General features: G+C 73.2%; 53 protein-coding genes, 1 pseudogene and 1 riboswitch (2 of these 55 cut by a window edge). Of the genes and pseudogenes, 32 read left to right on the top strand and 22 right to left on the bottom strand.

Translation table 11 applies throughout. The features are described from left to right. Both ACQEVZ_RS03605 and ACQEVZ_RS03600 read right to left on the bottom strand, forming a co-directional pair. Positions 1-353: the beginning of a peptide MFS transporter gene (locus tag ACQEVZ_RS03605; protein WP_433361241.1), read on the bottom strand. It extends 1099 nt beyond the left edge of the window; the window shows 353 of its 1452 coding nt (coding positions 1-353); it begins with the start codon at positions 351-353; its stop codon lies beyond the left edge, outside the window. A gap of 80 nt (positions 354-433) precedes the next feature. After that, complete coding sequence (locus ACQEVZ_RS03600; protein WP_433361238.1) at positions 434-940, bottom strand: GNAT family N-acetyltransferase; 507 nt, start codon at positions 938-940, stop codon at positions 434-436. A 103-nt stretch (positions 941-1043) separates the two neighbouring features. Here ACQEVZ_RS03600 and ACQEVZ_RS03595 point away from each other — a divergent pair, with 103 nt between their 5' ends. Continuing rightward, on the top strand, positions 1044-2354 hold the full coding sequence (locus ACQEVZ_RS03595) for a hypothetical protein (protein ID WP_433361235.1): 1311 nt from the start codon (positions 1044-1046) through the stop codon (positions 2352-2354). A 44-nt stretch (positions 2355-2398) separates the two neighbouring features. Here the strand turns inward: ACQEVZ_RS03595 and ACQEVZ_RS03590 are convergent, their stop codons facing one another. From ACQEVZ_RS03590 to ACQEVZ_RS03580, 3 genes are all read right to left on the bottom strand, one after another. Beyond that, entirely contained in the window at positions 2399-3112 is a 714-nt protein-coding gene (locus ACQEVZ_RS03590; protein ID WP_433361232.1) for an ABC transporter permease, read from the bottom strand. An 8-nt stretch (positions 3113-3120) separates the two neighbouring features. Next, entirely contained in the window at positions 3121-3705 is a 585-nt protein-coding gene (locus ACQEVZ_RS03585) for an ATP-binding cassette domain-containing protein (protein ID WP_354895938.1), read from the bottom strand. 80 nt (positions 3706-3785) lie between these two features. After that, positions 3786-6692, bottom strand: a complete 2907-nt coding sequence (locus tag ACQEVZ_RS03580) for an AfsR/SARP family transcriptional regulator (protein WP_433361228.1) — start codon at positions 6690-6692, stop codon at positions 3786-3788. A 191-nt stretch (positions 6693-6883) separates the two neighbouring features. On the opposite strand from ACQEVZ_RS03580, the gene ACQEVZ_RS03575 reads away from it, so the two are divergent. After that, positions 6884-7582, top strand: a complete 699-nt coding sequence (locus ACQEVZ_RS03575) for a DivIVA domain-containing protein (RefSeq protein WP_344505575.1) — start codon at positions 6884-6886, stop codon at positions 7580-7582. Between the two features lie 7 nt (positions 7583-7589). On the opposite strand, the gene ACQEVZ_RS03570 is transcribed toward ACQEVZ_RS03575, so the two are convergent. Beyond that, positions 7590-8048: a carboxymuconolactone decarboxylase family protein gene (locus ACQEVZ_RS03570; RefSeq protein WP_344505574.1), complete on the bottom strand. Its 459-nt coding sequence runs from the start codon at positions 8046-8048 to the stop codon at positions 7590-7592. A 94-nt stretch (positions 8049-8142) separates the two neighbouring features. Between ACQEVZ_RS03570 and ACQEVZ_RS03565 the strand changes: the two genes are divergently transcribed. Continuing rightward, positions 8143-8979, top strand: a complete 837-nt coding sequence (locus tag ACQEVZ_RS03565) for a sigma-70 family RNA polymerase sigma factor (RefSeq protein WP_344505572.1) — start codon at positions 8143-8145, stop codon at positions 8977-8979. A gap of 74 nt (positions 8980-9053) precedes the next feature. Here the strand turns inward: ACQEVZ_RS03565 and ACQEVZ_RS03560 are convergent, their stop codons facing one another. The 3 genes from ACQEVZ_RS03560 to ACQEVZ_RS03550 form a co-directional block, all read right to left on the bottom strand. Continuing rightward, on the bottom strand, positions 9054-10040 hold the full coding sequence (locus ACQEVZ_RS03560) for a hypothetical protein (protein WP_433361223.1): 987 nt from the start codon (positions 10038-10040) through the stop codon (positions 9054-9056). 144 nt (positions 10041-10184) lie between these two features. Continuing rightward, positions 10185-10754 (bottom strand): OsmC family protein, encoded by a 570-nt coding sequence (locus tag ACQEVZ_RS03555; RefSeq protein ID WP_344505570.1) that lies wholly within the window; start codon positions 10752-10754, stop codon positions 10185-10187. 11 nt (positions 10755-10765) lie between these two features. Continuing rightward, positions 10766-11356: a carboxymuconolactone decarboxylase family protein gene (locus ACQEVZ_RS03550; protein ID WP_433361220.1), complete on the bottom strand. Its 591-nt coding sequence runs from the start codon at positions 11354-11356 to the stop codon at positions 10766-10768. A 122-nt stretch (positions 11357-11478) separates the two neighbouring features. Between ACQEVZ_RS03550 and ACQEVZ_RS03545 the strand changes: the two genes are divergently transcribed. From ACQEVZ_RS03545 to ACQEVZ_RS03535, 3 genes and pseudogenes are all read left to right on the top strand, one after another. Then, the gene (locus ACQEVZ_RS03545) at positions 11479-14067 is read left to right on the top strand and encodes an ATP-binding protein (protein ID WP_433361217.1); all 2589 of its coding nucleotides are present in this window, start codon (positions 11479-11481) and stop codon (positions 14065-14067) included. Between the two features lie 1284 nt (positions 14068-15351). Next, a pseudogene (locus tag ACQEVZ_RS03540) lies at positions 15352-16081 on the top strand (serine/threonine-protein kinase); the annotation flags it as partial. A 170-nt stretch (positions 16082-16251) separates the two neighbouring features. Continuing rightward, on the top strand, positions 16252-17238 hold the full coding sequence (locus tag ACQEVZ_RS03535) for a caspase family protein (protein WP_433376605.1): 987 nt from the start codon (positions 16252-16254) through the stop codon (positions 17236-17238). Positions 17239-17314: 76 nt separating this feature from the next. Here ACQEVZ_RS03535 and ACQEVZ_RS03530 read toward each other — a convergent pair whose 3' ends face one another. The 4 genes from ACQEVZ_RS03530 to ACQEVZ_RS03515 all read right to left on the bottom strand — a co-directional run bounded on the left by ACQEVZ_RS03530 (position 17315) and on the right by ACQEVZ_RS03515 (position 22018). Further along, a complete protein-coding gene (locus ACQEVZ_RS03530) occupies positions 17315-18031 on the bottom strand; it encodes a Clp protease N-terminal domain-containing protein (RefSeq protein ID WP_433361214.1) in 717 nt (238 codons plus the stop codon). Positions 18032-18142: 111 nt separating this feature from the next. Next, a complete protein-coding gene (locus tag ACQEVZ_RS03525; protein WP_344505561.1) occupies positions 18143-18361 on the bottom strand; it encodes a helix-turn-helix domain-containing protein in 219 nt (72 codons plus the stop codon). 164 nt (positions 18362-18525) lie between these two features. Continuing rightward, a complete protein-coding gene (gene metE / locus ACQEVZ_RS03520) occupies positions 18526-20763 on the bottom strand; it encodes a 5-methyltetrahydropteroyltriglutamate--homocysteine S-methyltransferase (RefSeq protein ID WP_433361209.1) in 2238 nt (745 codons plus the stop codon). A gap of 131 nt (positions 20764-20894) precedes the next feature. Further along, a riboswitch (cobalamin riboswitch) is annotated at positions 20895-21117 on the bottom strand. A gap of 7 nt (positions 21118-21124) precedes the next feature. Further along, positions 21125-22018, bottom strand: a complete 894-nt coding sequence (locus tag ACQEVZ_RS03515) for a DUF4437 domain-containing protein (protein WP_433361206.1) — start codon at positions 22016-22018, stop codon at positions 21125-21127. Positions 22019-22101: 83 nt separating this feature from the next. Between ACQEVZ_RS03515 and ACQEVZ_RS03510 the strand changes: the two genes are divergently transcribed. The 3 genes from ACQEVZ_RS03510 to ACQEVZ_RS03500 all read left to right on the top strand — a co-directional run bounded on the left by ACQEVZ_RS03510 (position 22102) and on the right by ACQEVZ_RS03500 (position 24220). Next, the gene (locus tag ACQEVZ_RS03510) at positions 22102-22659 is read left to right on the top strand and encodes a TetR/AcrR family transcriptional regulator (protein WP_433361203.1); all 558 of its coding nucleotides are present in this window, start codon (positions 22102-22104) and stop codon (positions 22657-22659) included. Further along, positions 22656-23399 (top strand): maleate cis-trans isomerase family protein, encoded by a 744-nt coding sequence (locus tag ACQEVZ_RS03505; protein ID WP_433361200.1) that lies wholly within the window; start codon positions 22656-22658, stop codon positions 23397-23399. The genes ACQEVZ_RS03510 and ACQEVZ_RS03505 overlap by 4 nt, the downstream gene beginning before the upstream one ends. A gap of 440 nt (positions 23400-23839) precedes the next feature. Beyond that, positions 23840-24220, top strand: coding sequence for an RICIN domain-containing protein (locus ACQEVZ_RS03500; RefSeq protein ID WP_433361197.1), 381 nt, complete (start codon positions 23840-23842; stop codon positions 24218-24220). A gap of 33 nt (positions 24221-24253) precedes the next feature. Here the strand turns inward: ACQEVZ_RS03500 and ACQEVZ_RS03495 are convergent, their stop codons facing one another. Continuing rightward, entirely contained in the window at positions 24254-25051 is a 798-nt protein-coding gene (locus tag ACQEVZ_RS03495) for a methyltransferase domain-containing protein (protein WP_433361194.1), read from the bottom strand. A gap of 92 nt (positions 25052-25143) precedes the next feature. On the opposite strand from ACQEVZ_RS03495, the gene ACQEVZ_RS03490 reads away from it, so the two are divergent. Continuing rightward, positions 25144-25881 (top strand): ATP-binding protein, encoded by a 738-nt coding sequence (locus ACQEVZ_RS03490; protein ID WP_433361191.1) that lies wholly within the window; start codon positions 25144-25146, stop codon positions 25879-25881. 4 nt (positions 25882-25885) lie between these two features. Here ACQEVZ_RS03490 and ACQEVZ_RS03485 read toward each other — a convergent pair whose 3' ends face one another. Both ACQEVZ_RS03485 and ACQEVZ_RS03480 read right to left on the bottom strand, forming a co-directional pair. Continuing rightward, a complete protein-coding gene (locus ACQEVZ_RS03485) occupies positions 25886-26449 on the bottom strand; it encodes a sigma-70 family RNA polymerase sigma factor (RefSeq protein ID WP_433376602.1) in 564 nt (187 codons plus the stop codon). A gap of 402 nt (positions 26450-26851) precedes the next feature. Further along, complete coding sequence (locus ACQEVZ_RS03480; RefSeq protein WP_433361188.1) at positions 26852-27988, bottom strand: NAD(P)/FAD-dependent oxidoreductase; 1137 nt, start codon at positions 27986-27988, stop codon at positions 26852-26854. 47 nt (positions 27989-28035) lie between these two features. Here ACQEVZ_RS03480 and ACQEVZ_RS03475 point away from each other — a divergent pair, with 47 nt between their 5' ends. The 14 genes from ACQEVZ_RS03475 (at position 28036) to ACQEVZ_RS03410 (ending at position 41500) form a co-directional block, all read left to right on the top strand. After that, positions 28036-28248: a hypothetical protein gene (locus tag ACQEVZ_RS03475; protein ID WP_433361185.1), complete on the top strand. Its 213-nt coding sequence runs from the start codon at positions 28036-28038 to the stop codon at positions 28246-28248. Between the two features lie 2 nt (positions 28249-28250). After that, positions 28251-28781, top strand: a complete 531-nt coding sequence (locus tag ACQEVZ_RS03470) for a nitroreductase family protein (protein WP_433361182.1) — start codon at positions 28251-28253, stop codon at positions 28779-28781. A gap of 157 nt (positions 28782-28938) precedes the next feature. Continuing rightward, positions 28939-29493 carry a DUF488 domain-containing protein gene (locus ACQEVZ_RS03465; protein WP_433361179.1) on the top strand — a complete coding sequence of 185 codons (555 nt, stop codon included), beginning with the start codon at positions 28939-28941 and terminating at the stop codon, positions 29491-29493. A gap of 78 nt (positions 29494-29571) precedes the next feature. After that, positions 29572-30099, top strand: coding sequence for a SigE family RNA polymerase sigma factor (locus tag ACQEVZ_RS03460; RefSeq protein WP_433361176.1), 528 nt, complete (start codon positions 29572-29574; stop codon positions 30097-30099). After that, positions 30096-31259, top strand: a complete 1164-nt coding sequence (locus tag ACQEVZ_RS03455) for a hypothetical protein (RefSeq protein WP_433361173.1) — start codon at positions 30096-30098, stop codon at positions 31257-31259. The genes ACQEVZ_RS03460 and ACQEVZ_RS03455 overlap by 4 nt, the downstream gene beginning before the upstream one ends. Positions 31260-31285: 26 nt before the next feature. Continuing rightward, the gene (locus ACQEVZ_RS03450; protein WP_433361170.1) at positions 31286-32356 is read left to right on the top strand and encodes a hypothetical protein; all 1071 of its coding nucleotides are present in this window, start codon (positions 31286-31288) and stop codon (positions 32354-32356) included. Between the two features lie 109 nt (positions 32357-32465). Continuing rightward, positions 32466-33113: a hypothetical protein gene (locus ACQEVZ_RS03445; RefSeq protein ID WP_433361167.1), complete on the top strand. Its 648-nt coding sequence runs from the start codon at positions 32466-32468 to the stop codon at positions 33111-33113. Positions 33114-33279: 166 nt separating this feature from the next. Then, entirely contained in the window at positions 33280-34449 is a 1170-nt protein-coding gene (locus tag ACQEVZ_RS03440; RefSeq protein ID WP_433361164.1) for a hypothetical protein, read from the top strand. Positions 34450-34670: 221 nt separating this feature from the next. Next, positions 34671-36056: a glycoside hydrolase family 43 protein gene (locus tag ACQEVZ_RS03435; protein WP_433361161.1), complete on the top strand. Its 1386-nt coding sequence runs from the start codon at positions 34671-34673 to the stop codon at positions 36054-36056. Further along, positions 36053-37507, top strand: a complete 1455-nt coding sequence (locus ACQEVZ_RS03430; protein ID WP_433361158.1) for a family 43 glycosylhydrolase — start codon at positions 36053-36055, stop codon at positions 37505-37507. The genes ACQEVZ_RS03435 and ACQEVZ_RS03430 overlap by 4 nt, the downstream gene beginning before the upstream one ends. Then, the gene (locus ACQEVZ_RS03425) at positions 37504-38883 is read left to right on the top strand and encodes a family 43 glycosylhydrolase (RefSeq protein WP_433361155.1); all 1380 of its coding nucleotides are present in this window, start codon (positions 37504-37506) and stop codon (positions 38881-38883) included. The genes ACQEVZ_RS03430 and ACQEVZ_RS03425 overlap by 4 nt, the downstream gene beginning before the upstream one ends. 7 nt (positions 38884-38890) lie before the next feature. Then, positions 38891-40306 (top strand): glycoside hydrolase family 43 protein, encoded by a 1416-nt coding sequence (locus ACQEVZ_RS03420; RefSeq protein WP_433361152.1) that lies wholly within the window; start codon positions 38891-38893, stop codon positions 40304-40306. 59 nt (positions 40307-40365) lie between these two features. Continuing rightward, positions 40366-40812 (top strand): NUDIX domain-containing protein, encoded by a 447-nt coding sequence (locus ACQEVZ_RS03415; RefSeq protein ID WP_433361149.1) that lies wholly within the window; start codon positions 40366-40368, stop codon positions 40810-40812. 7 nt (positions 40813-40819) lie between these two features. After that, positions 40820-41500 carry a 2-phosphosulfolactate phosphatase gene (locus ACQEVZ_RS03410; RefSeq protein WP_433361146.1) on the top strand — a complete coding sequence of 227 codons (681 nt, stop codon included), beginning with the start codon at positions 40820-40822 and terminating at the stop codon, positions 41498-41500. A 25-nt stretch (positions 41501-41525) separates the two neighbouring features. Here the strand turns inward: ACQEVZ_RS03410 and ACQEVZ_RS03405 are convergent, their stop codons facing one another. Then, complete coding sequence (locus tag ACQEVZ_RS03405; protein ID WP_433361143.1) at positions 41526-42137, bottom strand: TetR/AcrR family transcriptional regulator; 612 nt, start codon at positions 42135-42137, stop codon at positions 41526-41528. A 23-nt stretch (positions 42138-42160) separates the two neighbouring features. Here ACQEVZ_RS03405 and ACQEVZ_RS03400 point away from each other — a divergent pair, with 23 nt between their 5' ends. After that, the gene (locus ACQEVZ_RS03400) at positions 42161-42511 is read left to right on the top strand and encodes a cytoplasmic protein (protein ID WP_433361140.1); all 351 of its coding nucleotides are present in this window, start codon (positions 42161-42163) and stop codon (positions 42509-42511) included. Between the two features lie 5 nt (positions 42512-42516). Here the strand turns inward: ACQEVZ_RS03400 and ACQEVZ_RS03395 are convergent, their stop codons facing one another. Continuing rightward, positions 42517-42867, bottom strand: coding sequence for a hypothetical protein (locus tag ACQEVZ_RS03395; RefSeq protein WP_433361137.1), 351 nt, complete (start codon positions 42865-42867; stop codon positions 42517-42519). A gap of 111 nt (positions 42868-42978) precedes the next feature. Between ACQEVZ_RS03395 and ACQEVZ_RS03390 the strand changes: the two genes are divergently transcribed. Both ACQEVZ_RS03390 and ACQEVZ_RS03385 read left to right on the top strand, forming a co-directional pair. Further along, positions 42979-43854: a peptidoglycan DD-metalloendopeptidase family protein gene (locus ACQEVZ_RS03390; protein ID WP_433361134.1), complete on the top strand. Its 876-nt coding sequence runs from the start codon at positions 42979-42981 to the stop codon at positions 43852-43854. A 39-nt stretch (positions 43855-43893) separates the two neighbouring features. Next, positions 43894-44835 (top strand): hypothetical protein, encoded by a 942-nt coding sequence (locus tag ACQEVZ_RS03385; protein ID WP_433361131.1) that lies wholly within the window; start codon positions 43894-43896, stop codon positions 44833-44835. A gap of 2 nt (positions 44836-44837) precedes the next feature. On the opposite strand, the gene ACQEVZ_RS03380 is transcribed toward ACQEVZ_RS03385, so the two are convergent. Continuing rightward, the gene (locus ACQEVZ_RS03380; RefSeq protein WP_344505520.1) at positions 44838-45416 is read right to left on the bottom strand and encodes a hypothetical protein; all 579 of its coding nucleotides are present in this window, start codon (positions 45414-45416) and stop codon (positions 44838-44840) included. 213 nt (positions 45417-45629) lie between these two features. On the opposite strand from ACQEVZ_RS03380, the gene ACQEVZ_RS03375 reads away from it, so the two are divergent. Beyond that, entirely contained in the window at positions 45630-47192 is a 1563-nt protein-coding gene (locus ACQEVZ_RS03375; protein ID WP_433361127.1) for a methyl-accepting chemotaxis protein, read from the top strand. Between the two features lie 18 nt (positions 47193-47210). After that, positions 47211-48500: an ABC transporter substrate-binding protein gene (locus tag ACQEVZ_RS03370; RefSeq protein WP_433361124.1), complete on the top strand. Its 1290-nt coding sequence runs from the start codon at positions 47211-47213 to the stop codon at positions 48498-48500. Between the two features lie 245 nt (positions 48501-48745). Here ACQEVZ_RS03370 and ACQEVZ_RS03365 read toward each other — a convergent pair whose 3' ends face one another. After that, positions 48746-49954, bottom strand: coding sequence for an alpha/beta hydrolase family protein (locus tag ACQEVZ_RS03365; protein ID WP_433361121.1), 1209 nt, complete (start codon positions 49952-49954; stop codon positions 48746-48748). Between the two features lie 101 nt (positions 49955-50055). Between ACQEVZ_RS03365 and ACQEVZ_RS03360 the strand changes: the two genes are divergently transcribed. Continuing rightward, positions 50056-52518, top strand: coding sequence for a hypothetical protein (locus ACQEVZ_RS03360; RefSeq protein ID WP_433361118.1), 2463 nt, complete (start codon positions 50056-50058; stop codon positions 52516-52518). A gap of 3 nt (positions 52519-52521) precedes the next feature. Next, positions 52522-53340 (top strand): hypothetical protein, encoded by an 819-nt coding sequence (locus ACQEVZ_RS03355; RefSeq protein WP_433361115.1) that lies wholly within the window; start codon positions 52522-52524, stop codon positions 53338-53340. A 60-nt stretch (positions 53341-53400) separates the two neighbouring features. Here the strand turns inward: ACQEVZ_RS03355 and ACQEVZ_RS03350 are convergent, their stop codons facing one another. Together ACQEVZ_RS03350 and ACQEVZ_RS03345 are read right to left on the bottom strand one after the other, a co-directional pair. After that, entirely contained in the window at positions 53401-54078 is a 678-nt protein-coding gene (locus ACQEVZ_RS03350; protein WP_344505513.1) for a Tat pathway signal sequence domain protein, read from the bottom strand. 34 nt (positions 54079-54112) lie between these two features. Beyond that, positions 54113-55033, bottom strand: a complete 921-nt coding sequence (locus tag ACQEVZ_RS03345) for a hypothetical protein (RefSeq protein WP_344505512.1) — start codon at positions 55031-55033, stop codon at positions 54113-54115. 294 nt (positions 55034-55327) lie between these two features. Between ACQEVZ_RS03345 and ACQEVZ_RS03340 the strand changes: the two genes are divergently transcribed. Then, positions 55328-56123, top strand: the 5' portion of a protein-coding gene (locus ACQEVZ_RS03340) for an IS4 family transposase (RefSeq protein WP_433376599.1). It continues 455 nt past the right edge of the window; 796 of the gene's 1251 nt are visible here — the first part of the coding sequence; it begins with the start codon at positions 55328-55330; its stop codon lies off the right edge, out of view.

Here is a 56123-nt window from a genome sequence, read left to right as displayed (position 1 = left end):
AGGCCCACGCTCACCCCGGCCAGTCCCGGGATCAGGGCGAGGGCGAGGTGCCCGGCCATGACGAGCACGGCGCTGCCGAACAGGACCCGTTCCGGCCCGAACAAGCGGTCCGACGCCCACCCGCCGAGGATGGTGGACAGGTAGACGGCGCCGCCGTACGCGCCGACGATGCTGGTGGCGGTCGCCCGGTCGATGCCGAGCCCGCCGTCGGCCGCCGAGTAGTACAGGTAGATGAGCAGGATGCCCTGCATGCCGTAGAACGAGAACCGCTCCCACAGCTCGACCCCGAACAGGTTCGCGAGCACCCGCGGCTGCCCGAAGAACGTGCGCTCCCTGGTCTCCACCACCGTCATACCGCGTACGCCTACCCGCGCCCACCCCGTCCAACCACCCCCGGCGGGTGAGTATCGACGGCCGTGAAAGCTACGCGGGTTCAGACCCCGAACGGCGGGGCGTAGGCGATCGTGCCGGAGGGGACCTCGACCCCGTCTCGCAGCGCCATCGCCATCAGCGCCTCGTCGGGCACGTCGAACGGGGCGCGGATGCCGAACTGCGAGGCCCGGCCGAACCCGAACCGCGGGTAGTACTCCGCGTGCCCCAGAACAACGACGGTGTGCTCGCCCATGGCGCGCGCCGCGTCGAGCGCCGCCCGGATCGCCGCCGAGCCCGCTCCCTGCCGCTGCACCCGAGGCAGGACCGAGCACGGCGCGAGGGCGAGCGCCGGCTCGCCGCCGATGTGGCACCGGGTCAGCAGCGCATACCCGACCGCTTCGCCGTCCTCGCCGGCCGCGACGACGGACAGGCCGTCGATCCAGGCCGGGTCCGCGCGCAGCGCGTCGACGAGGTCGGCCTCCTCCGCCGTCGGGAACGCGGCCAGGTTGACCGCCCGCACAGCCGGCTCGTCGGCCGCGGTCTCGACCCTGGTCACCCACCTCGTCACGCCCGCCATCCTATCGACGCCCGCCGTGCCGCGACCGGTACTCAGGCGCGGTTGAGTACCGCGACGGATGGCCTGTGCCGTTCGAGCCGCGAAGCTGGACGGCATGGGGAAGCGGCACGCGCTCGCGGTCGGGCAGCTCGCCGGGGTGTGGATGCTGGGCTCGGTCGGCCTGCCCGCCGCAGTCGGGGTCGTGGTCGCCGCCGCGTTCGCCCACAGCACGGCCGGCCTCGCCGGGGGCGGCATCGTGGTCGCCGGCGTCTTCCTGCTTGTGCTCTGGCTGATCGTGAGGGCGACCGCGGCGGCGTCGGTGCTCGGCGGGACGACCGGGCGGCAGGTGTGGTGGGTGCTGCTCGTGCTGGGGTTCGGTGTGGCGCTGTGGGGGTTCGGGTGGGCGCTGACCGACGAGGCCGGGCTCGGCGTGAGCCGCGACGGCACGCTCACCCTGCTGTGCAGCGGCATCCCGTTCGCCCTTGTCGCCGGTGTACTGCTGCGCGGCTGGCCGGCCCGGCTGACCGCGGCCGGGACCCTGGTGGCGCTCGTCGCGGCCGGACTCGTCGCCCTGGCCCGGTCCTCGCCGGCCCTTCCGCCGGCTGCTGAGCTGCCCCACGATCCGCCGTACGTCGTCAGCATCCCCGGCTACCGTCCCACCGACCCCTCGTTCGGCGGGGTTGTCGGCACCCGGACGTTCACGCCCACCGACCCCGCGGCGATCCCGCAGCCGCGCTGGATCACCGTCCTCGCGTACGCACGGCAGTACGCGGTGACCGATCCCAGCCCGTGCGGCGAGACCGCGTACGACTCGAGCCTCCGGATCGCCGAGTGCACCGCCGAGCCGGACGGCTGGGTCTACCGCCGTGGCGTCGCGGAGCACGGTTACCAGGTCACCTCCGGCCAGACGCTCGTCGTGGTGGCCGGCCCGCTCGTCGTGGACCGCCAGGTGCTGCGCGCCGCCGCCGCGACGGTCCACCCGGCGTCCGCGGCGGAGCTGACCGCGCTCAGCTCCGAGGGCGAGGAGGGCATCTTCAGCGCGTCGTCGCCCGGCTACATCCCACGCAAGCAGGGCATCCCGCCCGGCGTCCGGCTCGAACCCGCCGACCCCGCCGCCTCACCGCAGAGCGTCGTGATCGACGTCTTCGCCGACCTGTCGGAGAACACCTGCGGCGCGGCCACCTGCACCGCGGAGCCCGGCGGCCTGCTCTACCGCCGCACCGACGACACGCACGGCTACGTGATCGCGCGCGGCCACGTCTACGTGTACGCCATGGGCGGCCTCAGGGTCGACAAGGCCCTGCTGCGCCAGGCCGTCCTCGACGCCCGCCCCGCGACCGAGGAGGAGCTGCGCCGCTCCCTGCCCCCGCCACCCCCGCAACCCAGGAACGCCATGTCCCGCCTCCGCGACTGGCTCCGCGGCTGACCCCGTCACCGGGAAGCCGACCGCTGTCGTCACGCTGTCGCCGCTCACGGACGCCGGCGCCGGGTCCGCCACTGGTGCACGGCGAGGACCGCGGCGGCCTCGACGGTCCAGGCGGCGAGGACCATGGCGGCGTCGCGGGCGTCGGTGTGCTGATCGACGGTGCTCCGCGCGACCTCGCCGAGCCAGTACGTCGGCAGCGCCTTCGCCACGTCGACCAGCCAGCCCGGGAACAGCGCCAGGGGCACGAGCAGCCCGCCGAGCAGCGCGCCGACGGTGAGCGCCCCGCCGGCGACGACGGGCTGGTCGCGGGCCGCGACGAGCTGGCCGAGCACCAGCCCCAGCAGGGCGAACGGCAGCGTCGCCAGCCAGATCCCGGCGACGATCCGGGTCCACGCGCCCGCGGCCAGGTCGACCTGGTCGACGAACCGGGCGAGCAGGCACACCACCGCGATCGGCGTGGCCGACACCAGCATCGCGGTGAGCGCCTTCGCGGTCAGGTACGCGCCCGGGGTCAGCGGCGTGAGGCTGAGCTGCCGCTGCCAGCCGCCGGCGCGCTCCAGCGCGATCCGCGCGGTCGGCAAGGTCGCGGCGATGTACGCGCCGAGCGCGGCCAGGGTCGGCACCAGGTAGGCGTCGCCGTCGAACGGCACGACCAGCCGGTAGCCGAGGAACAGCAACGCCGGCAGCGCGACGGCCAGCAGCAGGTAGCGGCGGCAGCGCAGGGCCCGCCGGGTCTCCAGCGCGAGATATCCGAGCATGCGGTCCCCTACGCGATCGCGGCGGCCGGCAGCGCGACGACCCGGTCGAAGACGGCATCGGGCAGGGACCGGGCGGTGACCAGGACGGCCGTGCCGCGCCGGCCGAGGACGCGCAGCGACTCGTGGAAGCCCTCGAACGCGGGCGGCTCGTCGAGCACCACGACGTCCGGGCAGCCGGCGAGCGCCAGCGCGTACCGGACCTGCCGCCGCTCGCCGGGGGACAGCGTCCCGCAGCGGCGCCCGGCGAGGGCCCGCACGCCGGCAAGGTCCAGCGCCTCGGTGACAGGCCTGGAGGACCGGTGCAGCGCGGCGATCATCGCGACCGTCTCGTGCACGCCGCAGTCGTCGAGCAGGGTGCCGTGCTGCAGCATCGCGCCGACCCGCCCGGCGCGGACCGCGTCGCGCGGCGCCCGTCCGTGGATGCTCACCTCGCCGGCGTCCGGGCCGGTCAGGCCGAGGACGATCTCGACCAGTGCGGACTTGCCGGCGCCGGGCGGGCCGAGCACCGCGACCAGCGCGCCGGGTGGCACCGACAGGTCGAACCCCGCGACGACGTGCCGCTTGACGAGCCCGCTGATCCGGATGGCGTACACGGCGATCTCCCTCGAATCGAACCGTCCGACCTCGACGATCCGATGCTGCGGGCGCCGCTTATCGGGGCGGCATCGCGCGCTTATCCCGCGTCGAGCTCCGCCAGCCGGGACCGCACCTGCGCCTCCAGCCGGGGTGACCGGACGACCCGCAGCAGCTCCAGCGCCGCCCGCAGCTCGGCCGCGGCGAGCCCGGGGTCGCCGGCCGCCGTCGCCAGCTCGGCGCGCGCCACCAGCACCCGCGCCTCCACGATGCGGTCGCCGGCCTCACGCGCCAGCCGGAGCGCCTCCCGCAGCGCCGCACCGGCGCCGGCGAGGTCGCCCATCCGGACGGCCGCCTGGCCGGTGCCGTGCAGCGCGTACGCCTCGCCGACCCCGTCGCCGAGCGACCGCACGACGGTGAGGGTCTGCGCGAAGACGTACGCCGCGGCCTGCGGCTCCCCGGCCTGCAGGTGCAGCTGGCCGAGCCGGTACAGCACCTGCGCCTCGACCCGGCGGCTGCCGGCGCGGCGGGTGTCGTCGAGGGCCTCCGGCAGGATCGCGCGGGCCGCCTCGACGTCGCCGAGCTCGAGCTTGATGTGGGCGAGGCCGTGCAGCACGTATGCGGCGGCGGCCGGATCCCCGATCCGGCGGAACGTGTCGAGGGCCCGCGTGTAGCGGTCGGTGGCCTCGTCCTGCCGGCCGAAGACCCGGTCGATGAAGGCGACGTGGCCCTCGACCAGCGCCACCCCCTGGTCGTGGCCGACCTGGTCGAACAGCGCACAGGCCGTGTCGAAGGACTCCAGGGCGTCGTCGAAGCGCTGCTCGAACATGAGCAGCGAGCCGATCGAGTACCGCATCGCCGCCTGCCCCCGCACGTCGCCGGCCGCGGTGGCCGCCTCCAGGGCGACCCGGTGCGTCTCGCGCCAGTCGCCGAGGTAGTTGCGGGACTCGAACAGGGTGACCGCGGTCATCGCCAGCCCCCAGCCGTGCTCGACGAGACCGGCCCGGGCCGCGTGCCGGACCGCCGCGACGATGACCGGACGTTCGCGTTCGAACCATTCCAGCGGCGGGCCGGTCCGCACCGGCAGCGGGAACAGCGACGCGGGCGAGCGCACCCGTAGGAAGTCGCCGCCGTACATGGCGATGTGCGCCTCACCGGCGAGGAACAGCAGCGCACCCAGGTAGCGCTCCAGCGCCCCGGTCTCGCCGTCGTCCGGGGTGAGCCGCTCGCGGGCGAAGACCCGGATCAGGTCGTGCAGCCGGTACTGCGTGGCCTCCCCGCGGCTCGACCCGCCGGTCTCGACCAGCCGCGCGTCGGCGAGCTCGTCGAGGAGGTCCTGCGCGTCCGGCAGCGGCATGTCGAGCAGCGCCGCCGCGGTCCACCCGGAGAAGTGCGGGACGTCCGGGACCGTCAGCAGGCGCAGCAGCCGCTGGGCGTCGCGGCCGAGGTGGTCGTACGTGAGGGCGATGCTGGCCCGCACGCCCATCCCGCTGTGCGCGAGCTCGTCGAGGCGGCGGGTCTCGACCGCGAGCCTGCGCAGCAGCTGGTCCACGCTCCAATGTGGACGGGCGGCGAGCCGGGCGCCGGCGATCCGCAGCGCCAGCGGCAGGTGCCCGCACAGCTCGGCGAGCTCGGCCGTCGAGTCCGACTCGGCCTCGATCCGGTCGGCGCCGACGACCCGGGACAGCAGCTGCACCGAGTGGGCGGCGTCGAACACGTCGATGTCCACGTGCACCGCGCCCGGTAGCCCGGCGAGCCGCCCGCGGCTGGTGACCATCACCGCCGACCGCGACGAGCCCGGCACCAGCGGGCGGACCTGGCTTTCGCTGCTGGCGTTGTCGAGCACGACGAGCATCCGCCGGTTGGACAGCAGCGCGCGGTAGCGCTCCGCGCACTCGTCCAGCGTCGTCGGGATCTGCGTGCCGGGCACGCCCAGCGCCCGCAGGAACCGTTCGAGCACCTGCATCGCGCTGACCTGCTCGCTGTGCCGGCCGTGCAGGTCGGCGAAGAGCTGACCGTCGGGGTAGCGGGCGGCGAGCCGGTGCGCGGCGTGCACCGCGAGGGTGGTCTTGCCGACGCCGGGCTTGCCGGGCATCACCACGACCGGCACCGCGAAGCGGGACGCGTCCTGCGCGGCGAGGGTCAGCTGCCGCTCGATCGCGTCGAGCTGGGTGCTGCGGCCGGTGAAGTCGGCGATGTCCGTCGGCAGCAGGTGCGGCGCCGCCGGTGCCGGCGCGACCGCCGCCCGCTCCGGCAGGGCCAGCCGCGGGTCGTCGGTCAGGATCGCGTGCTCGAGCCGGCGCAGTTCCTCTCCGGGCTCCAGGCCCAGCTCGTCGGCGAAGTACCGCCGGGCCGCCCGATACGTCTCGAGGGCCTCTGGAGCGCGCCCTGACCGGTGCAGCGCCAGCATCAGCTGCCCGCGCAGCTTCGTGCGCAGCGGCTGCTCCGCGACCTGGCTCGCGAGCTCGTCGACCAGCTCCCGGTGCCGGCCGAGGCCGAGCTCCAGCTCCACGCACTCCTCGACCGCGGTGTATCTGCGGTCGGTGAGCCGCGCCGCGGCGGACTGGATGAGCCGGCTGTCGATGCCGTCGAACGCGGGGCCGCGCCACAGCGCCGCCGCCGCCCGGTAGCCCGCGACGGCCTCTGTGGCGCGGTTCACGGAGCGCGCCTGCCGCGCCTGGCGCAGCTCCTCCTCGAACCGCCACAGGTCCAGCTCGCCGTCGCCGATGCGCAGCCGGTACCCCTGTGCCTGCGTCACGATCGCGTCAGGGTCACCGTGCGTAGCGAACAGGCGCCGCAGCGCTGACACGCAGATCTGCACCTGCACCCGTGCCGTCGACGGCGGCTCCTCGCCGTAGAGCGCCTCGACGAGCCGCTCGAGCCGCACGGCCTTGTCGGCGTCCAGCAGCAACGCGGCCAGCACCGTGCGCTGCCGCTGGCTGCCGAGGTCGAGGCGCTCCCCGTCGGCAGCCAGGACCTCGAGCGCGCCGAGCGCGAGATACCGCATGCACACTCCCCGATGATCGGGTCAACGGTACCGGAGGGGGCGGCAACCGTCGGTAGCCGCGGGTGCTGACTTCCGGCGGCATCTCGGGTACTGTCCGCGTGGCATTCTGCACCCGCCCCCGCTCGCGGCCGGTTCGCGGCCGGAGTGCGGAATCGCCATCGAGGAGGGCAGGGACCATGACGCAGCACGGGATGCGACCGTTTGACGATCGGCTCGCGAACGGTCACGCGCAGCTGAACAACACCGCGGAGCAGCAGGCGCCCCGCCCCGACATGAACTCCATCAACGCCCAGCACCAGGCGTTGCAGGTGCTGACGATGGCGCAGCGCACCGCCGAGGAGCACCTCGACGGCGCGAAGCGCGAGGCGGAGCAGATCCGCGCCGGCGCCCACGCCGAGGCCGGGCAGATCGTGCAGAAGGCCCAGGCGCGCGCCGACGCGCTGCGCGCCGAGGCCGAGAAGATCATCGCCGACGCGCGGGCGCAGGCCGACAGCATCGCCCAGTCGGCGGAGCAGTTCGCCGCCGAGACGGAGCAGAACGCCTCCGACGTCCTGGCCGAGGCGCAGGACCGCTCGGACAAGATCATCCAGCAGGCCCGCGCCAGCGCCCACGAGATCAAGCAGCGCGCCGAGCAGATCTACGAGGACGTCGTCGGTGGCCTGACCGCCAAGCGGCAGGCCCTGCAGCAGCAGATCGAGGCCCTGGAGCGCTTCGACCACGAGTACCGGTCGCGCCTCACCTCGTTCATGCAGCAGCAGATGCGCGCCCTGTGGGTCAGCCAGCCGCAGGTCGAGGCCGACATCGAGGACGCCGAGGCGGTCGCCGGCGAGCTGGTCGCCGGGCCCCGGCACGAGCAGCAGCCCGAGCCGGAGCCGTCGCGCGACGTGTGACCCGCCGTCACTCCCAACGGGTGCCCGCGGGCACCCGAAGGGTGGTGTTGATGCGGTTGAAGAAGTTCGTGACCGCGACCATCAGCACGAGCGCGCCCAGCTGCCGCTCGTCGTAGTGCTTCGCGGCCTCGGCCCAGATCTCGTCGGTGACCGCGCCCGGCCGGTCGGCCAGCCGGGTCGCGGCCTCGGTGAGCGCGAGCGCGGCCCGTTCGGCGTCGTCGAACGCCGGGTGCTCGTACCAGGCGGCGACGGCGAGCAGCTTGTCGGTGCCGATGCCGGCCTTGGCGCCGCTCACGCCCCCGGCGTCCACGCAGGCGCTGCAGCCGTTGATCTGGCTCGCCCGCAGGTGCACCAGTTCGAGCGTCTGCCGCGGTACGCCTCCCGCGTACACCTGCTTGTACAGGTGCTGGATCGCGGCGGTGATGTCGGGCTGGGTCGCGGTGTTCTGGATTCGTGGTGTCGTCATGCCATTGCGACGTCCGCCGCGGCCGGAAGGTAACGCGTTACCTTTCCGGTCCCGTGGACGTCGTGATGGTGACACCGCATCAAGGGGGAACGCCGTGACCGACGAGTTCGATGCCCACCGTCCGTATCTGCACGCCGTCGCGTACCGCATCCTCGGCAGCCACGCCGACGCGGACGACGCCGTGCAGGAGGCGTGGTTGCGGCTGGCCCGGACCGGGTCCGAAGGCATCGACGACCTGCGCGGCTGGCTCACCACGGTCACCTCGCGGATCTGCCTGGACACGTTGCGGGTCCGTGGCAGGCGCGGCGAGGAGCCGCTGGAGCTACTCGTCGGCTCCCTCTCCGACGACGCGGACCCCTCGCGGGAAGTGCTGCTCGCCGAGTCGGTGGGTCTCGCGCTGTACGTCGTGATGGACGCGCTCACGCCGGCGGAGCGGGTGTCGTTCGTGCTGCACGACGTGTTCGACGTGCCGTTCGACGCGATCGCCGGCGTCCTCGGGCGCAGCACCGCCGCCACGAAGATGCTCGCCAGCCGCGCCCGGTCCCGCGTGCGCCTCGGCCGCCCCTCAGCCGGCGACCAGCCCGGCGACCAGGCCGCCGCGCGGCAGGTCATCGACGCGTTCCTCGCCGCCGCCGGCCGGGGCGACGTCGCCGCGCTCCTGACCGTCCTCGCCCCCGACATCGAGCTGCGCGCGGCCGGCACCCTCATCCGTGGCGCCACCGCCGTCGCCACCCAGGCCACGACGTTCGCCCGCCCCGACGCCGTGGTCCATCCCGCGCTCATCGACGGCGTCCCCGGCGTCCTCGTCACGGTCGGCGGCCGCCCGGTGACGGTCATGGCCTTCACCGTCACCGGCGGCGTCGTCACCAGGATCTCGACGCTGACCGACCCGGCCAGGCTCGCCCAGATCGTCCCCTCCTGGGTCGCCTGACCGCCCGCCGGGCCCGGGGTCCGCTGCTCGTCCGGTCGCTCGTCCGGTCGCTCGTCCGTCGCTTTGTTCGTCGCTTATTCGTCGAACGGGTCCCAGTGGGCGGCGTACCGCAGCAGCGAGCGGGCCAGGTCGGGGTGCGCCGCCGCCCAGCGGGTGTCGAAGACGAACCACTGGTCGAAGCCGAAGAAGCTGTCGATGTGCCGGGCGACCTGCGCGATGTGCGGCTCCAGGCTGACCCGCGTCCCGGCGAGCGGCTCGGCCGCCAGGTCCTTGACCACCCGCTGGTGGATCAGGTCATGCTCCGCCACGGTGTCGATCCCGGCCGGCTCGGGGTCGTAGCCGCCGAGCCGCGCGAACCGCTCCATCGCGGGCCCGATGTCGCCGTCCTGCGGCCCGACGAGGGCGCGCAGCAGCCGCGCGTCGTGCGGCCAGCCCAGCGCCTCCGGATCGGCGGCGTCGCGCAGGTGCCCGGCGAGCTCCGGCAGCGTCAGCCCGGGGAACGCCACCGCGCCCGCCAGGTCAAGGTTCGTCCCGGTGCCGGGGTGCTGCCAGCAGGTGCGGACCGAGTAGACGCAGTCCGGTCCGGCACCCGCGGGCCGCACGGTCTGCACCGGCACGTCGTGGTCGAAGGCCGCGTCCGACGCTCCCGCGGGCAGCGGCCACCCGTCCCACAGCAGGAACGCGACCCGGTCCGGCGCCGCGGCCACGTCCTCGATGAAGTAGTAGGCCAGGTCGACCTCGTCGTCGTCGGTGCGCACCCGCAACGTGTGCTCGTCGAGCCGGATGAAGGTGCCGTCGTCGTCGCCCTCGACCCAGAGGTGCTCGTCGAGCAGACCGCGGAGCTCGTCGATTGTGTCGGGGCGGGGCAGGTGCAGCTCCCGCGCCTCCGCGAAGATGGACTCGAGCCCGTAGACCCCGCCGTCGAGCTCGTCGCCGACCCAGCCGTCCGGGTCCTCCTGGTCCCAGCCGCGCCGGAACCACTCCAGCACCGTCGCGTCCGCGACCCTGATCACCTGCTTGCTGAGCGGCGACTCGTCCCGCCACCGGCGCACGAAGTACACGCCGCAGAGCTTATGTCCTTACCGGGCGTCAGGACGGGCCTGCCCAGTGGCGGGGCGTCGCGTCCGGGACCAACGGTGATGCGCACATGTGGGGGGTTCCTGTCGGTGTGGGGCCTCTGTGGCTGAGTGGACGCGTTGGCCGGTTCAAACGGTTGCGACCTCGATCGTGACGGGGACCACGTTGGTAAGGACGTCGAGGACGGCCGAGCGGGCCCGGGAGTGCTCGACCAGGTCGCGCAGCTGGTCGGCGGGGGCGTCGCCCGTGACGGTGAAGCGGACGGTGATCTGGCCGAAGCCGTTGCGGACGGCCGGGTCGAGGCCGAGGACGCCGTTGAGGTCGAGGTCGCCGGTGACGGTCGAGCGGACCTCGGTGAGGCGGATGCCGCGGGCCGCGGCGGCGGTCGCCAGGCCGGCGGTGAGGCAGGACGCGAGCGCGTGCAGGACGAGCTCCGGTCCGGTCGGGCCGTTGTCGCGGCCGGCGAGGACGGCCGGGTGGTCGGCGTCGAACTGGAACGTGCGCTCGTGCGTGCGCTCCTCGCCGCCGCCGGAGTAGTCGTGGATCGTGCCGCGGTTGTGGGTGCCGCTGATCCACTCGTTGTGGGCCCGGAACTGGAACGCGGCCGCGGCCGGGTTGCCCCGGACCGCGTCGGCGGTGGCGGAGAGGGCGGCGACGTCCACGCCGTTGCGGCTGGAGTCGTCGCGCGTCGAGGCCATGACTGCGCCCGTTACGAGGCGACGGGGCGGCCGAAGGTCACCGCGTCGCGCACGGCGGCCGGGGCCGAGGCGTGCAGCGCCTGGTCCGGGCGGGCGCCGAGCGCGTCGTTGACCGTCGAGAACGCCAGCCGCAGCGCCACGAACACCGTCATCGTGAAGATCTGCGGATCGCTGAAGCCGGCGTCGCGCAGCACCTGGACGTCCGCCTCGGTGGTGCCGTTCGGGTCGCGAGCGACCTTGCGGGCCCAGCCGGCCATCGCCCGCTCCTCGGAGCTCAGGCCGGCGTCGCTGCCGGTGAGCACCCCGGCGGCGGTCTCCGGTTCGCTGAGCCCGGCCAGCTTGCCGCCCCAGGCGAGCGCGCAGTACGAGTCGCCGAACGCCGACGCGCAGGCGGTGACGAGGATGCCGCGCTGCCGCAGGCTGAGCCGGTCGCCGGCGTTCGCGTTCCGGAGCAGCTCGAACAGCCCCGACAGCGTCTCCGGCTGGTACGCCCACAGGCGCGAGTTGTTCATCACGTACCCGAGCTCGGCGACGTCGTCGTCGAACAGGCGCTGCGCCTCGGCGGTCGGCTCGGGGGTCGCGAGAAAGCCTGCGGTGTCCATGCTGCTCCTGTCCGGTGGTGTACTGACCGCATCAGCTTCGCCGATGGGCCCCGCCGGGTCATCCGTACGTTGCACGGAACCTCCTACGGAGTTTTGTCAGACCTGCCAGGGAGAATGCGGGCATGAGCGTCGAGGGGCAGGGCCGGGCGGCCGGCGTCACCGATCGCGAGGCGGAGGTGCTGCGCGCGGTCGGGGAGCGGCTGCGCAACCGGGAGATCGCCGAGCGGCTGCACCTGTCGGTGCGGACCGTGGAGAGCCACGTCGCGGCGCTGCTGCGCAAGCTCGGCGTCGCCGACCGGGCGGCGCTGGTCGAGGCCGGTGCCGCGCTGCGCCGTCCGGCCCGCTCCACGCCGGCCCTGCCCACGCCGCTGACCAGCCTCGTCGGCCGGGACCGGGAGGCCGGCGAGGTCGGGGCGCTGCTGCGCGAGCACCGGCTCGTCACGCTGACCGGGCCGGGTGGGGTCGGCAAGACCCGGCTGGCGTTCCGGGTCGCCACGGGCGTCACGGCCGACGCGGGTGGCGTGGGCGGCGCGGCTGGCGTGGGCGGTGCGGGTGGCGTGGGCGGTGCGGGTGGCGCGGCTGGCGTGGGCGGTGCGGGTCGCGTGGGCGGTGCGGGTGGTGCGGGTGGTGCGGTGTGGCTCGCGGACCTGGCGCCGGTCACCCCGGATCTCGTCGGTGACGTCGTCGCGCGGGCGTTGGGTGTCGTGCCGGAGCCGGGCTGGTCCCTGACCGACATCCTCGGCGACGCCGCCGCCAGCCTGCCGGGTCTGCTGCTCGTCGACAACTGCGAGCACGTCGTGGCGGCCGCCGCCGACGTCGTCGCCACGCTGCTGCGCGCCGGCGGGCCGCTGCGGATCCTCGCCACCAGCCGCGAGCCCCTCGGCGTGCCCGGCGAGGTCACCTACCAGGTGGACCCCCTCGATGTGCCGGCCTCCCTGGACGCGGCGGACATCGCGGGCAGCGCGGCGGTGCGGCTGTTCGTGGACCGGGCCGCGACCGCCGCGCCGGGGTTCGCCCTGACCGACGGCGTCGCCCCCGCCGTCGCCGCCCTCTGCCGGCGGGTCGACGGCCTGCCGCTCGCGATCGAGCTGGCCGCGTCGCGGCTGCGCACGTTCGGGCCGGCCGAGCTCGTCGAGCACCTCGACCAGCGCTTCGACCTGCTCTCCGCGGGCTCCCGCACCGCCGGTCCGCGGCACCGGACCCTGCGCAGCGCCATCGACTGGAGCTATGAGCTGCTCGACGCCGACGAGCGCGCCCTGTTCGACCGGCTCGGCGTGTTCCCCGCCGACTTCGACTTCGATGCCGTGCAGGCGGTCCACGGCGACGCGCGGGCGGCGGTCAGAGTGCTGCCGGCGCTCGTCGACAAGTCGCTCGTGTCCACCGCCGGCGGGGAGCCGCGCCGGTATCGGCTGCTGGAGACGATCCGGTCCTATGCCGCGGAGCGCCTCTGCGCCGGCGACGCCGAACCCGGCGCGCGCCGCCGCCACGCCGCGCACTTCCTCGCCTTCGGCGAGCGCGCCGCCGAGGGGCTCAGGCACGCCGAGCAGCGGGCGTGGTTCCTGCGCGTCTCGACGGAGCAGCCGAATGTGCGCGCCGCGTTCTCGTACAGTGTGGACACCGGCGACACCGAGTCGGCGTGGCGCTGGATCGCGGTCCTGGAACGGTTCTGGGACCTGGCCGGGCAGCGGCGTGAGGCGCAGGAGTGGATCCAGCGGACCCTGGCCGCCGGCGAGCCGCCCGCGACACCGGCGGCGGTCGCCGGGCTCGCCGCGGCCAGCGCCGTGCTGCACCCCAGCGACGCCGGCACCGCCTTCGACCTCGCCGAGCGGGCGCGGCAGCTCGCCACCGGCCACGACCCGCTGACACGGGCGACCGCCGCCCGCGCGGTCGGCATGTGCTCGACCTGGATCCGGCCGGAGCTGAGCCACCCCGCGTTGCGCGAGGCCCTCGACGGTTTCCCCGAGGACCGGGGGTGGGACCGGGCGCTCACGATGCAAGGTCTCGTGCTGGCATCGCGGGCACTGAGCGAGGCCCTGCAGTGGGGCCGCGACAGCGTCACCCTGTTCCGCCACGCCGGCGACCACGTGTATGCGGCCAACACCCTGTTCATGATGGCGCAGCGGGCCATGGCGGCCGGCGTCGCCGACGACGACATCCACGCCTGGCTGACACAGAGCCGGGCGATGGCCGAGGCCGCCGGCAGCGAGGCCGACATCGTCCACGCCGACGTCGGTCTCGCCCAGTGGGCGTTCGTCCGCGGCTCCACCGCTCGCGCCGCCGACCTCATGCACGACGTGCTGCCGGCGCTGCGCAGGCTCGGCGACCGCCGCTGCGCGGGACGGGCGCTGTTCGTCCTCGGCGAGCAAGCCAGGCGCACCGGCGACCTGCCCCGCGCCGGCGAGCTGCTGCGCGGCTGCGCCGAGGCGGTCCTGGTCGCCGGCCAGTCGGTGGTGCTCGTGCAGTCCCTCGAGGCACTCGCCGCGCTCGCCGCCGCGCAGGACCAGCCCCGGCCCGCCGCCGTCCTGCTCGGCGCCGCGTATCGCCAGCGCGAGTCGTCCGGCCCCCACCTGCGCCCGTCGAAGCCGGCCGACGAGGACCTGCACCGCGACCTCGCGACCACGCTGGGACGCCCGGCCTTCGACGACGCCTACGCCGAAGGCCGCACCCTCACCCCGGCCGACGCCCTGCGGCAGGCCGTGCCCTTGTCCTGACGCCCACGGCAGGCCCCCTCGTTTCGATGCCCACGGCGGGCCCCCTCGTTCGACGCCCACGGCGGGTCCCCTCGTTCGACGCCGGCGGCAGGCATCCGTCGTCGCGCTGACGCCGGCGGCAGCCCGCGTCCTCGTCCTGACGACGGCGGCAGCCCGTGTCGAGGCGGAAGCGGTCGATGATGCCGGGAGCCAGGTGGGTAGCTCGACGCGCAGGCCAACGCTACCCGCGACCGCGCCGCCCTCCCCGCCGAGATCCGCGCCGCCGAGACCACGGCCGAGGCATACCGGCTGGACCTGCTGCTTCGCCCCTTCCACGCCCGCGGCGCCCGCCGCCGGCGGCTCCAGGCGACCATTGCCCATGCCACGGCGTTCCAGACCTGGCGCTCCCTGTGCCACGAACACACCCTCACCGACACAGAGGCCATCACCCTGCTCATTGCGATGTGCGTCCAGTCCGCCACGCCATGAGCACCGCCGCCGGTCGTATCCGTGACGGGTCGGTGATTCTGCGTGCACATCGACCCGTTCGGCCACTGGTGACGCCAGCCGGCACCTTGCCATCATGGGCCGGTGCCGGACGGTCGCGCGTTTCCCGACCTCGATCAGGACGCGCGCAAGGTCCTGAAGGCGGCCGAGTCGGCGGCCCGGCAGCTCGGCCGGAGCAGCATCGACTCGGACCTCATCCTGGTCGGATGCCTGCAGGTGTGTGCTCCGGCGGTGCAGGCCGCCGACGCCCTCGGCGTCTCCCTCGAGCAGGTGTGCGCGGAGGTCGAGCGCCTGCCCCACGGGCTGGTCGAGGACGGGCCCGCCACCCTGAAGTTGGGCGCCGACGCCAAGCCCATCCTCCGGCTGGCCGCCAAGGAGGCCCGCGCGGACTCCCGGCGCTCGGTGTCCGCCGCGGACATGTTCGTCGCCATCCTGCAGCACGGTCAGAGCGCCAAGGGGCAGGCGGCGAACTCGTCCCTGGTGCTGGCGCGGCTCGGGCTGCGCCTGCTGCCGCTGCGGCTGAAGCTGCTGCAGGTCGCGAAGGGCGACGCGCTCGTGCACTCCAGCTCGCTGCCGACGCTGCCCGAGATCGAGCGGCAGATGGCGGGCATCGCCGAGGACCGGACTCAGGCGATCTCGCGCGGCGACTCGCGTAAGGCCAGGCGCCTGGTCGAGCAGGAGGCCGTGCTCCGCGCGGTTCGCGATCTCGTCGCCGGCCGGTCTCAGACCGGCTCGAGCCGTGCGGGCAGCGTCCTCGGCCAGCGGTACCGGCTGGACGAACGGATCGCCGGCGGCGGCATGGGCGACGTCTGGAAGGGCACTGACGAGCTGCTCGGCCGGACCGTGGCCGTGAAGTTCGTGCTGCCGACCCTACTGAACGACTTCGTCTTCGCTGAACGGTTCCGGGGTGAAGCGCGGAGCATGGCGACGATCAACCATCCCGGGGTCGTCGACATCTACGACTACGGCCAGGAAGACGGGGTGGCGTTCATCGTCATGGAGTACGTCGACGGCCAGACGTTGTCCCATGCGCTCTCGCGGATCGGCCGGCTCACCCCCGCCCGGACCATGGCGCTCATCGCGCAGGCCGCCGACGCGCTGCACGCGGCGCACGAGAAGGGCATCGTCCACCGTGACGTCAAGCCCAGCAACCTGATGGTCCGGCCGAACGGCACGCTCGTGCTCACCGACTTCGGCATCTCCGGATCCACCGACACCAGCCGGCTCAGCAACGGCGGCGGCATGATGCTCGGCACCGCCCCGTACATCTCACCGGAGCAGGTGAACGGGGCCCGGCCGACCCCGCTGTCGGACGTGTACTCCCTCGGCGTCGTGGCATATCGGTGCCTGAGTGGTCAGCTCCCCTTCGAGGGCAGCAACCCTCTCGAGATCGCGATGCGGCACGTGCGCGACAGCCCACCGCCGCTGCCAGGGGACATTCCGCCGCCCGTACGCCAGGTCGTGGAGCGGGCGATGGCAAAGGAACCGAGCGCGCGGTGGCCGAGTGCGGCCGCATTGGGTCGGGCCGCCCGGCAGGTCGCCACCGGTGCATCCGAAGCCCTCGGCCCGACGGCAACGTCCCCGTTCGCTGCCGTCGACCGAAGTCCCGATGCGACCGTCTCCGCCGGGACGACCCCGCCACCGCCGGCCGCCGGACTGCGGCCGCCCGCCGTCGAGAACCCGCGGGCGGCGACCGGGATGTTCCGGCGCCTCCGCGAGCGGGCCGGCCAGTTGCTGACCGGCACCGACGGCAGGAGCGCGACGCGGCCGCCGGACCCGTCGCCGGAGTCGCTGCCGCCGACCGGCGTGCTGATCAAGGCGGTCGGCGCGAGCACCGTCGACGGCTCGTCGACGGTGCCTGAGCCACTGCTCGCGGAGACGGTGTCGCTGGAGTCGCGCGCCGGGACCGTCTACCGCTCCACCGGCACCTTCGGGCGGCGGGCGGCGCGCCTTCCGCAGATCCACGAGTCGACCGCGGTGCTCATCGGCGCGGCGCAGTACCTGGATCCCGACCTGCCCCCCATTCCCAGCGTCGTCAACAACATCGACGACCTGGCCGCCGTGCTCGGGGATCCACTGCGGGGCGGATTCGACCCGGCCCGCATCCATCGCATCCTTGACCCGGCCCTCGACGTGGCCGCGCAGGTGCACGAGCTGATCGAGCCGGTCCAGGACACGGTGCTGGTCTACTTCGCCGGGCACGGCCTGATCGGCTCCGATGCCCAGTTGTACCTCGGGTTGGCGGCGATCAGGAGCTCCCGCGTTCCGTACACCGCGCTGCAGTACGACAAGCTTCGCCAGGCGTTGCTCGACAGCAGCGCGGTCAACACCGTGCTGGTGCTCGACTGCTGCTTCTCCGGCATGGCGCTGCGGCACATGGGCGGCCGGCCCGGCGACGTCGCCGCAGGTTTGGTCGACATCGAGGGCACGTACATCCTGACCGCCACCTCGGCGACGCGGCTCGCGCACGCGCCCGAGGGCGAGCGGAACTCGGCCTTCACCGGTGAGCTGTTGAACATCCTGCGCGGTGGCCTGCCGGATGCGGGGGATCTGCTCGAGCTGGGCGACATCTACGACCCGCTGTGCGCGGCCATGCGGGCCCGGTCCCTGCCCAGCCCGCAGCAGCGCGGGTCGAACACCATCGGCTCGCTCGCTCTCGTGCGCAACCAGGCGGCGCTCGGCTGAACGCCGGCGGGCGGTCAGCTCTTGCCGCTGACCAGCCGCCGCCTCACCCTGTAAGCAGCGCTGACTGAATAGGTCGTTACATCGTTTGGCCGGCAATGACGGCGGGGAGGGCGCCGGGTGAGGTGGCCGTGCGGCCGGTGGTTCGCTGGTACCGGGCGACGAGGTCGTTGTGGCGCGAACGGTGCCACAGGCGGCGGTCCGCGCGGAGGATCAGGTTGCGCCGCGGCGGCGGGAAGGACCGGCCGAGGTCGGCGAGGAGGCGGGCGACGTCCACGCCGGCGGTGTCGAGCGTCCAGGCGGCGCCGGGGTCGAGCGCGGTGAGCGCAAGTGCGAGATGCTCCGTGCGGTGGTCCCGCTCGCGGCGGGCGAGGGCGAGCCGGAGCGACGCCTCGAAGGCCGCCTGCGCGTCGAGTCCCATCGGCGGCCGCTTCTGCGCGGACCACCGCCGCGCCTTCGCGGCGCCGAGCGGCAGCAGCGGCTCCCGCCAGGTGACCCGGTCGAGGGCCGCCGGGGTGACACCCTCGAGGAGCCGGTCGACGTCGAGCCCGAGCGACGCGAGGACCTGGCGGTCGTCGGCGACGCCGGCGCCCAGCGGCGCGGCCCGGCACACGGCGTCGAGGACCGCGGGCTCGGTCGCGCCGTGCCGGGCGAGCACGGCGGCGACCTCGTCGGTGCCGGTGGTGAGCGCGAGCAGCAGGTGCTCGCTGCCGGTGCGGGGGTGGCCGAGCTCGCGGGCCCGCAGCACGGCGCGGCCCATGGTCCGGCACAGGTCGGGATGGCTACCGCGGAACATCAGTCCTCCTCGCGACGACGATGCGATCGGTGATGGCGACCGGCGATGGCGATCGGTGGTGGCGATCAGTGATGGCGGCCGGCGTTCGCGGTCGACGGTGGCAGTGGCGCATCAGTCGTCGCCGGTGCCGCGGTGCTTGCGGTGCACGGTCTGCTTGGTGACGCCGAGCCGCAGCGCGATGTCCTGCCACGACCATCCGTCCCGGCGGGCGGCGGCGACCCGCTCGGCCTCCAGCTGCTCGGTCAGGCGGCGCAGGCGGGCGACGGCCCGCAGCGCGACGTCGTGGTCGCTGTCGTGCGCGGCGCGACCGAGCTCGTCGATCACGGTCATACCGTCAGCATAAGCTGACGACGCGGAAATCGTCAACATGTGCTGACGCCAACCGAGGACGACAGGCCTGCAGCGCGCCGGGCTTCGCTGTACACAGGCCGCAAACGCCAACGGCACGTGCCGACCCCGACGTGAGGCGCCGGCACGTGCCACGGCTCCAGAGATCAGCCGGCGCGGACCTCGGCGGCGGCCGCGACGAGATGCCGCAGGGACGCCTCGACCTCGGCGTAGCCGCGGGTCTTCAGGCCGCAGTCGGGGTTGACCCACAGCCGCCGGGCCGGGACGGCCGCGACCGCGTGGCGCAGCGCCTCGGCCATCTCCTCGCGCGACGGCACCCGCGGCGAGTGGATGTCCCACACGCCGGGTCCGACGCCACGCCGGTACCCGGCGGCGGCGAGGTCGTCGAGGACCTCCATCTTCGACCGGGACGCCTCGATGCTGGTGACGTCGGCGTCGAGGGCGTCGATCGCGGTGATGACGTCGCCGAACTCGGAGTAGCACAGGTGGGTGTGGATCTGCGTGTCGTCGGCGACGCCGCTGGTCGCGAGCCGGAACGCGTCGACCGCCCAGTCCAGGTAGGCCCCCTGCGCCGCCCGGCGTAGCGGCAGCGTCTCGCGCAGCGCCGGCTCGTCCACCTGGATCACCCGGATCCCGGCGGCCTCGAGGTCCCGGCACTCGTCGCGCAGCGCGAGCGCGACCTGGTCGGCGGTGCCGGCGAGCGGCTGGTCGGTGCGGACGAACGACCACGCGAGGATGGTGACCGGGCCGGTGAGCATCCCCTTGACGGGCCGGGTGGTCAGCGACTGGGCGAACGTGGCCCACCCGACCGTCATCGGCGCCCTGCGGGCCACGTCGCCGTGCAGGATCGGCGGGCGGACGCAGCGGGAGCCGTACGACTGCACCCAGCCGTGCTCGGTGGCGGCGAACCCGGACAGCTGCTCGGCGAAGTACTGCACCATGTCGTTGCGCTCCGGCTCGCCGTGCACGAGCACGTCCAGGCCGAGGTCCTCCTGCAGCCGGACGACCCGCCGGACCTCGGCCCGCATCAGCGCGGTGTAGCCCTCGTCGTCGAGGGTGCCGGCGGCCAGCGCGGCGCGGGCCCCGCGCAGCTCGGCGGTCTGCGGAAACGAGCCGATCGTGGTCGTCGGCAGGTCGGGCAGCCCGAGCAGTTCCTGCTGGCGGGCGGCGCGGGCGGTGGAGTCGCCGCGCCGCCGGTCCGCGGCGGTGAGGGCGGCGAGCCGGGCGCGCACCTCGTCGTGCCGCCACGCCGCCGGGGGCGGAGGCAGCGGCGCGGGCAGGTGGGCCGTGCCGTCGCGCAGCGCGCGGCCGAGGAGCACGACCTCGTCGACCTTCTGCCGCGCGAACGCGAGCCGCTCGTGCAGGCCCGGGTCGAGGCGGGTCTCGACGGACAGGTCCACCGGCACGTGCAGCAGCGAGCAGGACGTGGACACCGCCACGTGGTCGGCCAGGCCGGCGACGACCGCCCCGGCGGCGACCGCGGCGCGCAGGTCGGTGCGCCAGACGTTGTGGCCGTCGACGAGCCCCGCGACGATCGTCCTGCCGCCGAGGGGTCCGGCGGCCGCGAGCCGGTCGAGGTTGCCGGGGCCGGCGACCAGGTCGAGGCCGATCGCCTCGACCGGCGTGTCCAGCAGGGCCGGCAGGGCGTCGCCGATCTCGCCGAAGTACGTGGCGACGAAGAGCTTCGGCCGGGCCCTGAGCGCGCCGAGCCGGGAGTAGGCGCGGCGCAGCGCGTCGATCTCGTCCGGGCCGCGGTCCGTGGCGTAGGCCGGCTCGTCCAGCTGTACCCACGAGACACCCGCATCCGCGAGGGCGGCGAGGATCTCGGCGTAGACGCCGACCAGGTCGTCGAGCCGGGCGAACGGGTCGTCGCCCTTGGCCAGCAGCAGGAACGTGGCCGGTCCGACCAGCACCGGCCGGGTCTCGATGCCCAGGGCGCGGGCCTCGGCGTGCTCCCGCAGCGCCTTGGCCGGGTCGGCGGCGAAGACGGTGTCGGGTCCGATCTCGGGCACCAGGTAGTGGTAGTTGGTGCCGAACCACTTCGTCAGTTCGAGCGCCGGCTCGGCGTCCACGCCGCGGGCCATGGCGAAGTACGTGTCGAGCTTCGACAGCCCGAGCGCGGTGAACCGCGTGGGTGTCGCCCCGACCGCGACGGCGGTGTCGAGGACGTGGTCGTAGTAGGAGAACGTGTTCGACGGGATCGCCGCGAGGCGGGCGTTGCGCAGCGTCTGCCACACGTCGGCGCGCAGCGTCGCCGCCGTGCGCTCCAGGGTGTCCTCGTCGATGGTGCCGGCCCAGTAGGCCTCGACGGCCCGCTTCAGCTCGCGGTTCCCGCCGATGCGCGGGTAGCCGAGCACGGTGCTCAGCCCGAATGTGGTGCTCATGTGTCCCCTCGGTGCACAGTCACGACGGCCGGACTGGCACGGGGGGACGCCACCGGCCGCGCGGCGGCGCGCCGCGTGGGCCGTTCGATGGCGTCGGCCGTCCCGCGCGGCCTCCGACCACCGCACGCCGGGCGGCGCGCGGTGCGCTGGCAGGTCTTCGGACTCGCGGGCGTGACCCTGGATGTCGTCCAGGGTCGCCTACTGGCCGTCGCTTCCCAGGCCTCGCGGCCCAGTGCTCAATGACGGCGGTCGTTCCCACTCACCGCTGCGGGGCAGTCCCGGATTCGCACCGGATTCCCTGTTGCCACGGCCGGTCCTGGGGGACCGGCCGAACCAGCTGCACCGAACACCATACATGCCTTCACTGGTGCGTCGGGTCGCTCCAGCGGCCGATGCTGCGGGAGCGGACCGGCTCGATGAACCGCGGCGCGGCGCTGTGCGGGAAGCCCTCGCCCCAGTTGGTGGCGTCGCCGTGCATCTGGACGCGGGCGTTGTCGGTGTACCAGTCGACGAGGTCCGCGTCGGAGCGCACGATCCACGTGCAGCCGGCCTCGGCGTCGGCGGTGAAGTCGCCGTGGCGGATCAGCGGCGGGCGCCAGAAGTACGTGCCGGGCCACATCTTGCCGAAGTTGTAGTCGAAGCCGCCGTCGAGGCAGTACGCCTCCTCGGAGCACGGGTGGTGTGCGAGCGGCACCTCCCGCCAGCCGGGCTTGGCCTTGATGAGCCGGGTGTAGAAGCCGGTCTTCTCGTCGCGGTGCAGCAGCTTGATGAACAGGCCCGGCACCGGCGTGCCGCCGAGGTCGAAGCGCATCGGGGAGCCGTCCTTGACGTCGATCCACGGCATCCGGGCGCTGTCGAGCACGACGAGCTTCTGGTCGGGCCGCACGGTTTCGCGGTCCTTGGTTTCAGGGTGGAAGTGCCAGTCGCCGTACTCGCGGAACAGCAGGATCTCCGTGCCGGCCGTCGCCGTGACCGGCGGGGTCCACACGCCGGCGGGCGCGGTCCAGTAGCCCTCCGGCCCGAGGGCGGTGTCGCCGATGACGACCTCGCCGGACAGCACGAACCATTCGGTGTCCGCGTCGTGTACGCCGGCGGGCCGCGACCAGTCGCCGGTGAAGCGGACCTTCAGCGAGGCCGATCCGTCCTCCTCGTCGTAGCTGAGGTTGCGCTGCTCGGCGGTGCCGGTGGCGTGCTGGAACTCGGCGAGGTGCCAGATCAGGTCACGCTCGTCGACGATCTCCACGTGCGGGCGCATGGGTGCCTCCAGGCTCGGCAGCAGTTTCCGGTGCGGAATGTATCGCTTAATAGTTTCGCGTACAAGGTGTACCGTCAACGCTCGTGACCCGACCTGGCCGACCCGCCGGCCCCACCTCCGACACCGAGACCGTCGTGCTGACCGCGGCCCTGGAGCTGCTGCTGGCCGAGGGTGCGGCGGCGCTGACCGCGCAGCGGCTGCACCAGGTCACCGGCGTGTCCCGGTCGACCATCTACCGGCACTGGCCCACGCCCGGCGCGGTGCTCGCCGCGCTGATCGACGTCGCGCCGCTGCCGCCCGGCGCGCCGACCGGCGAGCCGGCGCAGGACCTGCACGCCGCCGTCGACCAGCTGTGCGACCGGCTCCGCGACCGGCCCGTCGGCGCGTTCCTGCAGGCCCTCGTCGTCGCCGCCGCCTCCGACCCGGCGGCGGTGCCGCTGCGCCAGCGGTACGTCACCGACCTCCTGGCGCCGTTCCACACCGTGCTGCGCGCCGCGGGCGCCCCGGCGAAGGACCGCGAGGACGCGGTCGCCGCGATCGTCTCGCCGCTCCTGCTCGACGCGCTGCTGCTGGACCGCCCCGCCGCCCGCGCGCGGGCACACCGCATGGTCTCCGCCGTCTGTCAGGAGTTGAGCGCATGACCAACGCCGTCGGGCCGCGCGCCGTCTTCGGCGTCATCGTCCCCAGCACCAACACCGTCGTCGAGCACGACTACTGGAGCGCCCGGGTGCCGGGGGTGGCGTTCCGCGCCGGCTCCATGCACATCCCGAACCCCGCGATGGGCGACGACGCCAGCTTCGAGGCGCTGCTGGTCCAGATCCGCGCCTCCATCGACACCGCCGTGCGCGACGTCCTCACCGCCGAGCCCGACCGCATGGTCATGGGTATGTCCGCCGAGACGTTCTGGGGTGGCGTGGAGGGCAACGCCGCGTTCGAGGACCGCCTGCGCGCCCGCACCGGCCTCCCGGTCACCACCGGCGCCAGTTCGTGCCGCGCCGCCCTGCGGGAGCTCGGCTGCCACCGGATCGCGGTGTTCTCGCCGTATCAGCCGATCGCCGACCGCGAAGTGGGCCGGTTCTTCACCGAGGCGGGGTTCGACGTCGCCGCCATCACGGGCCTGCGCTGCCCGACCGCGACGGACATCGCCCGCGTCCCCTCCGCACGCCTCCGCGCCGTCGTCGCCGACCTCGACGCCCCGGACGTCGACGCGATCGTGCAGGTCGGCACCAACCTGTCGTTCGTCGCCCTCGCCGACACCCTGGAGGAGGAGCTCGGCAAGCCGGTCATCGCCATCAACGCCGCCACCCTCTGGCACGCCCTGCGCTCCCACGGCCTCCCCGACCAGCTCCCCGGCGCGGGCCGCCTGCTCCGCTCCCACTGACCGGCAGGACTTCACGTCCACCGCCGCAGCGGGGCGCTGCCGACGGAATGCATGCGTCCTGCACTCGCACCTGGTCACCCTGGACGGCAGGATCCCGGCCGAACAATCAGGGAGCGGTCTACATCGACGCGACGCGGAAATTCATCATCGTCATGCTCTTCACCGCCTGACGAGCGACCGTCCACGTCCGTCGCTGACCTCCTCGGGCAACGTCGGACCGCCCTTTCGAAACCGGTCCCGCTCTCCCGAGGGTACTCATTACCTTGAATGCGACCTGACCCCGCCAGGAAGGGCGTGCTCGTGATGGGTTTGCGTAAACGGCTGCTGCTGCTCGGGGTGCTCGTGGCGGCGGCCGCCGTACCGCACTGTTCGCACTGCTCGACCGGGTCTACCGCGGCACCGTCCTGGAGCCGGCCGACCCGCCGCCGGGCACCGGCCAGATGATCGTCGGGGCGGGCTCGAACCGCTGCGTCGACGTCTCCGGCGGCCGCGACACCGACGGCACGAAGATCCAGCTGTGGGACTGCCACAGCGGACCGGAGGTCCGCTGGGCGTGGCGCGGGCAGCAGCTGGTCAACGCGGGCACCGGCAAGTGCCTGGACATCACCGGCAACGGCACGGCCGAGGGCACCAAGGTGCAGCTGTGGACCTGCAACACCGCCGGCGGCCAGTTGTGGCAGCTCGTGAACGGCAACCGGCGCAACCCGCAGTCGGGCAAGTGCCTGGACGCGGATGCCTGGGGGACCGCGAACGGCACGCAGCTGATCATCTGGTTCTGCGGCACCAGCCAGTCCAACCAGACCTGGCGGTTCCAGCCGTGACCGTGCCTGTCCTGTGCTTGTCTCGGGGCCGCGTCACGACGGGACGCGGCCCCAGGCGGAGATCATGGGGGAGGTGGCGAGGTCGAGGAGGCCGGCCTCGATGTTGGCGAGGTGCTGGTCGATCTCCGCGTCGGTGGCGAGGCCGGCCCTGGTCAGGGACGCGCGGATCTGGCGGGTGGTGGCGTGCTCCAGAGCGGCGCAGGCGGGCCCGGTGACGGGGAAGTACGCGTCGGCGGCGACGTCGACGAGGCCCGCCTCGCGCAGCAGGCGCGGCAGGGTGCGCCCGTAGGCGAGGTCGACGCCGCGGGCGGCCATGAGCGTGCGGAAGTCGTGCTTGAGCTTGTTCGCGAGGCGCTGCGGCGGGGCGTGCTCGTCGGGGCAGACGAGGGGCTGCAACGACGGGTCCGCCTCCTCGAGCAGGAGCCAGCCGCCGGGCCGTACCGACGCCATCATCGCGGCGAGAGCGCGGGCGCGCTGCGGGACGTGGACGAGGACCAGGCGGGCGTGCACGAGGTCGAAGCGGTCGTCCGGCGGCGGGTCGACGCCCACGTCGTGGCGGCGGACCTCGTAGCCGGCGCCACTGCCGGACCCGGTCCAGGAGGTGTCGATGTCGGTGGCGAGGACGTGCCCGGCCGGGCCCACGCGCGAGGCGAGCCAGGCCGGCACGCTCGTGCCGCCGGCGCCGACCTCCCAGCACCGCCAGCCGGCCCGGATGCCCAGGGCGTCGATGTGGCGGAACGTGGACGGGTCGAACAGCGCCTCCAGGGCGGTGAAGCGGGCGCCCGCCTCCGGCTGCTGGTTGTCGAGCAGGTACCCACCGCCGTCCGTCACGCCCGCATCATCGCACCATTCGCCGACGTTGATGGTGCCGCGGTTCGCCGCGTCCTTCGCCGCAGCCGCCCGTGCGGTCGTACAGTGGTTCGGTGCCGACCGCCGCTCCCGTCTGCCGGGTCGAGCTCTCGCCACCACTGGCATACGTGACGGTGAAGGGCCGCATCGACCCGCACACCACACCGGAGCTGCGGCGCAGCGTGCTGGGCTCGCTCGCCGCCGAGCCGGACGCCGTCCTCATCGACCTGGCCGGCGTCACCGGCACCGAGCCGATCGCGCTGACCGCGTTCGTGCCGCTCGACCGGGCGGCCGCCGCGTGGCCGGGCGCCGACCTCGTGCACCACTCCGCGTCGCCGGCGCTCGCCCGGGAGCTCGAGGACCTCGCGATCGGCCGGCACGTGCCGCTCGCCGCGGACCGGGCGGCCGCGGAGGCCCTCGCCGCGGGCCGGAGCCGGCCGGTGCAGGTGCGGTGGGAGATCCCCGAGGGGCCGGATGTCCTCTCCGGCGCCCGGGACGTGGTGCGGATGCTGTGCGCGCGGGAGGGGCTGAGCGTGCTGGCCGAGCATGCCGAGCTGGTCGTCATGGAGCTCGTCGTCAACGCGCTGGAGCACGGCGCGGGTCCGCGCACGGCACTGGCGTCGGTGCACCGGCGCCGGCTGCACCTGGCGGTGCGCGACCACTCCCCGGCGCTGCCCCGCCTCGGCGGCGCGGCCGGGACCGAGGCCGGTAGCGGCGGCCGCGGGCTGGTGATCGTCGAGGCGTTCACGACCGCGTGGGGCGCCACCCCGACCCCCGACGGCAAGATCGTGTGGTGCACGCTCGGCGGGTAGCGGACTATTCGGTCAGGCGGCGGTGCAGGGTCGACAGGGACTGGCGCAGCAGGCGCGACACGTGCATCTGCGACAGGCCGACCAGCCCGGCGATCTGCCCCTGCGGCAGGTTGCCGTAGAAGCGCAGGCTCAGGATCCGCTGCTCGCGCTCCGGCAGCTGCGCCACCAGCACCCGCAGCGACTCCCGGTGCTCGACCAGGTCATACGCCGGGTCCTCGGCGCCGACGATGTCCATCAGCGTCGTGTCGTCCTCGATGCCGGCGGAGGGCAGGTCCAGCGACAGCGGCTGGTGGCCGTTGCACGCGCCGATCATCTCGACGATCTCCTCCTCGCCGGCGCCGAGGTGCGCGGCGAGGTCGGCGACGGTCGGCCAGTGCCCGCACAACTGGGTCAGCTGGTCGCTGACCCTGTTGACCGACAGCCGCAGCTCCTGCAGCCGGCGGGGCATCCGGATGCCGTTCGAGCGGTCCCGGAAGTACCGCTTGATCTCGCCGAGGACCGTCGGCGTCGCGTACGCGCCGAACTCCACCCCGTGCGCGGGGTTGAAGCCGTCGACGGCCTTGACCAGGCCCAGCGCCGCGACCTGCGCCAGGTCGGCGCTCGCCGCTGTAGCGCCGCGCGAGACGGTGGGCGGCGGGCAGGCACAGCTCGATGACGTCGTCGCGTGCCCTGTGCCGGGCGGGGTCGGTGGGGTCCAGCTCGTGCAGCCGCATCAGCAGCTCGGTCGCGTTCGCCGGCCACCGACTGGGTCGCGACGTCCGGTAGGCTACGTCATGCGGGTCCGCCGCCGGGACACTGTCGGGGCCGACCCCGACGGACACGCCCCGTCTCCGACGGTAGCGGATCGCCGACCATCAGTTCAGCGAATGGCCGTGCCCGATCGCCATCGACGTCGGTCACGGCACCGGACAGGCCGGGACGCGCCGCAGGACGGCACGGCCCGGCGCCGCCGGCCGGCACCAGGGCGACCTCAGCCCAGGATGCGCGCGGCGCCGAAGCCGGCGGCGAGGGCCGACCCGGCGGCGAAGCGGTCGGGTGAGAACTGCTCGAGCCGCGGGTCGGCGTCGCCGGTGAGCAGCCTGGCCACGTGCTCGCCCCACACGGGTGCGAGCTTGAAGCCGTGCCCGCTGGTGCCGGCGTCGACGTGGACGCGATCGGTGACCCGGCCGGTGACCGGCTGCCAGTCGGGGCTGACGTCGTACAGGGACGCCCAGCTGCGGTCCGCCGCCGCCAGGGCCCGCACCGGCGCCCGCCGCGCCGCGCGGGCGGCGAGCCACGCGACCTCGGCGCCGGTCACGTCGGGGGAGTAGTCGTCGGGGTCGGTGGCTGCGGTCGGGGCGAGCGGGCCGAGCAGGAAGCGGTGCGCGCCGGCCGGCCGGGAGTAGTACCCGTGCTGGACGTCGATCAGCACGTACGGCACCGCGTGCGGGGCGGCCTCCGGCGGGTGCGCCAGCCCGGCGACGATGTGGCGCTCAGCGGTCAGCGGCAGCGTGACGCCGACCTGCGCCAGCAGCGGCCCGGTCCACGGACCGGCCGCGACGAGCAGCCGGCCGACCTCGTGCCGGCTCCGATCGGCGAGCACTACCCGGACGGACCGAGGGCCTTCGTCGACGACCCGCACGGCGGCGTGCTCCAGCAGCGTCGCGCCGTGTCGTACGGCCGCGGCGGCGTACCCGAGTGCGGTGCGGTACGGGTCGGCGTACCCCGCGCGCTCCTCCCACACGCCGATCGCGGTCCCGTCGAGGTTCAGGTAGCTGAAGCGCGCCGCGAGGTCGTCGGTCAGGATCTCGTGGTCGCCGCCGGTGCGGAGGACGTCCGCGAGGTCGTCGGGGCCGTGCAGGTACAGCCCGCCGGTGCGCACATAGCCGCTCTCGCCGCCGACCTGGTCGGCGAAGTCGGCGAGCACGGCCGTGCTGTCGCGGGCGACCTCGGCCAGGAACCGGTTGGTGTAGTAGGACCGCACCACCCCGCTGGCCCGGCCGGTCGGGCCGGCGGCCCGCGTGCCGCGCTCGAACACGACCGTCGACACGCCCCGCCGGGCCAGGTGATACGCGGCGCTGAGGCCGTGCACCCCCGCACCGACGATCCCCACCTCATGGAACGCCACGGAAGTAATCCTATCGTTTGAATAGGAGATTCGCTACGCTGACCCGTATGGCACTCGCAGGACAGCTCACGGGGCGCGCGGTAGTCACCCACTTCGCGAACCGGGTGATCCGGTTCGGCCACCGTCTGATCGGTTTCGGCGTGGCTTCAGCGGAAAGTCTCCCGGCGGAGCCCTGCCCGCCCGCCGTGCCTGACGCGGCGGTGTGGGCCGAGATGGCGTCGGAGCTGCGGCTGCGCGCCCTGACCAGCATGGAGCTGTGACGATGGAGACGTGGGATGCGGTGCGGTCGCGGCGCAACGTCCGCAAGTACAGGCCGGACCCGGTGCGGGCGGAAGACCTGCGGCGCATCGTCGAGGCGGGCTGGCGGGCGCCGTCCGCGTCCAACCGGCAGCACTGGGACTTCGTCGTCGTCACCGACCGCGAACAGCTGACCAGGCTCGCGACCGTCTGGCCCGGCGCGCAGCACGTCGCCGACGCGGCGGCCGCGATCGCCCTGGTGCTGCCGGAAGCCACGGACGAGCGGACCCGCCTCACCGACCGGTACGACCTCGGCCAGGCGACCTACGCCATCCTCGTCGCCGCCGCGGACCTGGGCATCGGCACCGGTCACGCGGGGGTCGGCGACCAGGAGAAGGCCCGCGAGATCCTCGGCGTGCCCGACACCCACACCGTCGCCTATCTGATCGGCGTCGGCTACCCCGCCGACCGGCCGCTCCAGCTGATCCGCAACCCCGCCCGCCGCCCGTTCGACGAGGTCGTCCACTACGGCACCTTCGCCGCCGCCTCCTCCTGAAGCCCGCTTGTCCTGAGGCCGCCCGTTCCGAGGCCGCCCGTTCCGAGGCCGCCCGTTCCGAGGTCGCCCGTTCCGAGGTCGCCCGTTCTGAGGTCGCCCGTTCTGAGGCCGTGCCTGCCGGAGCTGCGCTGTCCGGAGCCGGGGTAGCGTTCGTCCGGTGGACGGCGGGGGAGTACGGGTCTGGACGGTCGGGCACGGCGCGCGGCCGGTCGAGGCGCTGCTCGACATCCTCGTCGCGGCCGGCGTGCGCACGCTGGTCGACGTGCGCAGGTTCCCGGGGTCCCGGCGGCACCCGCAGTACGGGCGGGAGGCCCTCGCCGAGGCGGTGACCCGCGCCGGGCTGCGGTACACCTGGCAGGGCGAGACCCTCGGCGGGCGGCGGCGCTCCACCCCGGGCTCCCGGCACACCGCCCTGCGCGTCGCCGCGTTCGCCGCGTACGCCGACCACATGGACACGCCGGCGTTCCGCACCGCCGTCGACGATCTCGTCGCCCGGGCCGCGACCGAGCTGCCGGCCGTGCTGTGCGCCGAGACGCTGTGGTGGCACTGCCACCGCATGCTCGTCGCCGACGCGCTCGTCATGCGCGGCGCGGCGGTCGAGCACCTCGTCGACGCCGGCACCCGGCAGGCCCACCGTCTGACGGAAGGGGTCCGCCGGGACGCGGACGGCTGGCCCGTCTACGACGATCAGCAGACACTGCCCGGACTATGATCCCCGTCGGCTAAACCCCAGCCGTGCCCGCTTGCGTCTACCGGGGTGGAACAGCGGCCACCGGAGGGGACGACGCGGGTGCGGGTCGACGAGGAGCACGAGTACGTCGAGTACGTACGGGCGCAGTTGCCTCGCCTGCACCGGGTCGCGTGGCTGGTCCTGGGTGACCGGGACCGCGCCGAGGACGCGGTGCAGAACGCGCTGACGACGCTGTACCGGCGCTGGGCGCGGCGCGGCGAGGTGGACAACCTCGACGCGTACGTGCACTCGATGGTGGTCCGGGCGTGCCTGAGCGACCAGCGCCGGCCGTGGACGCGGGTGTTCCTGCGGGACACGCCGCCCGACCACGCCGTCGAGGCGGCGATCGGACAGGTCGACGAGCGGCTGCTGGTCCACGACGCGCTGCGCCGGCTGCCGGAGCGGCAACGGATCGTGGTGGTCCTGCGGTTCCTGTGCGACCTGCCCGTCGCCGACGTCGCCCGGGTGCTGGGCCGCTCGGAGGGCACGGTCAAGGCGCAGACGTCGACGGCGCTGCGGGCGCTGCGCGAGCTGTTCGCGGCGACGCCGGCGACCGGCGCCGACCTGTCGATGAGGAGGCCCGCGTGACCCCCGAAGAGGTGCTGCGGTCCCACGCGGAGCGGGAGGCCCCGCCGGTGCGCCTGCTCGCCGACGACGTGCTCGCGAGCGCCCGCCGGAGCGTGCGGCGCGGGCGGCTCAGGGCGGCGGCCGCGGCCGGGGCCGTCGCCGCCCTGGTGGTCGCCGGGGTGGTGTTCGGGTCGTCGCTGCGCCGCCCCGACGGCGGGCCGCCCGCGGTGACCCCGAGCCGGTCGGCGGTGCCGCTCACCTGCACGGCCACCTCGGTGCCGGTCCCGCCGGGTCTCGCCGCCGGGCAGTGGGCGGTGTACACGGTCGACCCGACCGGGCGGTACATGGTCGGCGGCTACGGGTCCGCGTCCTCGGTGACCGGCCTGCTCGTCTGGAAGGACGGCGTGCCGGACCGGCCGGCGGCGGCGACCGGGTTCGCGCCGAACGCGGTCAACCGCGACGGCACCGTCGCCGGTGCCACCCGCACTGCAGGCGGCGAACGCCGGGCGGCCCTGTTCCGCGACGGTGCGGTCGTGCAGCTGCCGTTGCCGCCGGGCGTGACCGGCAGCGAGGCGGTCGCCGTCAACGCCCGCGGCGACGCCGCCGGATACGCGGTGGTCGGCGGCGGCCAGGTCGGGCTGGTCTGGCCGGCCGGCGGCGGGTTCGCCGAGCCGCCCGCCGGTGCGGGCCGCAGGGCGCAGGTCGCAGGGATCACCGACGACGGCGTGGCGGCCGGCGCGACGGTCGCGGACGACGCGACGGTCGCCTACCGGTGGGGTGGGGACGGCACGCCGCTGCCGAAGGGCGCCGCCGGGGCCGTCACGGCGGTCGGCGGCGAGTGGGCCGTCGGGACGGCGCCGCTGACCCGCCCGCACGACCCGGACGAACTCGGCCCCTGGCACGCCCGGTGGAACCTGCGCACCGGCGCCGTCGAGCCGCTCGGGCTCTTCACCCCGCTCGCCGTGAGCGCCGCCGGGACCGTGCTCGGCGTACCCGCGGAGCGCGCGTCCGGCCTGGCCCTGTGGCGGGACGGCGCGGTCACGGTGCTGCCCCCGCTGGACCCGGCCCGTCCGTGGCGCTGGCGCGCCGGCATCACCGGCGACGGCACCACGGTCGTGGCCAGCATGGTCGAGGGCGATCGCCATGACCTGTACGACAACACCCGCTGGACCTGCCGATGACGACCCACCAGAAGGAGACGACGAGAATGCGATTCGCCGGTGCGGTGCTGGTGGTGGCGCTCGCCACCGTCTCGGGCTGCTCGACGTCGGCTGCCGCGCCGGCCGCGGCGCCTCCGAGCGCGAGCGCCTGCGCCTCGTCGCCGCTGCCTCTGCCGCCGGACGCCAACGGGCTCGACATCCGCGGCGTGGACCCGGCCGGCCGGCTCGTGGTGGCGGTCCCCAACCACAACGGGGCGGAGCTGGGGGCGATGCTGTGGACCGACGGCGGCTCGCCGCAGCCCCTGCCCGCCATCAAGGACATCTCGGTCGCGGGCGTCAACGCCTCCGGCGTGGTCGCCGGCACGCGTCACGTGCCGGGAGTCGCGGGGGAGCGGGCCGTCCTCATCCGGGACGGCAAGGTGGTCCCGTTGCCGGTGCCGGACGCCGCGACCTCCACGTCGGCGGTCGGCATCAACACCCGGGGTGATGTCGCCGGTACGGCGACGCTCAAGGCCGGCGGGGAGCGGGCGGTGCTGTGGCGGGCCGGGGCTGCGACCCCGCTCCTGCTGGCCGCCGGCACCGGTGACACCAGCGTCGCCGGCACCCGCGACACCAGCGCCGTCGGCATCAACGACGACGGCGTCGTGGTCGGCAACGCGGGCCAGAACCGGCACGGGTACCGCTGGACGCCGGACGGCACCGCGACGGCCCTCGCAGTGCCGGACGGCTACCTGCGGGTCGCCGCGGTCGCGGTGGGCGGTGACTGGGCGCTCGGAGTGTCCGCGGCCGAACCCGTCGAGCGGGACGGGAAGCTGGTCGACGACCCGGCCCACCCGAGCCGCGGCGTGCGGTGGAACCTCCGCTCCGGCGCCGCCGAGATCCTCGACAAGATGGTGGGTCCGATGGCGATCGGCGCGTCGGGCGTGGCCGCCGGCGCGATCGACGGCACCGGCCGCCCGGCCGTCTGGCACGACGGCGCCGCCCTCGTGCTGCCGATGCCGATGCCGGACCCCGCGCCGAGCGTGATCGACTGGGTCGGCCCGGACGGCCACACGATGATCGGCACCGTGCGTCACGACGACCTCGGCGCCCAGCTGGCCGTGTGGCGCGGCTGCTGAACGCCCCGATCGGCGGCGAAACAGCAGGTCGTTGCCAGGCTGTACACAGGAAGCCACCGCACGCTGAGTTCCAGTCGAACACCATGATCGAACTGGAAGGACACCTACCGTGCGTCGCACTGTGAAGATCAGCATCGCCGCCGCCAGCACCGCCGTCGCGGGCGCGCTCCTCTTCGGCATCCCCGCCGTCGCCGCCACCACGGCGCCGTCCCCGTCCGCCAGCAGCTCCGCCGCCGCCCCCGGCCACCAGCGCGGCGGCGGCGACCACACCGCCGTGACCGGTGACGAGCTGGCGAAGGTGACGGCGGCGATGAAGGCGAAGGACTCGTCGGTGACGGTGACGAGCGTGCGGAAGGACCCGGACGGCTCCTACGACGTGTTCGGCACGAAGGACGGCGCGAAGGTGATGTACGACGTGAGCGCCGACCTCAAGACCTTCACCGCCAAGACCGGCAAGGGCGGCGGTGACGGCAAGGGCGGCGGCCGCGGTGACGCGGACACGGCCGTGACCGGTGACGAGCTGGCGAAGGTGACGGCGGCGATGAAGGCGAAGGACTCGTCGGTGACGGTGACGAGCGTCCGCAAGGATCCGGACGGCTCCTACGACGTCTTCGGCACGAAGGACGGCGCCAGGGTGATGTACGACGTGAGCGCCGACCTCAAGACCTTCACCGCCCGGACGGGCAAGGGCGGTCAGGGTGGCGAGGGCGGTGGCAGGGGTCCGAAGCCCACCGCCACCGCCAGCCCCACGAGCTGAGCCACGCCGGGACGCCTTCCGGGACGGTCGTCTCGTCCGACCCGGAGGGCGTCCAGCGGCACCGGAACGAGCGGGTGCACGTCTGTACCATCGCACGCATGGAGCCAGACCCTCGACCGCTGCCGGTGTCGGACGTCGAAGCGCTGTCCGGCGTGCGGGTCCGGCCGTGACCCGGCGGCGGGAGACGTCGCCGCCCCGGCCGATCACGCCGGGCGACGTGGTCGCGGCCTACTCCGAGGAGTTGGGTGAGTGGACCGCGGCCCAGGTGACCGACCTTGACCCGGCGGGGCGAACGGCGGGAGTGCTCGAGCTGGACTGGTCCGGGCCCGAGCCGTCCTCGGTCGAGGAGCTGGGTGCGCTCGTCCCGCTCAGACTGCACCACCATGCCCACGACGGCGGGCTCTCGCACTGCAACTTCGCGTGGGTGCTCCCGCGCAGCTACAAGGTGCTGGGCAACGTGCCGCTCCTGCACGAGCGTAGGTCGAACAGCTATTCGTCGGGCTGGAACATCGGTGACCAACTGGCGCGGCAGCGCCAGTGGGAGCGCGGCGAACGAAGTCCACACCGCACCGGCGGCCGATCGTTGCTCGGCGCCGAGCTGGCCGACCTGGTCGCCCGGTCCGAGCCGTTCACCGAGGTGCGGAGCCTGACCATCACCGGGATCGCCGTTGTGGACGGTGACGACGTGGCCGCCCTCTTTCCGAATCTGACGCACCTGAAGTTGTCCGGAAACCTCGGTACCCTCAACGGCGCGGCCGGCCTGAATCGGCTGCGGAGCCTGAAGTGGCTGCACCTCATCGACCTGTTCGGCATGTCGGCGTCGGACTGTCTGTCGAGCACGGCGGTGCCGGACCTGGAGATGCTGTGGCTGCACAGCGTGCCCGCCGAGTACGCCACCGCGATGAGCGAGATGTGGGCGAGGGAAGCCGGCAACGGAACCCTCGTCGAGATCAGCAGCCCCCGAGATTCCGGCTGGGTCGCCGAGAACCGCGACAATCCACTGCGCGACTGGGACGGCCGCGAACACATCAGCGCGGCCCAGTACCGCAGGTCCGTACGCCAGTTCATGACGACCCGGCGAGCCGTCCTCGACGTGCTCGCCGCGCCCGGCGGCGACACGGACGAGGCACGCCTGACCGACCTCGGTTCGGAGTTCGGCGAGGCGTTCAACCAGTTCGACGGCACGGACGACCCGTTCATCGAGACCGTCGAACGGGAGGAGCTGTTCGACGCCCTCGACGCCATCGTCGACGAGGCCGAGGCGGCGCACGGCCGCACGTTCGCGACCGCCCGCGAGTTCCTCGTCGCCGGCGTCGAAGAGGTCCGGGACTGGTGACCAACCGGCGTTGATCCGGCCGGTGCGCTCTTGACACCAGAAGTGTTATCGCTAACATTCTCGGAAAGTCACGCATCGACGGGCGTCCGTCAACCGGCCGTCGATGGTCACCTTCCGTCGTCGTTTCGCAGTGATGGGTCGCCCGTGCCGCCAGTCGCGCGGCGATCCTCTGCGGCGCGCTATGTGAGCGCTAACAAACTTCTGCAGAGAGGTCTGCCATCGTGCACCTTCGTCGTCGTACCTTCGTCCAGCTCACCGGGTTGTCGGCCGCAGCCGCCGCGGTCGGGGTCGCCGCCACGCCCCGGGCGGCACTCGCGGCGAACAGCGCCTACGTGTTCGTGTACTTCACCGAGACGCCGAACCAGAGCGGCGCCAACTACGGGCTGCACGTCGCGGTGAGCGCCGACGGGCTCAACTGGGCGCCGCTGAACCAGAACAACCCGGTCGTCACCCCGACCGCCGGGACGCTCGGCCTGCGCGACCCGTTCATCCTGCGCAAGCAGGACGGCACGTTCGTCATCCTGGCCACCGACCTCAACGGCACCGACTTCGGTCAGAACAACCAGTACCTGCACGTGTGGGACTCGACGGACCTGACCAGCTTCACCGGCTACCGGCGGATCAAGATGCACAGCCTGGCGACCCACACGTGGGCGCCGACCGCCTTCTGGGACGCCTCGCGCGGCCAGTACGGCATCGTGTACTCCGCGAACAACGGCAGCGACGTGTTCATGGTCAACTACACGTCGGACTTCCGCACCGTCAGCGCCAACCAGGTGTACTTCAGCCCCGGCTTCTCGGTGCTCGACGGCGACATCGTCGTGGACGGCTCGACGTTCTACCTGTACTACAAGAACCTCGCCAACGGGCTCACCTACGGCGCCCGCTCGTCCACCGGCGCACCAGGCAGCTACACCACGTACACCGCCGGGCTGAAGCAGGGCAACGCGATGGAGGCGCCGATGCTGGTGAAGGCCAACAGCGGCTCCGGGTGGTGGCTGTGGGGCGACTCGTTCAGCCCCGTCAACAACGACTACTACGCCTGGTCGACCGGCAACGTCGGCGGCGGCGCGTGGACGGTGCTCAACCAGCGCGACTACACCCCGCCGCTCAACGCCAAGCACGGCTCGATCGCGGGCATCACCACCGCCGAGTACAACGCGGCCGTCACCCGCTGGGGGCTGCCGGGCTGGGTGCGGCTCAAGTCGTCGAACTTCCCCGACCGGTACGTGCGGCACGCCAACAACGTCGCCCGCATCGACCCGTACCCGTTCGACCCGTACCAGGACCAGCTGTGGAAGCTGGTGCCCGGGCTCGCCGACAGCGCGGGCGTGTCCTTCCAGTCGGTGAACTACCCGACCCGGTACCTGCGCCACTACAACTACGAGCTGCGCCTGGACGCCAACGACAACACCGCCGCGTTCCGCGCCGACGCCACCTTCTACCGCACCGCCGGCCTGGCCGACTCGACGTGGTCGTCGTTCCGCTCGTACAACTTCCCGGACCGCTACCTGCGGCACGCCAACTACGTGCTGCGCATCGACCCGCTGAGCGCGTCGTCGAGCGCCACCGACCGGCAGGACGCGACCTTCAAGGTCACCTCGTGAGACGCGTGCTGCTGCTGGTCGCGGCGGTCCTTCTCGCTGTGATCGCCGCTCCTGTACGGGCTGAGGCCGGCCCGGCGTTCACGAACCCGTTGAACAGCTCGGGTCCCGACCCGTACATGACCTGGTACAACGGCAACTACTACCTGATGACCACGCCGTGGAGCGGCCCGCTGACGATGCGGAAGGCGCCCACGATCGCCCAGCTGAAGACGACCACCCCGACGGCCGTGTTCAGCGCGCACGCTGCCGGCCGGGACCGCAACGTCTGGGCGCCGGAGTTCCACCTGCTCAACGGCCCCAACGGGCAGCGCTGGTACATCTACTACTCGGCCGGCAACGGCGACATCGAGGGCCAGCGGGTGCACGTCCTGGAGAGCGCCGGCCTCGACCCGATGGGCCCGTACACGTACAAGGGCATGGTCTTCGGATCGAACAACTGGTGGGGCATCGACGGCAGCGTCGTCACCATCAACAACCAGCTCTACTTCATGTGGTCCGGGGTGCCGACCGTGCTGTGGCGCGACAGCGACCCGCACATCTACCTCGTCGCGATGAGCAACCCGTGGACGGTCACCGGCGCCCGTACCGCCATCTCCGAGCCGATCCTGGACTGGGAGCGGCAGGGCACCCCGATGAACGAGGGTCCGGTCGCGATCCAGCACAACGGCCGCACGTTCATCACGTACTCCGCGAGCGCCTGCCAGGGGCCGGACTACAAGATCGGGCAGCTGACGTACACCGGCGGCGCGGTGCTGTCGGCGTCGTCGTGGGTGAAGAAGTCCACGCCGATCTTCCAGCGCAACGACGCCGCCGGCGTCTACGGCCCGGCGCACCACGGGTTCTTCAAGTCCCCGGACGGCACCGAGGACTGGATCGTCTACCACGCCAACGCCTCCGCCTCCGACGGCTGCGGGTCCACCCGTACCACCCGGATCCAGCGCATCAGCTGGAACGTCGACGGCACCCCGAACCTCGGCGTCCCGGTCGCCACGGGGACCGTGCTCGCGCCGCCGTCCGGTGAGCCCGCCGGGCCCGCCGTGACGACGTGGCGGCTGCAGTCGTACAACTTCCCGGACCGCTACGTGCGGCACGCCGACTACGACGTCCGCATCGACCCCAACGTGAGCCCAGCCGCGGACTCACAGTGGCGGATCGTGCCGGGCCTGGCTTCCGCGAGCGGGTACGTCTCGCTGGAGTCGACGAACTTCCCCGGCTACTTCCTGCGCCACTCGAACTACGACTTCTCGCTCGTCCGCAACGACGGCAGCGCCGCGTTCGCCGCCGACGCGACCTTCCGGCAGGTGGCCGGCCTCGCCGACGCCGCCGGGGTGTCGTTCCAGTCCTACAGCCACCCCGACCGGTACATCCGCCACTACAACTACCTGCTGCGCCTCGACCCGATCAGTACGGCGACCGCCCGCGCCGACGCGACGTTCCGGCTCGTCGCGTGAGGCGCGCCGTCCTCCCGGTGCTTCCGGTGCTCGCGGTCCTGGCCGCGGTACTGCCGGGCACGCCCGCTCTCGCCGCGCCGACCGTACCTACGGGCGCGCGCTCACTGGAATCTGTCAACTACCCCGGCCGGTACATGCGACAAGGCCAACTCGATCCGGTGTCCGCGTCCAGTGACGCCCAGACGAAGGCCGACGCGACGTTCACCGTCGTCAACGGGCTCGCCTCCCCGGCGTGCTACTCGCTGCAGACGAAGAGCGGGCTGTTCCTGCGGCACCGCGACTTCCGGCTGCGGGTCGACGCGAACACCGGCGATCCCACGTTCCGCGCCGACGCGACCTTCTGCCCCGTCGACGGCTCCGTGGCCGGGTCGGTCGCGTTCGCCTCCTACAACTATCCGTCCCGCCGCATCCGGCACCGGGACTTCGCGCTGTGGCTCGACCCGTTCCAGGACACCGCCGCGTTCAAGGCCGACAGCTCGTTCCGCGTCACGGCACCGTGGACCCCCAAGACGAACAAGGGCCCGGTGATTCCCGGCCTGTTCGCCGACCCGCACCTCACCGTCTTCAACGGCCGCTACTACCTGTACCCGACCACCGACGGGTACGCCGGCTGGAGCAGCCCCTACTACAAGGCGTTCTCCTCCACCGACCTGGTGAACTGGACCGACCACGGCGTGATTCTCGACCTCGGCCCCGACGTGGCGTGGGCCGACAACTCGGCGTGGGCGCCCGCGGTCGCCACCCGCAACGGCCGCTACTACCTGTACTTCAGCGGCGGCGCGGCCACCGGGGCGAAGCAGCTCGGCGTCGCGGTCGCCGACACCCCGACCGGCCCGTTCCGCGACGCCCTCGGCCGGCCTCTGGTCCGCGGCGACCAGTTCAGCGGCGGGCAGGCGATCGACCCGATGGTGTTCACCGACACCGACGGCCAGTCGTACCTGTACTGGGGGCAGGGCGTCGCCCGCGCCGTGCGGCTCGACGCCGACATGACGTCGTTCGACCCCGCACAGGTACGGGTCGTCACCCCGGCCGGCTACAACGAGGGGTCGTTCGTGTTCAAACGCAACGGCACGTACTACTTCATGTGGTCGGAGAACGACACCCGCAGCGAGGACTACCGGGTGGCGTACGCGACCGGGCCGTCACCGCTCGGCCCGTGGACGAACCGCGGCGTGGTACTGCAGAAGCGCCTCGACGCCGGCATCAAGGGCACCGGCCACCACTCCGTCGTGCAGGCGCCCGGCACCGACACCTGGTACATCGCCTACCACCGCTTCGCCGTGCCCGCCGGCAACGGCACCAACCGCGAGACCACCATCGACCCGCTGGCGTTCAACGCCGACGGGACCATCCGCCCCGTCGTCGTCTCCTTGTAGGAGCATCATGCGCAAACTCCTCGTCGCGATCCTGCTCGCCGCCCTTACGGTCGCGTTGCCGAAACCCGCCGCCGCCGCGGACCCCTTCACGGGCTACCTGATGGCCCACTTCACCGGCGAGTCGTCGACCGCCCAGCAGATCTACCTCGCCCACAGCAAGGACGGCCTGCGCTGGACCGACCTCAACAACGGCGGTCTCGTGCTCAGCTCCAACGTCGGCACCCGCGGGGTGCGCGACCCCGCACTGGTCAGGTCGCCGGCGGGGGACCGGTACTGGATCATCGCCACCGACCTGTGCATCGGCTGCGGCCAGGACTGGCCGACGTCCATCAACAACGGCAGCCGCAACCTCGTCGTCTGGGAGTCCACCGACCTGGTCAACTGGTCCGCGCCGTGGCTGCTCAACGTCGCCGGCGCCATCCCCGACGGCCGCAACGCCTGGGCGCCCGAGGCGATCTGGAACCCGGCCACCAACGACTACGTCCTCTACTGGGCCACGAACGTGCCCCTGAACGGCGCGACCAAGCACCGCATCTACTACGCCCGCACCTCGAACTTCCGCACGATCACCACGCCGCAGCCGTACATCACCCGCCCCGGCGCACAGGAGATCATCGACACCCAGATCGTCGAGGTCCCCGCCGGCGTCGGCAGCTACCGCTACGTCCGCACGTCCGGCGACGGCCAGATCACCATCGAGGGCAGCAACTCGATCCTCGGCACGTGGACCACGCTGGGCAACCTGTCCGGCATCGGCCTCACCGGCTCCCAGGTCGAGGGCCCCATGTGGGTCAAGTTCAACACCGGCAACTCCTGGGCGCTCTACCTCGACCAGTACGCCTCGGGCCGCGGCTACATGCCGGTGCTGACGGGTAACCCGTCCAGCCCCGCCGCCTACCAGCTGCCCGCGTCCGGCTCCTACAACATGGGCGGCACCAAGAAGCGCCACGGTGCCATCCTCAACCTCACCGCCGCCGAGGAGAGCCGCGTGCTGTCCCGCTGGCCCAGCACCACGACGATCAACCGGCTCCAGTCGTACAACTTCCAGGACCGCTTCGTGCGGCACGCCAACTTCGACGTCCGTATCGACGCCTCGGTCTCGCCGGCCCAGGACGCCCAGTTCCGCCTCGTCCCCGGCCTGGCCGGCACCGGCACCGTCTCCATCCAGTCCGTCAACTTCCCCGGCTACTACCTGCGCCACTCGAACTACGACTTCGTCCTCGCCGCCAACGACGGCACCACCACCTTCGCCGCCGACGCCACCTTCCGCCAGGTCGCCGGCCTCGCCGACGCGTCGTGGACGTCGTTCCAGTCGTACAACTTCCCCGACCGGTACATCCGCCACAGCAACTACCTGCTGCGGATCGACCCCATCACCACCGCCACCGCCCGCGCCGACGCCACCTTCCGCATCACCACCTGAGACCGGCGGCCGGCGCCCCACCGCCAACGGGCGCCGGCCACCGCCAGTAGGGTTGCCCGGTGCCTGGTGAACGCTTCCGCATCGCCGCCGCCGTGTACGGGATCCTGCGCGCCGACGGTCGGCTGCTGCTCCTGCGGCGGGCGGGGACGACCTTCCGGCACGGGCAGCTGAGCCTACCGGCGGGCCACCTCGACGGCGGCGAGGACGCCCTCACCGGGCTCGTGCGGGAGCTGCGGGAGGAGCTCGGCATCGAGGCCGACCCCGGCGGCTGCCGCCTGGCGCTGCTCCTGCACACCGCCCCCGAGGACGCCGACGACCAGGAGTACTTCCACCTGTTCTTCACCGTCGACCGGTGGACCGGCGACCCCGTCATCAACGAGCCCGGCAAGTGCAGCGAGCTGCGCTGGGCCGACCCCACCGACCTCCCGCCCGACGTCGTCGACTACGTCGCCGAGGCCCTGTCCGCCATCACCCGCGGCGAGACGCTCGCCCTGCGCGGCTGGTGACAGGCCCATGACGGTGGTGGGCATCGACGCCGACGTTCCCGCCGGCCGGGTGGTGGTCGTGATCGACGTGATCCGGGCGTTCACGACGGCGGCGGTGGCGTTCGGGCGCGGAGCGGCGGAGATCGTGTGCGTGGGGTCGGCCGCGGAGGGCAGGGCGCTGCGCGACCGGCACCCCGACCGGCTGCTCATCGGTGAGGTCGGCGGGCTCAAGCCGGACGACTTCGACCTCGGCAACTCACCGCTCGACATGGCCGCCGCGGACGTCAGCGGCCGCAGCCTGATCCAGGCGACCTCCAACGGCACCCGCGGCCTCGTCCGCCACCCGGATGCCGCGGCGCTGCTCGCGGCCTCCGCCGTGAACGCCGCCGCCACCGTGCGCTGGATCACCGAGCACCACGCGGGCGTGCCGTGGACGATCGTGTGCACGGGGCGGAGCGCCGAGGACTGGGCCTGCGGACGGCACTTGGATCGTTTGTTGGGCGGGTCCGCAGCCGACAGCGCCGAACTGGTCGCCGGCATCAGGGAGGGCGCCGCCCAGCAGGCGCTCCGGTCGGCGGGCCGCCCCGCGGACGAACGCGTCGACCTGACCCGCGACCTGCCGCTGTGCTGTGACGTCGACCGATTCGAGTTCGCCATGGTCGGCGAGCTCCGCGACAACCGCGTCACCCTCGCCGCCGTGCCCTGCTGAGGTTGCGTCCGCGAGAGGCGCGGGCTCAGGTGGTGAGGGCGGCGGCGAGGAGGGCCTGGGCGGTCCGGCGTACGGTCTCGGCGGCCTCGGCGCGGGTCTGGCCGGCGATGTCGAGCAGCCAGATGAGGGTTTCGATGCCGGTCGCGGACCTGATGGCGACGGCGAGCGCGTGGAGGTCGACGTCGGGGTGCGTGTCGCGCAGCGGGGCGAGGGCGTCCTCGATCCAGCCGATCGCCCGGCCCTGCCGCAGCGCCGGCCGGCCGCCGCTGCCCCCGCTGCCGCCGGCGCCTGTCTCGTCGAGTGAGAGTCGTAGCGAGGTGCGCAGCTGTGGCTCCCAGTCCATGTTGTACCGGCTGAACGCGGCCATGAACGCGTCGAGTCGTGCCCGGGGTTCCTGCGGTGCGTCGGGGCCGAGCAGCGTGTCCGGCGAGATCTGCGGGTGGGCCGCCATGAGCAGCGAGCGCTGGTTGGGGAAGTAGCGGTACGCGGTCGTGCGGGACACCCCGGCCCGCTCGGCGGCGTCCTCGACCTGCGGGGTCAAGCCGTCCGCGAGCAGCTCGCGGGTCGCGTCGACGAGGGCCTGCCGGGTCCGGGACTTCTGCTGCGTTCTGCCCGTCGTCTCATATGGTACCGCCATACTCATCATGGTACCGTAGTCCCATGAACGGTCAGGACCCGGTCGTCACCGACCCGAATCTGTACAGCGTCCTGTTCGAGAACGAGCGGGTGCGGGTGCTCCAGTACCGCGACCGCCCGGGCGACCGGACCCACCCGCACAGCCACCCGGACAGCGTGATGGTCACGCTCAGCTCCTTCCGGCGTCGCGTCTCCAGCGGCGACCGCCACGCCGACATCGAGCTGAGCGCCGCCCAGGCCCGCTGGGTCGGCGCCCAGGAGCACACCGGCGAGAACATCGGCACCACCGACAGCCACGCCGTCTTCATCGAGCTGAAGGAGCCGGCCCCCAACCCGTCCGCCGGCGCGGCCCCGCTCGGCCCGTCCAACCACTGACCGCGTCACTCGCGGAGGCCGACGCAGTCGTGGTCCCAGAAGGTGGATGAGTTGACGAAGGTGCCGGTCATCCAGGGTTCGTGGGCGGACAGGCGGATGACCTGAAAGCCCTGCTCGGGGATGCGCAGGGACGGTTTGCGGAAGCCGTGGTCGCCCGCGGGGGTGAAGTCGGCGCGAGCGTAGTAGCCCGGGCGGCCCGCACCCAGAGGTAGCGGTCGCTGCGCTCCAGTCCGGCCCACTGGTTGGGCGCGGTCGGACCGCCGGCGCGCCACGTGTCGTAGAGCGGCCGCTCGTTGGCCGCCAGGGGTGCGCCGATCCGCGCGGTCGAGCAGGCGCCAGCGCGACGGGATCGGCACGGCCTCACCTTATCCGGTGGCCCGCAGATGAAATCTCCGTGCATCCATTGATATCAGTGGATCGGGTGGATAGCCTCGACGGGCTCACATCGACGGGGGAAGGTGGATCGGATGATGCGGCCCAGGGTGCCACCCTGCTGCGGCGCGGACGAGCAGCCGGCCGGCGGGCTCAGCCGCCGTGGCGTGCTGCGCGGTGCGGCGCTCGCGGCGGGCGGCGGCGTGGTCCTCGGCCTGCCCGGCACCGCGTACGCGGCACCGGTGATCGACAACCCGTTCGCCGGGTACACCATCACGCAGACCTGGGCGCAGCACCGGGCGAACGGCTCGCTCGGCGGGATCGACTTCGCCATGGCGGTCGGCACCGGGCTGCCCGCCTGCGGCGCCGGCACCGTCACCAACATCCCGAACAACGGCACCGGCGGGCACACCGTGACGATCGCCCACGCCGACGGGTACAAGAGCCAGTATCTGCACCTGTCGGCGTTCGTGCTCGCGAACGGCACGCCGGTGGCCCGCGGCGCGATCGTCGGCCGGTCCGGCGGCGCGGTCGGCGCACCCGGGTCCGGCTCCTCGACCGGCCCGCACCTGCACTGGCACATGATCGACCCGGGCGGCACCCGGATCAACCCGCTCGAATACGTCGCGCAGCACCCACCGGCGGGCGCGCTGCCGAAGACCGCCACCGAGACGACCGGCACGCCGGACACGGTGTGCTACAAGCGGATGCAGAACTGGCTGCGCCTCACGAACGGCTACACCGGCCCGATCGACGGCGTCCCCGGCACCGCCACGTACTCCGCCCTGCAGCGGGCGATGCGCGGCTACGGGTACACGGGACCCATCGACGGCGTCATGGGCCCCAACTCATGGCGCGCCGTGCAGAACCTCGCGTCCGGTTACGGGTACACCGGCCCGCTCGACGGCGTGATGGGCCCCAACTCGTGGCGCGGCTTCGCCCGTTTCCTCAACCAGAACGCCTGGGACTGAAACCGCAGCTCGATCTGACCGCCCGGTAGCATGCGTCGCGTGATCGAGGAGCTGATCAGAAAGACCGCCGACGATGACGAGGATGCGGCCGAGGAGCTGACGGCGATCGCGGCCGCCGACCCGCAACGCCTGGTGCCGCACCACCACCTGATGCTCGACCTCGACGTGTTGTGGCCGGCCACGCTGTACCGGGGAGCCGGCGCCGACGTCGTGAGCCGCGTCGTCGAGCGGGTCGACGGCGGGCAGATACCCGTCCAGCTCAACAACCTGCTGCTCGTCCTCGCGCACACCGGCCATCCGCTCGCGGAGCAGGCGATGCGCCGCTGGGAGATTGCCCCACCGGCCGGGTCGGACGCACTGCACCTCGGTCCGCTGCGGTACGCGGAGCAGGCCGGCTGGACCGTCGGCCCGGACGGCAGCCGGCGCTCGCTGTGCGGCGACGTCGCCTACGAGTGGCACCTGCGCCCGTCCACGCCCGCGGCCGACGGTGGCACCTGCCCGTGGTGCACGTCGCCGCTGTGGACGGCCGCAGACCTCCCCGATGCGGGTGACGCCCTGGCGCACACCGGCTGGCCCGGCCGGCTCGTCGTCCGGACCTGCCACTTCTGCGCCTGCTACACGACGCTGTACAGCGCCGTCGCCCCCGACGGCGGCAGCACGTGGTGGACGGGCAACACCCGCCCCGACTACATCGGCCGCGACGCCGGCCCGGAGGACCCGCCGGCGCTGCTGCCGGTCATGGGCCCGCAGCGGCAGAGCCCGTTCCAGGCGAGCGCGTGGAACGACGGCGGCTCGACGCTCGGCGGCCACCCCGAGTGGATCCAGGACGCCGACCACCCGGCCTGCCCCAGCTGCGGCGAGCCGATGGACTACATCGGCATGCTGTACGGCGGGGACTTCGACGAATTTGGCGAAGGCGCCTACTACCTGCACCTGCACGCCCCGTGCGGGTTCGCCGCGGTCAACTACCAGCAAAGCTGACGTCAAATCGGCTGCTCCCACGGCACCAGCTGGTGGAAGGCGCGGCCGAGGAGGCGCCGCAGGCCGGCGGCCTGCGCCGTCAGGTGCGGCAGCAGCGGGGTTGCGGGGTCGCGGGGAGCGGGCAGGTCCGCCGGGTCGAGCCCGCACAGATCCAGCAGCGGCCCGGGCCCGGCGGCCGGATCGTCGAACGCGCCGAGCGCCGACCTCAATGCCGCAGGGTCCGGCGGGCACGGCCGGTCGCCGCACCACCACTCGATCGTCAGCCAGCCGCCGGGAGACCACTGCAGCGCCTGGCGGAGCAGGTCGGCGTGGGTCGTCACGGGCGGCCCGAACATCCGGTCGAGCGTAGGGACCGCCGCCGCCAGATTGGTCGTCCCGCGCTCGCGCCCCACCAGCGGCGCGGTGGCCGGCCCCCACGGCGTGTCGCCGGCGCTGACGTCGTCCGCGCGGAACAGGGTGAGCCACAGCAGCGGCACCTCGCCGTCGGCGACGGCCACCACCTGCTCCGCCTCGTACTCCGCGTCCTGCTCCATCGGGTAGATCCCGGGGCGGCCGCCCGCGCACAGGTACACAGCGCTCACCGCCGCAGCGTACCGACCCGCGCGGCCGCCACCGGGCGACCGCTCGTACCGGAGCGGCCACAGCGGGGTGTGACGAAGTGCTCAGATCGCGGCGTGGTGCTCCGATGGGGGGTGCGGCAGTTCCCGATCGGCGGGCGGTCTGGTGTAGGCGGGTTACAGATGACAGGTGCGGTTGAGGACGTACGTCCGCGCGGTGCCGGGCCCGGCCGAGGCTTGTCCATCCTGGGACGGATCCTGGCCGCCCTGTTCGTCGTCGCGTTGGCGGCGGCCGGGGTCGGGCTGCTGTCCGTGCAGCAGATGGGGAAGCTCAGTGACGACCTGGACGTACTGCGGGTGCGGCAGGGCGTGAGCGACGCGGCGCTGCAGCGGGTCCGGGCGGCGCAGGCGCTGATGTTCCAGAACCTGTGGTCGTACGCGGCGCAGGGCGAGGGGGCCGCGAAGCGGACGCAGGCGGCGGTCACCGCGTCGGACGAGGTGATGGATCAGGCGCTCACGGACTTCACGTCCAGTGCGTCCAGCGCGGCGACGAAGGCGGCGGCAAGCGAGTTCGGCACACAGTGGGGCCAGTTCCGGCAGATCCGCGACGCGTTCGTGTTCGGCGCGCCCGCCCCGGCGGGTGCTGTCGTCCCGGGCGACGCGGAGGCGTTCGAGGCGCTCGCGATCAGGCTCGGCGCGGGGCTGGAGAAGGTCGTCCGGGCGCAGCAGGACGATGCCCGCGCCGCGCAGGCCGTCTCGGAGCGTTCCTACGGCCGGGCCCGGAACATCGCGATCGCCGGCATCGCGGTCGGGGTGGTGGCGGCGCTGGCGATCGGCCTGTTCATCTCCCGCATGATCGCCCGGTCGCTGGCGAGGGTGTCCGAGGTACTGAGGGCCGTCGCGAGCGGCGACCTGACCCAGCGCGTGCCGGACCAGTCCGCGCGGGAGCTGCAGGCCATGGCCGAGTCGGTGAACACCGCGACGGGCAGCCTGCGCGAGACGGTGACGGCGCTGGCGAAGAGCTCGGAGGTGCTCGGCGGCACCTCCGGCCGGCTCAGCACCAGCAGCGATGAGCTCAACGTGGGCGCCGAGCACGTCAGTGCCCAGGCCGAGCGGGCCACCTCCACCGCCTCGTCGGTGTCGGAGAACATCGGTACCATCGCCGCCGCCGCCGAGGAGATGAGCATCTCCATCCGGGAGATCGCCTCGACCAGCCTCGAAGGCACGCGGATGGCGGGGCGGGCGGCCGACGTCGCCGAGTCCACCAGCCAGACGATGGACCGCCTCGGCGAGACCAGCCAGCAGATCACCCAGATCGTGCAGATCATCACCTCGATCGCCAAGCAGACCAACCTGCTGGCGCTCAACGCCACCATCGAGGCGTCCCGGGCCGGCGAGGCGGGGCTCGGCTTCGCCGTCGTGGCCGGTGAGGTCAAGGACCTCGCGCAGGAGACCGCGCAGGCGACCGAGCAGATCTCCAAGCAGGTCACGTCGATCCGCACCGAGTGCGAGGCCGCGGTCTCCGCGATCGCCGACATCACGTCGATCATCGGGCAGGTCAACGACTTCCAGGCGACGATCTCCGCGGCGGTGGAGGAACAGTCGGCGACCAGCCTGGAGATGAGCCGGAACATCTCCGAGGCGGCGACCGGCAGCACGGAGATCGCCGTCGACATCGAGGCGATGACCGTCGCGGCCCGCCGTTCGGCGGAGTCGTCCTCGCACAACCGGCACTCCGCGGCCGAGCTCGCCTCCCTGGCGGGCGATCTGCAGCAGATGGTTTCGCGATTCCGGATCTGACCTGGGGGGAACGTCCACATGCGACACTCACGACTGCGCGCGCTGGGGCTGCTGATGGCCGTGTTCGGCGTGGTGGCCTCCGCGGGCTGCACCGAGGCCATCTCCGCGGCGGACCGGAAGATCACGCTGACGGTCGACACGTTCGGCAAGTTCGGCTACGACGAGTTGTTCAAGCAGTACGAGAAAGACCACCCGAACATCACCATCAAGAGCCGGGTGGTGGAGAACCTCGACGTCTACTGGCCGAAACTCAACGTGTACCTCGCGGCGGGCAGCGGCGCCGGTGACGTCGTCGCGATGGAGGAGGGCGTCACGCCCTTCTACAAAGGACAGTCGGACAGCTTCGTGGACCTCGCCAGGTACGGCGCGAACGCCATGAAGGCCGACTTCCTGCCGTGGAAATGGGCGCAGGGCACCGTCGACAACGGCAAGGTCGTCGCGCTCGGCACGGACATCGGCGGCCTGGCGATGTGCTACCGCAAGGACCTGTTCGCCAAGGCGGGCCTGCCGACGGACCGCGACGCGGTGTCGAAGCTCTGGCCGACCTGGGAGGCGTTCCGTCAGACCGGCGTGCGGTTCAAGACGGCCAACACCGGCGCGGCGTTCGTCGACTCGCCCGACCAGATCCTCGCCGCCGCGTTGTCCCAGGCTGCCGCGGCGAACGACAACGTCACGTACTTCGACCACGACGACAAGCTCATCATCGAGACCAGCCCGGCGGTGAAGACCGCCTGGGCGGAGGCGACGGGCATGGTCGCGTCCGGGCTCAGCTCGAAGATCGAGACGTGGACGGACGCCTGGCACGCCGGTTTCCGCGACGGTACCTTCGCCACGACCGCCTGCCCCAGCTGGATGCTCGGCATCATCCAGGACGGCGGCGGCCCGCAGACCAAGGACAAGTGGGACGTGGCCGCGATCCCCGGCGGCGGCGGCAACTGGGGCGGCTCGTTCCTCTCGGTGCCCGTGCAGAGCAAGCACCCGCGGGAGGCCGCCGAGCTGGCGATGTTCCTCACCTCGCCGGCCAGCCACGTGGCCGCCTTCAAGGCGGTCGGCGCTCTGCCCTCGGACGTGAAGTCGCTGCAGGACCCGAACTTCCTGGCGATCACCAATCCGTACTTCGGCAACGCCCCGGTCGGCAAGATCTTCGGCGAGGGCGCCATGAAGATCCAGCCGATGTACGTGGCGGTGCGGCACCGGCCGGTCGCGGAGACCACGCAGGCGGCCCTCGACGCGTACGTCGCCGGGAAGATCACTGCCGACGCCGCCTGGCAGCAGGCCGTCGCCGCGGCAAAACGGAAGGCCATCTGAGCCGGCGCCGCAGCGTCACGGGTCACCTCCTGTGGACTCCGCGGCGCTGTGGGATTCTGGCTCGACACCGCCCGCTTCGCGTCCGCGTGGAGCGAGCCGTCCCGCCGCCGTACGAGTAGGCCCGCCCGAGGCCTCGGCGCGGCTACCGGTGTGCAGGCACACGGTCGTCGCGCTCACCAGGTCCAGACGACCGACCGGTGCAGCCGCCCTGGGGTCGCGCCCCGGGCGGCTGCGATCGATCGATGTCAGCCGAGCTGCCGGAACCAGGCGAGGGCCGCGGCCGTGCCGGCGATGTTCGCGCCGAGGTGCGCCGAGCCGTTGTACGGGTGCGTGCCGACGTCCACGACCGTGCCGGCGCGCAGGCGGGTGGCGCAGTAGGTGCTGTTGGCGACCGGCACCTGTTCGTCGGCGCGGTCCACGAGCAGCCGGGCGGGCGCGCGGATGCCGTCGCAGGACGCGTCGTGCACGGCCAGGGCGTCCGCGAACGGCCCCGACGGTGCCCGCAGCACCGCCAGACCCCGCGGGGTGAACAGTTCCTCGGGCGTGCCGGGCAGCGTCGCCGCCAGGTCCTCGCCGGTGTGCACGCCGTCGAACAGGGCCTCGACCTTCCCGGCGTACGGTGCGGCGAAGAACTCCTCGGGTCGCTGGTACAGGCCGTGCAGCCGGTTCCACGCCACGACCAGGTAGGCGGTGTAGCCGACGTTGTACGGCGGCGCCACCGTCCCGCCGATGAGGGCCGGCAGTTCCACCCGGCGGGCGTCGTACGCGCCGGCGATCGGCGCCAACGCCCCGAGGCGGAACCAGCCGTCGCCGCCGCGCTCCAGCGCCTGGCCGAGCGCGGTCGCGGCGCTGCCACCCTGCGAAAAGCCGGTCGCGTACACCTCGCGGCGCAGTGTGCGCCCCTGACCGGCGGCGACGGTCCGGGCGGCCCGCAGCAGGTCCAGCGACGCCGACGCCTCGGTCGTGACGTCGAGGAACGGGTGCGGCCCCGGCCCGAGCCCCATCCCGAGGTAGTCGGGCGCGACGGCGGCGAACCCGGCCGACGCGTACGTCAACGCCGGCGCCACCGCCCAGCCGTCCCGCCACATCGACGGCGCGTCGGTCCGGTTGAGCTCCGTGCCGTGCGCGTACGACACCACCCGCAGCTGCCGCTCACCGTTGCGCGGCAAGGCGAGCAGCCCGCTGGCCACCGTCGCCCGTTGTTGCGCGTCGACGGTGCGGTACAGCACCTGGTACACCTCGACGCCGTGCCGCACGCCGCCCGCGTCGAACTGCGCCGCGCCGAGCACGTCCCGCACCCCACCGGCGTTGAGCTCCCGCAGCGGCTGCACCGCCACGACCTCCCCACGCCGTCCGTCCCCGCCCCGTTCCGGCTGCGCCACGGCGGCCGCGGCGCTCGACGCGCCCACCACCAGCACCAGCCCGAGCACCATCGTGTGCCTGAGAAGTCTCATACCCGCGACGCTATGACTCCCAGCGACCGGCCTCGATCCGGTTGCCCGGCCTGTTCCCGGTAGTGCCACCCCCACCGCGACGGGGCGGCTATGGTGCTGGGGTGCTCGACAAGATCGAACTGCGGCTCCGGGCGACCGCTCCGGGTGAGCCGGCGCGCCTGCTGAGCCGCCGGCTGAGCTGGCGGGCCGAACACGGGATGTCGCGGTCGGCGCCGCTGCTGGAGCTCGTGGCGCGGCTCGCCGACCGGTTGCGGGGCGACGGGGTCGCCGTGACCAATCCGTCAGGCTCCTCGTTCTTCAGCGAGCTCGACGTGTACGACCTGTTCGTGGCCGAAGGCATCCCGTTCGAGCTGGACGTGCCGCGGCAGATCGAGCTGTCGGACTGGTTCGCCGACGACGGGCCCGGCCGGCGGCCGCTGCTCAGCCTCGGCACGCACCCGGTGTTCGAGGCCGAGTTCAGGAAGTCCTGCCTCTGGCTGCTCGGCGACCACCAGTTCGGCGCGGACGTCGGCGGGTTCCCGATCCACCCGAACCTCCTGGCTCGGGCGCTGTCGGTCCCCGGTGTCGCCGCGGCGCTCACGGCCGAGGTCGACGCGCTCACCGCTTCGCTCGGCGCCGCGCCAGTCGGTGAGGTGCAGCGCATCATGTACCGGCTGGGCACGCTGCGGAGCCCGGCCGGCTACGCCGCGTTCAGGCCGTTCCTGGAGCGGATCGCCGCCCTGGACGCGCCGGCCGCGTTGGCGCGGACGTTACGGTGCGGGCTCCCCGAGGAGCTGGTGTGGCCGCCGTACGAGCAGGCGTCCGCCGCGCTCGGCGCCGGGACCATGCGGACCGACCAGGAATGGCCGCTGCTCGCGATCCACGACGCCGGCACGGCGGTCGTGCTCGGCCCGTCCGGCGTCGTCGCCCGCCACGAGCTCGCGGTGCCCGCCCGCGACGGCATCGACGGGCAGTTCCGGCCGCGCTGCACCCTCCACGACGGACGCCTGCTCGTCAGCTGGCGGCAGAGCGGCGGCGAACGCGGCTACTGGGCCGACACGCCGGGCGTCGAGTTCGACGCCGACCTGGGTGGGCTGGTGCTCGGGCCGATGACCCGCCTGCCCGTGTCCGAGGACATCGTCCCCGGCGGCCGGTTCGAGCCGGTGCCCGGCGCAGGGCCGGTCCGCCTCCGCTGGCGCCGCGACCTGTGGCCGGACGCGCCCGCATTGTTCGGCGCCGCGGACGGCGTCACCGGCTGGGACGTCGTCGACACCGCCGGCGGCGCGGTCGTCCGCTCGGTGGACGGGCGTCAGGTGCCGCTGCCGCCGACGGTGCGAACGGCGACCATCATGGGTGTGCTCGCCCTGCCCGGCGGCGGCGACCGGCTGGTAACGGTCGACCAGTTCGGCGCCGTCACGGTCTGGGATCCGGCGACCGGCACCCCCGCGTACGGGCCTGCCAAGCCGGAAGGGCTGCCGCCGGCCGGCTGGTGGGACCTGCTGCGCCCGCGCGACCCGGCCGGCTCGGCGGCGCTGCGCACCGGCGGACCGGTCACCGCCGTCACCGACCCCGTCCTGGCCGCCGCGGTCGGACGGCAGGCCGCCATCGCCGCCACCCTCGCCACGACCGTCGAGCAGTACCGCGCGCTGCGGCACGAGCCGGCCCGCCCACCGGTCCCGGTGACGGCCGATGACATCACCATCGCCGACGCCCTGTCCGGCCTCACCCACGCTTCCCGGTTCACCGAGCACCGCCGCGGTTCGAGGACGTCGACGGTCCCCGAGTACAAACTGATGGGGTTCCTCGACGCACTGCCGGCGGCGCTGGACGGCGAGCGGCCACGCCCGTCCGCCGGCGTGGCCGGCTGGACCTGCGTGCTGGCGGGCCTCGGCGCCGTGGCGCTGCGCGCGGCCATGCCGACGACCCCACCGCCTGAGCGGGAGGCCCTCGCGGCGCTGCTGACCGCGCTCGCCGACGCCGGACTCGCCGACGGGTCCGCCGGCCTGTCGGTGCTCACCGTCGTCACCGACGGCCAGCTCAACGGCGAGCAGGCGGCCGGGCTCGGCATGAGGGCCGTCGCCGCGGAGAGCATCGGCGGCGGGTTCGACCGCTCCTGCTGGCGGCTCATCGTCCACGGCACGGTCCCTGACCGCCCCGACGTGCGGGTGGTGGAGCGGACCCCGCTCGGCGGCTGGGGCACCGCCGGCACGGTGCGCCGGTTCGTCGACCTGCTCGCCGAGCGCGGGCCGGTCACCTGGCGCCCCGAGTGGGCCGCGTCGTTCCCCGACCTCCCCAGCGAGCCGGCGACGGTCCTGCTCACCGGGGCGACGTACTGCGCCGCTTCGGACGAGGTCACCGCGCCGCCTTCATACCTGGAAGTGACGGGCCTGAGCGCGGCGGCCGCTCGTGCGGCATCTGACGCTATCTCAGCGCTGTCGAAGGGCCGGCTGCTCCACCTGCTCAACGCCGCGATGCCGCTGGACCCCGCGGCGCTGTGGGAGTCCGGCCCCGACACCGCCCGCCTCACGTCCGCGTGGCGTGAACCGTCCCCGCCGCCCTACGAGTTCCAACCCTGGCTGGAGTGACCAATGCCGACCACCCCGCCACCACCCGTCGACGTCACGGCGCTGGTACCGGCACTCGCGGCGTACGCGCGGCAGACGGTCCGCCTGCACCCGCGCCCCGGCGCCCCGACCGCCGCCGACAGCTCGCTCGGCGGCCCGCTCGCGTGGCCACTTGGCGAACCCTGGCCGTACTGCCACCCGGGCCGGTGGGACCACACCTTCGACGACGCCCCGCGGGAGCCCGTGCCGTTCGTCCCGGTCCTGCAGGTGTACGCCCGCGACGCGCCGCAGCTGCCGTACCCGCCGGGGACGGACCTGCTGCAGGTCACCTGGTGCCCGTTCGACCACAACCCGTACAGCGCGCCGATCCCACGCCTCGACTGGCGCGACAGCGCGGGATTCCACCAGCCGGCGGCGATCCCCGCGCCGCACCACGCCAGCCCCCGCACCACGGTGCCGGCCCCGTGCACCGTCAGCCCGGAGCCCGTTCTCGAGTACCCGAGCTGGGACCTGCCCCGCGACCTGTACTACGCCATCCGGTCGGCGACCCCGTACGACTTCGACGCAGAACTGTCCGTCGCCCCAGGCACGAAGCTGGGCGGCTACCCCAGCTGGTGCCAGCTGCCGGAGTGGCCGGCCTGCCCGGCGTGCGGCACCACGATGGAGCATCTGGCGACGGTGGCGAGCCTGGAGTGCGACCCGGGCGGGGAGCGCTGGCTGCCGGCCGGGTCCCGCCTTCGCCAGCCGTCGGGCCTGTTGCTGGGTGATGTCGGCAGCATCTTTCTGTTCACCTGTACCGCCTGCCCGCACCGCCCGTACGAGTCGGTCTTCCAGAACTCCTGAGGCTCGGCGCGGCCCCGTCCACGGAGGACGGGGCCGCGCCTTCTCACCCCGCGGCGGGCCTCAGTTGACGAATACCAGCGGGCTGCCGGCGACGGTGGTGTCCTTCACCGGGCCGTAGGCGGCGCTGAAGTAGCCGTTCGGGAAGCACGCGGACGGGCCTGAGAAGCGGTTGAACTTCTGGTTCGTGAACGTGATGGACTGGCCGACGTTGTTCGCCACGCCGACCACCTGGTTGAGGTCGGCGCGGTAGACGCAGGTGATGGTGCCGAGGCCCGACGTGAGCTTCATGGTCGTCTGGATCGGCAGTGTGGCGGTGCCGGTCACCTTGACCTGGTTGCTCGGCGGCGAGGTCACGGTGGTGGCGTACGGCAGATTGTTCACCACGATGCTCTGCACCGCGGTGACGGTCGGGATGCCCGTCGGTGTGCACGACGAGAAGTTCTGCAGGGTCAGCGACTCGCCGGCGGTGCCGGGAGCGGGCACGTTGCTCGTCACGGTGGCGCCGAAGTTCGACACCGTGCACGTGATGAAGCTGGAGCTGCCCGGCGTGCTGTAGAACGTGGCCGTGGTGCCGGTCTTCAGCGGCGCGGAGACCGCGTCGCCGTTGGCCACGTTGGGGCCGCCGACGCTGACAGTGGTCAGCACGTTGACGGTCGCGGCGTGCGCCGCGGCGGGGAGCAGCCCGGCCGCCAGGACCGCGGTGAGCGCGGCGGCGGACAGGGTCCAGAGCTTGCGCATGGAGGAGCCTTTCTCGTGCGGGTACCGCGGCCGTTCAGTGCGCGGACGCGGCGATGGCCTGCTTGAGGTCGCCGAGGCTCGAGTCGACGGCCAGTGACGTGTCCGTCTGGCTGAACACGACGGTGTTGCGTCCGGCCGCGGCGGGCAGGCCGAACACGGTGTTGATGACCCAGTCCAGCGAGCCGCCGATGCCGCAGCCGTTGGCCACCGGCACCCTGACGCTGTTGTCCACCAGCGTCGCGCCGGAGAACGACACGACGAAGGCGCCGAAGCCGTTCGGGTCCGAGGCGAGGTCGATGACGCCGGCGTCCCCGGTGATCGGGACGTTGGGCGGCGGCGGGCTGGTCGTGCCGGTGGTCGGGCCGAGCACGATCGGGCTGCTGTTCGAGCCGATGTAGCAGCGCAGCCCGAAGAGCGCGTTGAACAGGTGGAGCTTGATCGGCAGGCGGAACACCGGGGCGGGCTCGCCGGTGGCGAGCGGGATGAACTCGGTGATCGGACCGGCCAGCTCGACCTGGGCGAACGCGCTGGTGACGCCGGGCAGGAAGTTGGCCAGCCCCGGGATCGGGACCTGCAACGGCGACGACGTCAGCGTCTTGCCGTCGGCGGACGGCACGGTGCTGAACACGTTGGCGACGGTGCCGTCCGGGAACTCGACCGTCGGACCGCTCGCCGGCCAGTACACGCCGAACTGCAGCGTGATCGGCTGGGTGAGCGCGACCGTGGTGGAGCCGATCGTGACGCTGCCGCCGCGGGTCACCGAGATGACGCAGCCGACCTGCTGGTTGCCCGGGTCGGCGAGGACCGGGCTGGACAGCGGGCAGTTGCCCATCCCGGCGTAGATGCCGGTCGGCTTCGCGGCCGCCGCCGGTTGTGCACTTGCGGGGGTGCCGAAGACCGCGAGGATGCCGGCGGCCATCACCGCGGTCGCGGCGGACACACGTTTGGAGCGCATGGAACCTCCTGCTGGATTTCGGCGGGGTGTGACGAGTTGTAAACCCGTCGAGTATCTAACGTCAAGAATGCATTCGACGATGATCTGTCAACAGAGATCGAAAACCGCCGGAGTTTTCAACCCGTGAAATACGGGCGACCAGGGTTGACCTGATCAATACCCGCGAGTAACTTCCGGGTGACCGCCGTCCGTCGAGTGCGTGGAGGTCCCGCCATGACCCAATGCCGTTCAGATAGGCCGTGTGTTGAGGTCAGCGTGGTGAGCTGACGTCGATGGTGGTGGCCGGTACGGTGGCTGGCCGTGACGTCATCGGTGGCAGAGGCGGGACCGCGGGGTCGGCTGACCGACCATATCGAGTTGGGTGTGCTGTCGGCCCGGTTCGGTCGTGACCTCCTCGAAGAGGTCCTCAACCGGACCGGTCGGCGGGAGCAGCGGTCCCGGCGGCTGCCGGCGCACGTGATGATCCGGTATGTCATCGCGATGGGGTTGTTCTCGGCCGAGTCGTATGACGAGGTGATGCGCCGGCTGGTCGGGAATCTGCGCAGGCTCGGTTCCTGGAACGACGGATGGCAGGTCCCGGTGAAATCGGCGATCACCCAGGCGCGGCAGCGGCTCGGGCCGGAACCGGTGCAGGCGCTGTTCGAGCGGGCGGCGGTGCCTCTGGCGGGGCCGGGGACGAAAGGCGCCTGGCTGGGCCGGCGCAGGTTGATGGCGATCGACGCGACCAGTTTCGATGTCGCCGACACTCCGGACAATGTGGAACGGTTCGGTCGGATGGGGTCGGGGCCGAAAGCGTCGGCGTATCCGAAACTGCACGTCGCCGCCCTCGCGGAGTGCGGCAGTCACGCGGTGGTCGGTGCGGTGCTGGGCGGCTGCCGGACCGGGGAACGGACCCTGGCCGCCGGTCTGACCCGGACGGTCGGTCCCGGGATGCTGGTGATGGCCGATGCCGGCCTGTACTCCTACGAACTGTTCACCGCGTTCGCCGCGACCGGCGCGGACCTGGTCTGGCGGATCGGGGCATCGGTGTCGGTCGGGCACCTGCGCTGGCTGCCGGACGGCTCCTACCAGGCGCTGATCTACGCCCCCG

It is taken from the genome of Dactylosporangium sp. CA-152071 (assembly GCF_050936335.1).
Taxonomy (GTDB): domain Bacteria; phylum Actinomycetota; class Actinomycetes; order Mycobacteriales; family Micromonosporaceae; genus Dactylosporangium; species Dactylosporangium maewongense.
The sequence above is the reverse complement of the archived record's forward strand: the minus strand, read 5'-3'. Positions and strand labels throughout refer to the sequence as shown.

Coding starts and splice junctions, on each gene's coding strand:
- ACQEVZ_RS03595 (WP_433361235.1), top strand. CDS start 1,044: ATGGGGAAGCGGCACGCGCTCGCGGTCGGGCAGCTCGCCGGGGTGTGG.
- ACQEVZ_RS03590 (WP_433361232.1), bottom strand. CDS start 3,112: ATGCTCGGATATCTCGCGCTGGAGACCCGGCGGGCCCTGCGCTGCCGC.
- ACQEVZ_RS03580 (WP_433361228.1), bottom strand. CDS start 6,692: ATGCGGTATCTCGCGCTCGGCGCGCTCGAGGTCCTGGCTGCCGACGGG.
- ACQEVZ_RS03575 (WP_344505575.1), top strand. CDS start 6,884: ATGCGACCGTTTGACGATCGGCTCGCGAACGGTCACGCGCAGCTGAAC.
- ACQEVZ_RS03570 (WP_344505574.1), bottom strand. CDS start 8,048: ATGACGACACCACGAATCCAGAACACCGCGACCCAGCCCGACATCACC.
- ACQEVZ_RS03555 (WP_344505570.1), bottom strand. CDS start 10,754: ATGGCCTCGACGCGCGACGACTCCAGCCGCAACGGCGTGGACGTCGCC.
- ACQEVZ_RS03550 (WP_433361220.1), bottom strand. CDS start 11,356: ATGGACACCGCAGGCTTTCTCGCGACCCCCGAGCCGACCGCCGAGGCG.
- ACQEVZ_RS03545 (WP_433361217.1), top strand. CDS start 11,479: ATGAGCGTCGAGGGGCAGGGCCGGGCGGCCGGCGTCACCGATCGCGAG.
- ACQEVZ_RS03535 (WP_433376605.1), top strand. CDS start 16,252: ATGTTCCGGCGCCTCCGCGAGCGGGCCGGCCAGTTGCTGACCGGCACC.
- ACQEVZ_RS03530 (WP_433361214.1), bottom strand. CDS start 18,031: ATGTTCCGCGGTAGCCATCCCGACCTGTGCCGGACCATGGGCCGCGCC.
- ACQEVZ_RS03525 (WP_344505561.1), bottom strand. CDS start 18,361: ATGACCGTGATCGACGAGCTCGGTCGCGCCGCGCACGACAGCGACCAC.
- metE (WP_433361209.1), bottom strand. CDS start 20,763: ATGAGCACCACATTCGGGCTGAGCACCGTGCTCGGCTACCCGCGCATC.
- ACQEVZ_RS03515 (WP_433361206.1), bottom strand. CDS start 22,018: ATGCGCCCGCACGTGGAGATCGTCGACGAGCGTGACCTGATCTGGCAC.
- ACQEVZ_RS03505 (WP_433361200.1), top strand. CDS start 22,656: ATGACCAACGCCGTCGGGCCGCGCGCCGTCTTCGGCGTCATCGTCCCC.
- ACQEVZ_RS03500 (WP_433361197.1), top strand. CDS start 23,840: ATGATCGTCGGGGCGGGCTCGAACCGCTGCGTCGACGTCTCCGGCGGC.
- ACQEVZ_RS03475 (WP_433361185.1), top strand. CDS start 28,036: ATGGCACTCGCAGGACAGCTCACGGGGCGCGCGGTAGTCACCCACTTC.
- ACQEVZ_RS03470 (WP_433361182.1), top strand. CDS start 28,251: ATGGAGACGTGGGATGCGGTGCGGTCGCGGCGCAACGTCCGCAAGTAC.
- ACQEVZ_RS03450 (WP_433361170.1), top strand. CDS start 31,286: ATGCGATTCGCCGGTGCGGTGCTGGTGGTGGCGCTCGCCACCGTCTCG.
- ACQEVZ_RS03420 (WP_433361152.1), top strand. CDS start 38,891: ATGCGCAAACTCCTCGTCGCGATCCTGCTCGCCGCCCTTACGGTCGCG.
- ACQEVZ_RS03410 (WP_433361146.1), top strand. CDS start 40,820: ATGACGGTGGTGGGCATCGACGCCGACGTTCCCGCCGGCCGGGTGGTG.
- ACQEVZ_RS03405 (WP_433361143.1), bottom strand. CDS start 42,137: ATGGCGGTACCATATGAGACGACGGGCAGAACGCAGCAGAAGTCCCGG.
- ACQEVZ_RS03400 (WP_433361140.1), top strand. CDS start 42,161: ATGAACGGTCAGGACCCGGTCGTCACCGACCCGAATCTGTACAGCGTC.
- ACQEVZ_RS03390 (WP_433361134.1), top strand. CDS start 42,979: ATGATGCGGCCCAGGGTGCCACCCTGCTGCGGCGCGGACGAGCAGCCG.
- ACQEVZ_RS03370 (WP_433361124.1), top strand. CDS start 47,211: ATGCGACACTCACGACTGCGCGCGCTGGGGCTGCTGATGGCCGTGTTC.
- ACQEVZ_RS03365 (WP_433361121.1), bottom strand. CDS start 49,954: ATGAGACTTCTCAGGCACACGATGGTGCTCGGGCTGGTGCTGGTGGTG.
- ACQEVZ_RS03355 (WP_433361115.1), top strand. CDS start 52,522: ATGCCGACCACCCCGCCACCACCCGTCGACGTCACGGCGCTGGTACCG.
- ACQEVZ_RS03350 (WP_344505513.1), bottom strand. CDS start 54,078: ATGCGCAAGCTCTGGACCCTGTCCGCCGCCGCGCTCACCGCGGTCCTG.
- ACQEVZ_RS03345 (WP_344505512.1), bottom strand. CDS start 55,033: ATGCGCTCCAAACGTGTGTCCGCCGCGACCGCGGTGATGGCCGCCGGC.